The organism is Caballeronia ptereochthonis, from assembly GCF_001545075.1.
Lineage (GTDB): Bacteria > Pseudomonadota > Gammaproteobacteria > Burkholderiales > Burkholderiaceae > Caballeronia > Caballeronia ptereochthonis.
In genome coordinates this window covers 1-56013 of record NZ_FCOB02000037.1, presented here as the reverse complement: position 1 = coordinate 56013, position 56013 = coordinate 1, and the positions used below count along the sequence as shown (strand labels likewise).

Sequence of the window (56013 nt, the reverse complement as noted above, 5' to 3'; positions counted from 1 at the left end):
TCTGACGCGCCGACGAAACCCGAGGGCGCGCAGGCAGCCGCGTAACAGACCATTTCACGTTTTGCGCGTTATTGCGCATCTTCGTTGCAAGTTCCGAGCTTTTGAGACTGATCCGACGGGCTGAGAAGCCTCGCCTAGGTATATTCCCCTACGTTCGCAAGCGAGCGCTCCCGTGATTTCAAGTCGCTCGTCCTGTCCTGCTTTTACCGGATTGCATCGATGGAATCTCACGCTCTTCCCGACCAGTTCTTCAAATCCTGGGTTCTCTCGTTTCTCATCGGCGCGGCTGTGGTCGGCGCGCTTCAGGCCATCGATGTCCTCTCGCCCGACAAGGTGCTCACGCGCCAGGCGCCGGTCTGGCTCGCACTGATGCTCACCTGCTCGATCGGTCCGACGCTGCGCTACTTCGGCGTGTTGAAAGCGGAAATCGAGCAACGCTGGGGCGATTACACGATCGCGAGCCTCCTTGGCCGCACCACAGGTGCCTTGGTCGGGTCCGCGTTCGCGTGGGCCTTCGCGGTCCTGGGCAGCTGATCCCCTGCTTTCCCGGCGCCGCGTCCGATGCGCGTCGCGCCTCCGTCCCCTGATTCCTTTCCATCGCGCCCGCGTCGCACGGCCCGGTGTTATGCTCGCTGCATGAATTCGAGCCGCCGCACGTCACGCGCATGAACCCCGCAGAATCCCTTCCACCGCTGTCCATCGACGGTCAATCGAAATCGCGCATCCGCTTCGGCATCATCCTGCTGCCGAACTTCACGCTGACCGCGTTCTCCGGATTCGTCGACCTGTTGCGCCTGTCCGCCGACGAAGGCGACTTCAGCCGCCCGGTGCGCTGCTCCTGGAGCGTGATCGGCGAGACGCTCGCGCCCGTGCGCGCGAGCTGCGGCATCCAGATCACGCCTTGGGAAACCTTCGACGAAGCGGAGCCGTTCGACTACGTCGTCGTAGTCGGCGGCCTGCTGCATTCCGGGCCGGCCGCGAGCGACGCGACCCTGCAGTTCATTCGCCGCGCGGCGGCGTCGAATGCGACCATCGTCGGCATGTGCACGGGCGTCTTCTCGATGATGCGCGCGGGCGTGCTCGAAGGCCATCGCATCTGCGTGAGCTGGTTTCATTACTGGGATTTCGTCGAGCGTTTTCCGCATGTCGACGAACAGGCGCTCGTCGCGGACCGTTTGTTCGTGATCGACCGGCGGCGCATCACTTGCTCGGGCGGGCGCGCATCGATCGACGTAGCGGCCGCCATTCTGTTGCGCCACTTCGAAACGGCGACGGTGCAGAAGGCGCTGCGCATCCTGCTCGTCGACGACATGCAGAAAGGCAACGCGCCGCAGCCGCATCCGCCGGGACTCGCGCCCGCGACGCATCCGAAGGTGAAACGTGCGATCCTGTTGATGGAACAGCACGTCGGGCGCTCGCTCACGCTCGACGAGCTCGCGCACAAGCTCGATCTCTCGACGCGGCAACTGGAGCGTCTTTTCAAGGCAGAGACCGGCAAGGCGCCGCAGGCGTACGCGAAGCAGGTGCGGCTGCGCACGGCCGCGTGGCTGCTGACGAGTTCGGACAAGACCGTGGCCGATATCGCTTCGAGCTGCAGCTTCTCCGATGCATCGCATCTGGGCCGGGAGTTCCGCAAGCAATTCGGCGTGCCGCCGATGATGTATCGCGAGCAGGGCGGCGCACAGGACGCGCAGCAAGCAAATCAGCTGATGGACTACGACGAGACTTTCCCGGGCCGCGCACAGGCAATCTAGAAGGATCTGTTCACGTTTTCCGCGGCTCGTCAAACCAAGGAGGAACGGCATGGAGACTCACGGATACTCGCAGGAAGAATGGCAGGTGCGGTGCGATCTGGCGGCGCTGTACCGCGTGATCGCGCACTTTCGCTGGACCGACATGATCTTCACGCACATCAGCGCGCGCGTGCCGGGATCGGACCATCACTTTCTGATCAACCGCTACGGCGTGCTGTTCGACGAGATGCGCGCGTCGGATCTGGTGCGCATCGACAGCGAGGGACGTCCGGTCGAAGCGGGCGCAAGCGACGATCCCGAGCGCTATCGCGTGAATCCGGCGGGCTTCACGATTCATTCGGCGATTCACATGGCGCGTCCCGATGTGGCGTGCGTCGTGCATACGCATACGGCGGCGGGGGCGGCGGTATCCGCGCAGAAGCAGGGCCTGTTGCCGATCAGCCAGCACGCGTTGAAGTATTACGGACATCTCGCGTATCACGACTACGAGGGCATCGCGCTGAATCTCGCCGAGCGGGATCGGCTCGTCAACGACCTCGGGTCACACAACGCGATGATCCTGCGCAATCACGGGTTGCTCACTTGCGGCAAGTCGATTCCGGAGGCGTTTCAGGAGATGTATTTTCTCGAGCGCGCGTGCGAGATTCAGCTTCGGGCGCTGGCGGGAAATGCGGAGTTGACGATTCCATCGAAGAACGTCTGCGAGCTGACGGCTTCGCAGTATCGACGGGATGAATCGGATGGGATTTTGGCGCTGCAGTGGGAGGCGGCGTTGAGGATGATCGAGGGAAACGCGAAGACGAATTATCGAAGTTAGAGGAAGGAAATAAGAGAGTCGAACCTAAAGGAATTATTTGCTGCCTGGATTGAGCGTGCGTCGCGATCTGATTGTCGGGCAACAATCAAATCGCGCGCTTTCTCGCACAAGAAAATATAAAGCGCAACTGCTGATAAACGTCCAGTACGCCAATTCGCGGCGTTTCCGGCGAATCATCTTGAGTTAATCAGGCAAGCCCTCAATTCGATTGATTGGAGGTGTTGCTATTTTGCAACAAGCAATCCATCGCGAAATCAGTCGATGCTAACGTTCGGTCCTTCACTCCGAATACGCTCAAACGCGAACGCAATTTGCACGTTTGCACGCGCGCGACTGAACTGTCTTGTTATTACCCGATGCTCCAACAACATTCCTCGGTACGTGTCGCCGTGGTCATTCCTTGCTACAACGAGGAAGCCGCTATCGGAACCGTCGTGCGCGATTTTCGACTCAGCCTGCCAGACGCAGACATTATTGCCTTTGACAACAATTCCCGTGACAACACGGCTCGCGTCGCTCGCGAAGCCGGCGCGCGCGTGATCTCGGTGCCACTGCAAGGAAAGGGCAACGTGGTGCGCCGGATGTTCGCGGACGTGGAAGCCGACGTGTTCGTGATGGTCGACGGAGACGCCACCTACGACGCCGCCGCCGCACCCATGTTGATCGAATTATTGATCGAAAATCATCTCGACATGGTCGTCGGATCCCGACTGAGTGACGAGCAGACCGCTTATCGCCTGGGTCACCGGTTTGGAAATGTGCTGCTCACTCGGTGCGCGGCGACTATCTTCGGCAAGACGTTCAAGGACATGCTCTCCGGCTACCGCGTATTTTCGAGGCGTTATGCGAAGACGTTCCCGGTGCACTCGGCGGGGTTCGAGATCGAAACCGAGCTGGCCGTGCACGCGCTGAGCATGCGCATGCCAGTGGCGGAACTCGAGACGAGCTACAAGTCCCGGCCGGAAGGATCGGAAAGCAAGCTCAATACTTATCGCGACGGCTTTCGCATCCTGCTCACGATCCTCAAGCTGTTCAAGGCGGAAAAGCCGCTGGCGTTTTTCACTGCCGGGTTCGTCATCTGCATGTTGCTTTCGGTTGGTCTGGCCGTACCCGTATTCGAAACCTATGTGGAAACCGGGTTGGTGCCGCGGATTCCGACCGTCGTCCTGAGTATCGGTCTCATGCTGCTTGGAGCCATTCTGCTGGTCTGCGGCATTGTGCTCGATACGGTCACGCGCGGCAGAAACGAGATAAAGCGAATCGCCTATCTCGCGATTCCCGCGCTGCAACCTGTCCGAAGCCGTGAGTAAGACTCATCGCGAGTTCGTGCGCTTCGCGATCGCCGGCGCAGTCGGCTTCGTTGTCGACGCCGGCGTGTTGTACATCGCGCTTACCGGTGGATGCGGTCCCTATCTCGGACGCGCCCTGTCCTTTCTGTGCGCCGCATTCGTTACCTGGCAGATCAATCGGCGTATTACCTTTACCGGGCGAGCGAACGGCTCGCTCTGGAAAGAGTGGTATCAGTATCTGCTTGCGATGTCGTTCGGCGGCGCGTGCAACTACACGGTCTACGCCGTCGCACTGAAACTGCTGCCGAAGGGTCCGGCGGCTCCGGCATTGGCGGTGGCAGCAGGATCCATTGCCGGTATGTTCGTCAATTTCCTCACCGCCAAGCTATGGGTATTCAGGTCGAAACGAACACAGACAAGCCGGTAGGCGGGCGCATCTCGTTCAAGGAAGACGAGCGCCGCAACGGGCTCGGGCGAATCATCTTCGCGCTCGCGCTAGCGGGTTTTGTCTTCAACGTCTACGCGTTCTACCCGGGTCTTGTCAGCTCGGACTCGGCCGACCAATATGCGCAGGCTCTGCGCCACGCCTATGCGGATTGGCATCCGCCTTTCATGGCGATTCTCTGGTCAGCGCTTCTGCCGGTGTTTCCTGGCGCAACAGGCATGCTGCTCCTGATCTCGGCGTCGTTGTGGGGCGGAATCGGATTGCTTGCTGCGCGTCTGTGCGCCGAATTCGGACGCCGCGGGCTGCTGATTTTCGCCGTGCCTTTTCTGCCCGTGGTTCTCAACTTCTCGGGAATCGTCTGGAAGGACGTATTGCAAGCGACATTATGGCTGCTGGCTTGCGGCCTCATGATCGGCGAGGCAGGCGGCAAAGCTCGTACGCGCAGTCTGTTTCGCCGCACGGCAATCGTCGTGCTCGTACTGAGTGGGGTTCTGGTTCGTTCGAATGCGGTTTTCGCGGCCATGCCTCTGCTGATGTGGGAGTTCCGCGATATGCGGCCGGTCCGTTCGACGCTTGCGGCCATCGCTTGCCTGGTCCTCTGCTTCGGCATCAACTCGCTGATCGGCAAGATCGTGACAGTCGATCACACGCATCCGCTGTCATCGGTGCAGACATACAATCTGGCGGCCATCTCTCACTATACGCAAACGAATCAATTTCCGGGCAACTGGACTCCCGAACAAACGGAAAAGATCGAACGGCATTGCTATATGGACACCTCATGGAACAGCTATGCCTGGGGAGACGGCGGACCAGACGATTGCAGTTTCGTGATGCAAGAGCTGGTGAAGCAGCATTACTGGGGAAGCTCGACGCTCACGAGAACATGGCTCACTCAGATACTGAACCATCCGAAAGCGTATCTGCGAAGCAGGCTCGACAACTATCAAGCGCTCCTCAAACGCCCTGAGATCAGGCACTTCATCGACCAGGCTCAGGTAATCGACGGTGGTGGTACATTGGCGCCGGCGTCCGCTCTCAAGCCAATCACGATGCTGCTCGCGCGTTACACCGCGAGAGGAGCAGATTCCCGTCCGAGCGCGCCGGCGTACTGGTGTGTCGCTGGCGCAATGGCACTCGTCTGGCTCACGTTGAGCTGGCGAACAGCGAGCGGCGCCGCCAGGTTCGCGCACGTCACGCTGACTTCCGCCCTGATCTACGTTCTCACTTATTTTCCTGCGGGCGTTGCGTCGGACCTTCGATACTTCTACTGGAGTTACATCGGCATATCGGTCGCTGTAGTGATCGTGCTCTGCGATGTGACTCGCCGGCTGCAACTCGAGCGACTGGCCATCGGTAGGGCGCCGCTTCCATTGACGGTGCTGAGCGCCCTGCTGGCAATGACAACTATCGTGACGACCTGGGGTCGCATCTAGGAAACGCTTCACGTGCGTCGCCGTGACGATCATCGTGACCGCGCCTGCTTCACGCGCGGTCACGCCCCTCACGCCGGAATGCGCCTCGAAGCACTCAGTTGGCGCCCGCCACATACGCCTTCACCGCCGGCAGCCCATCCTTCCCGTCGAAGGTCTTCACGCCCGCGAGCCACTTGTCGAGCACGGCGGGATTCGCCTTGAGCCATTCGCGCGCCGCCTTGTTCGCATCCGTCTTGTTCATGATCGGCAGCATCACGTGATTCTCGATGTCCGTCGTGAACTGCAGATTCGATACGAGCTTCGCGACATTCGGGCACCGCGCGTCATAATCGGTCGGCGTGACGGTCAGCACCTTCGCTTCGCCGTAGTTGGGACCGAACACGTCGTCGCCGCCCGCGAGATAGTCGATCTTCATCTGTACGTTCATCGGATGCGGCTCCCAGCCCAGGAACACGATGGGCTTCTTCTCGCGAATCGCGCGATTCACCTCGACCAGCATGCCCGCCTCGCTCGATTCCACCAGCTTGAACTTGCCGAGCCCGTACTGGTTGGTGTCGATCATCTTCTTGATGAGCGCGTTGCCGTCGTTGCCCGGCTCGATGCCGTAGATCTTGCCGTCGAGCTTGTCGTAGTTCTTGGCGATGTCGCTGAAGTTCTTGATGCCCGCCTGATACGTATAGTCCGGCACCGCCAGCGTGTACTTCGCGCCCGTCAGATTCGGCGTCGGCAGGATCTTCACCTGGTTCGCCTTCTTGAAGGAGTCGATCATCGGGTCCATCGTCGGCGACCAGTAGCCGAGGAACACGTCTATCTGCTTGCTCTTCACGCCCGCGAACGTGATCGGCACGGAGGCGATCGTCTTCGTCGGATTGTAGCCGAGGCCCTGAAGAATCGTCGATGCGAGGCCGGTCGTCGCGGCGATGTCGGTCCAGCCGACGTCGGCGAAGCGCACGTTCCTGCACGCGGCGGGCTCGGCGGCATTCGCTACACATACTCCCGACAGCATCGCCGCAGCAAGCGACGCGATCCACAAGCGTTTCATGTTTCTCTCCCAGGTTTTTCGAAGGCGCAGCACGGCCCGCGCGCGGCCCATGAAAGCCCGCGCGGACCAGAAAGGAAAACAGACAAGTAACGCGCTAGGCCGACAGACGACGCTCCACGCTGGGCGCATGCCCGAACTGCGCGCGATACGCCTTGCTGAAGTGACAAGGCGAATGAAACCCGCAGATGCTCGTCACGCGCGCGATCGACGCATCGGTGTTGCGCAGGAGCTCGCGTGCGCGCCGCAGCCGCAGCGTCAGGTAGTAATGCGTCGGCGACACGTTGAGGAACATCTTGAACATGCGCTGCAGATGCCGCTGCGAAAGATGCACGAGCCGCGCGAGTTCTTCGAGTGAAAGCGGCTCCTCGATGTTCGCTTCCATCAGGCGCACCACTTCGACGAGCTCGGCGCGCGAGAAGCCGACGCGCGCATCGACGGGAATGTGCTGGAAGTCCGTCGATCCGCGAATGCGCTCGACGATGAACTGCTCCGACACCTGCGCCGAGTGAGCCTGCCCGAGCCGCATGCCGACGAGATTGAGCATCAGGTCAAGCGGCGCGGTGCCGCCCGTGCAGGTCATGCGATCGCGGTCGATCACGAAGAGCTCGTCCGCGAAACGCACATGCGGGAAGCGCTTGTTCACCGGCGACATGTCTTCCCAGTGCAGGGTGCAGCGATAGCCGTCAAGCAGCTTCGCGGCCAGCAGCGCGTACGGCCCGGTGCAGATGCCGCCGAGCGGAATGCCCGCCTCATGCGCGCGCTGCAGGAGCGCGATCACCCTGTCGTCGACGTAATCGGCGACATGCCAGCCCGCGCAGACGATCAGCACGTCCGGCATGCCCGCTTCCTCGAGCGTCACCGTCGGCTTCACGGTGATGCCGTTGCTCGCGCGGGCGGGCTCGCCGTCCGGCGTGATGATCGACCACGTGTAGTGCTGCGCGCGGCCCACGTAGTTGGCCATGCGCAGCACCTCCACCGCGCTCGTGAATGCAATCATCGAGAAGTTCGGCAGCGTGAGGAAGCCGAAGTGCGCGAGATTGGACAGCGGCGAATCGGTGACGGCAGGAACGATCGCGTCGCGCTTCATACGCTTTTTAGCTCTGTTGCGCCGCCGGTGCGCGGCGTACTTTCATCACGCTCTTGAGACCGGAGAGCAGCGGGGCGCGCGCCATGCCGGGCGAACGTCCGAAGCTCTCGGTGATGCGGTCCAGAATGATCGCCAGCAACACCACCGACAAGCCGCTCTCGAAGCCGAGGCCGATGTCCAGACGCTGAATCGAGGCGAGCACGTCGTTGCCGAGACCGCCCGCGCCGACCATCGACGCGATGATGACCATCGACAGCGCCATCATGATCGTCTGGTTCACGCCGGTCATGATGGAAGGCAGCGCGTTCGGAATCTGCACCTTGTACAGCAACTGCCACGGCGTGCAGCCGAATGCCTGGCCCGCTTCCACGATCTCGCGGTTCACGTGCTTGATGCCGAGCGACGTGAGCCGCACCGCGGGCGGCATCGCGAAGATCACGGTCGAGAGAATGCCGGGGACGCGGCCGAGGCCGAAGAGCATCGCGGCCGGAATCAGGTAGACGAACGCGGGCATCGTCTGCATGAGGTCGAGCACGGGGCGCACGGCCATCTCGACGTACTTGCTCTTCGCCGTCCAGATGCCGAGCGGAATGCCGAGCAAGAGGCTGATGAACGTCGACGACAGCGTGAGACCGAGCGTGATGACCATCTGATCCCAGAAGCCCGTCGCATAGATCAGCAACAGCGATGCAAGCACGAAGGCGGCGAAACGCCAGCCGACCCGCCATAAGCCGACGCCGACGAAGATCGCCATCAGCGCCCACATCGGGATCGCTTGCAAACCATGCTCGACGGCCGCCGCGAAGCTCTCGATGACCTTGCCGATCGAGTCGAAGGTTTTGGCGTCGTGATCGAGGAGATAGTGGACGCCGTGATCGACCCAGCTACCAAGCGGAATGATTTCAGACATGGGAACCTCGATGGTGCGTAAGGACCTTCAGGACATTGGTCTTGTTGATCGACCCGCAATACGAACCGTCCGCATCGACGACGGGCAGCGGCGCCGGACTCGCTACCACGCGGTTCACGACGTCATCCAGCGTCATGCTGCGCTCGATGCATTCGATGGGGTTGATCTGCGGAACAGCGTTGCCGTTCGCATCGCGTCCCACGAAGCCGCGGATACGGCGTTGCGCGTCGAGCACGAACGCATAGTTGGCGCTGCCATTGAGCGTCGCGGCCACGCTCGATGCGTCGATCTGCGGCGAATGCTTGATGAGCGGCACGTCGTCCGTCTGCATCAGGTCGCCGGCCGTCAGATAGCGGCTCGTGTCGATGCCTTCGAAGAAAGCCTCCACGTAGTCGTCGGCCGGGTTCGTGATGATTTCCTGCGGCGTGCCGATCTGCACCACGCGGCCGCCTTCCATGATCGCGATGCGCGTGCCGATGCGCATCGCCTCCTCCAGATCGTGCGACACGAAGAGAATCGTGCGGCGCTGCTCGCGCTGCAGATCGAGCAGAACATTCTGCATTTCCTTGCGCTTCAGCGGATCGAGCGCGGAGAACGCCTCGTCCATGATCATCAGCGAAGGATTGACGGCCAGAGCGCGCGCGAGACCCACGCGCTGCTGCATGCCGCCCGATAGCTGCGCGGGCAGCTTCTGGGCGAACGGCGCGAGGCCGACCTGCTCGAGCACGGTCATCGCGCGCGCCTCGCGCTCCTTCTTGCCGACGCCCGCGACCTCGAGGCCGAATGCGGCGTTGGAAAGAACGGTGCGCTGCGGCATGAGCGCGAAGGACTGGAACACCATGCTCATGTCCTTGCGGCGCAGGGACGTGAGCTCCGAGCGCGGCACAGCCGCCACGTCGCGGCCGTCGATCAGCACCTTGCCGGCGGTCGGTTCGACGAGCCGGTTGATGAGCCGGATCAGCGTGGATTTGCCCGAGCCCGACAAGCCCATGAGCACGAAAATCTCGCCTTCCTTGACATCGAAGGAGACGTTATGGACGCCGACGATCTGTCCGGTGCGCTTGAAGACTTCTTCCTTCGTTGCGCCGCCGGCCAGCATGTCGAGCGCCTGCTTGGGACTGTTGCCGAATACCTTACACAGTCCCTCGACTACCACCTTGGGGGAATTCATCGAATATCTCCTGGCGAGGGCGGACGCGCGTCCGCGCTGTGCATACATAGTTGCTAGAAAAAAGTCGCGTCAGCCGACTATTTGCGACAACCACATGTGGAAATACGACACTGGAATATGAGCAGGCGCGCGCTGCTCGGATCGGAGCCTTGCTGGGCGGGGGTTTGCGGCGGGTGAAACGAAAAAACTCGCGATATTTGGCGTGTCGCGCAAGAACAAGTCCGGACGCTTTTTGCGATGAAGGCGGCTTGCGAGGCGTGTGTCAGACAGACGAAAGGAAGGGGACTGCGTCGCGCGCGCGAGGCGCGGAAGGAAGACGCGTCAGAAACGACGCTGGAGCGATACGGGAACTGCTAGAAAAACTACATATATGGGAGGAACTGGCGGGCGGGTCGTACGGCGCATGCCGTCGTGTGTTGCTGGTGTTCTGTTTCCCGCGCCGCCTTCAACCACGCATTACAGACGAACGCCGAACGCCGTGCCGCGCGCCTTGCGCTGACGCTCCGATTCACGGAAACGCGCTTGGTACGAGTAATCCTTGTCCATCGGGAGGTGCGGCGATTCGAACAACGAAGCAAATTTTTGCAGCAGGGCAAAGAGGTAGCTCATGACTGACTCCGGTTGGTGATAGAGGGGTTTTCCCTTAGGAAGAATTATAGGGTTACCCCTTATCGATTTCTAGTGCAATGCAACATTTCTTGGAAAGAAATTTGGTAGTTTTTCTACAAAATTACCGATTTGCAAGCAATGAAAAACGGGGACGGGACGCAGAGGCCCGTGCCGCGGACAGTCGGCATCCAGACGAGCCGACGCGCGCGACATGCCGCCGCAGCGCCAGGTGTCGCCGGAATGTGACAGCGGGGATCAGTGCGCGGTCGAGCCGGCGTGGCGATGCGCGTGACGGGCGTGATTCGGCGCGGAATCCGGCTTGACCGCGCTCACCGGCTGCACCGGCGAGGCGCCGCCGTCGTCGCGCAGCGTATCGGGCGCGCGGCCCATGCTGATGGTGGCGGAATCGGTGTCGAAGAGCGAGGCGAGCGTCGCCTGCTGGTTGAGCATCAGTTGCTCCATGCGGTCCTGCTGCAGCTTGCTGTCGCGGCTCATGCGCATCAGCACGACCGTTTGCGCGATGCCGGTCGCCACCGTGGTGAGCATCACGCAGACGATGATCGTCAGCATCGTCTTCATGCGGCGCGCGTGAGCCGTCGTCGAGGTGCGCTGCTCGGCGGTCACGGCGTAGAGCGCGTCGATGATGTCCGCGAACGCCGTGGCGCGGGCGTGATCGAGTTCGGGCGCGGCGGCGTCGTTGCATCCGCGCCGGTCGTGCACGACCGGCGCGGCGGGGCAATGCGGTGCGTTCCCGGGCGCTTGCGCGGGTTCGTCCTGCGGTGCGGCGTTAGCGTCGCCATCGAGCGCGACGGAACTGAGGCTCGCGGCTCGCGGCACGGCAGCGGCGATCGCGCCCGGTTTTCCGGCGGTTTCGTTCGCGCCCTGCAGCGGCGCGGCGGCCTCGGCAGGTTGAAACGCGTCGTCCTGAAACAACCCTTGCACCGGCACGACCGACGCCACGCTGCCGCGCGCCGCGTGTTTCGCGGCCGTCGAGTCCGATGCGTTGGCGCCCGGCGCCGCAGTCCCGCAATTCGACTGCACCGCCGCGAGAAACACCTCGGGAAGCTCGAAGCCCTCGAACGTACCCTGACGGATGTCCGTGTTCATCGCCTGAAGGTGCGCGCGTTCGGCGTCTTCCGCGAAGAGATCGAGCGTTTCGCCGCTGCGCGGGTCTTCGCTCAGTCGCACGAGGCGCTGCGCCGAGCGTGCGGCGCGGGCGAGTTTCTTTTCGGTGTCGGCGATGTCTTGCGCGGCCGGCGTGTCGGCCGCGCGGCGGCGGCTTTTTGCGGCGGTGTCGCCCGTGAGCGTGTCAGGATTTCTGTTTACAGCGGAATCTGGCATAGGTTCGAAAGGCCGCAGCCTCGGCGGCCGGCACGCAAGGCGCGCCGGCGCTTCGGCGAATATTTTCGAGAGGCCGCATTGTCGCATGGCTGCGGGCTCAAGCCAGCACCCGCGAGGCAATTTCAGCTTCCATCGTCCTCGCGAAATTCGCGCACCACATCGAGATGCCGCAGGCGGTGGCAGATCGCCTGATATTCCGTCGCCGACGCGCGCGACAGCTCGACCCGAATCTCGTCCAGATCGGGCGAATCATCGCTCTGCTGCACGACGAACTGCTTCACGCGCACGCTGCCCGGCCCGAGCGCCTCGTGCAGCGCGTGAAAGCTGAGCGAGCCGCGATCGACGAGCATCGTCAGTTGCCGGCGCTGCTTGACGCTGATGAAGCGGCGCTCGAGCGGCTTGATTCCCGCCAGGATGATGAGGATGATGGCCGTCGCCGAGATCGACGCCGTGTAGAGCCCGCCGCCGACCGCGAGCCCGATCGCCGCGACCGACCAGAGGCTCGCGGCTGTGGTCAGCCCGCGAATGATCTCGCCGCGCAGGAGAATCGAGCCCGCGCCGAGAAAGCCGATGCCCGACACGACCTGCGCCGCGATCCGCGACGGATCGAGCACGACGTGATCGGCCTTGAGCACATCCTCGAAGCCGTATGCGGACACGATCATGATGAGCGCCGAGCCGACGCAGACGAGCATGTGCGTTCGCAGACCGGCCGCCCACGACAGCCGTTCGCGCTCAAAGCCGATCACGCTCCCGAGCGCCGCGGCCATTACGAGCCGCGAAACGAGTTCTATGTTTCCCAACATGTTTTTGTCCTCCTCTCGTCGATGGCCCGGCGCGCCGTCCGAAGAAGCGGTTCGCGCCGGGGCGGTTTTGCTATTCTTTCCTGCTACGCGCGCCTGGCAAGTCCGCGCCACCTTCAGACCAATCAGAGTCTTCCTATGCAGGATCAGCAATCAAACGCTTTGTCGCCGATGCAAGCGGCGAGCCCGGATTCCGCCGCGCCGCTGCGCGAGCACTACGCGAACGTCGTGCTGCCGGTCTGGCGCGGCGCGGGGTTCAATGCCGCGCTCGGCTTGCCATACGAAGCCGTCGCACCGGGCGATCACGCGCCGCTGCCGCCGAAGCGCTATCGCGCGATGGCCTGCGCGCGGCAGTTGTTCGTGTTCTCGGAAGCCGGCGACCTCGCTCATGCCGCGACGCTCTTCGATTCGCTACGACACTATTTTCAGGACAAGCGAAACGGCGGATGGTTCTATAGCGTGGATGCGGGCGGCGCGCCGCTTGAGCGCCAGAAGGACCTGTACACGCATGCGTTCGTGGTCTTCGCGTGCGCGCATTACGCGAAGCGCAGCGGCTCGGCCGACGCGTTTGCGCTGCTCGACGAAACGTCCCGGCTCGTCGAGGCGCGCTTTTCGAGCGGCGGCGATCTGCTGAACGCGGTGCTCGCCGAGGATTTCGGCGCGACGCTCGAAACGCCGCTGCAGAATCCATTGATGCATCTCGCCGAGGCGTGGCTCGCGGCCCGCGAGGCGACCGGCGACGCCACCTACGACAAGCGTCTCGCGCTGCTCGCGCAGTCCGTTGCGGATGCGTTCGTGCACGAGCCGAGCGGGTCGATCGCCGAACTGCCGATGGGCACGGCGGGCAACCGGCTGGAGCCTGGCCATCAGTTCGAGTGGTATTTCCTCGCGCTCGGTAGCGGGCACGCCGCATTCGAAGCGGCGGGGCTCAACCAAGGACTCGCGCGCGCGTTCGACTTCGCGCAGAAGCACGGCGTGGACAGGGAAACCGGCGGCGTATGCGCCGCGCTCGACGAAACCGGCCGGGTGATCGACGGCACGCAGCGCATCTGGGCGCAGACGGAATATCTGCGCGCGCTGGCCACGCGCGGCGCAGCGCTCGGCGAGCAGATCGCGCACTATCGCGCGCGTTTCCTGCACGAGCGTGGCTGGGTGGAATGCCGCTCGGCACAGGGCGACATTATCCGCGCCGAGATGCCGTCGACGACGCCGTATCACCTCGCGACGTCGTATGCGGCGTTGCCAGTCTGATCGGCTCAGGCGAGCTGAAACACCGAAACCGCCGCCTTCAGCTGCCGCGTCTGCTCGTGCAACGACGATGCGGCAGCCGCGGCCTGCTCGACGAGCGCCGCGTTCTGCTGCGTCATCTCGTCCATCTGCGTGACGGCCTGGTTGACCTGCTCGATGCCGACGCTCTGCTCCAGCGACGACGCGCTGATCTCCGCCATCATCTGCGTGACGCGCGAAATCGACGCCGACACTTCGCGCATCGCCTCGCCCGCGCGCTCGACGAGCTCGGAGCCGTCGCTCACCTGCGCCACCGATTCGCCGATCAGTTCCTTGATCTCCTTCGCCGATTGCGCCGAACGCTGCGCGAGGCCGCGCACTTCGCCCGCCACCACCGCGAAGCCGCGGCCCTGTTCCCCCGCGCGCGCCGCCTCGACGGCGGCATTCAGCGCGAGAATGTTGGTCTGAAAAGCGATGCCGTCGATGACCGAGATGATCTCCGAGATCTTGTCCGAGCTCGCCGCGATGCCGCGCATCTTCTCGACGACATCGTCCACCACGCTGGAGCCGCGTGAAGTCGCGTTGAGCGCTTCGCCCGCCAGCGTGTTCGCCTCGCGCGCATGCTCCGCGTTCTGGCGCACCGTGGCGGTCAGCTCTTCCATGCTCGACGCGGTTTCTTCGAGCGAAGCCGCCTGATTTTCCGTGCGCGCCGACAGATCCGCGTTGCCGCTCGCGATTTCATCCGCGCCGAAGTTGATCGAATCGGACGTCTCGCGCACCGTCTTCACGGTGCTCGCGACGCTCGCCTGCATCGTCGCGAGGCCCGCGAACAGGCGGCCGATTTCGTTCGTGCCGCGATCCTCGATGCACTCGTCGAGACGCCCCTTCGCGATGCGCTCGAAATGGCGGCCCGCTTCCTCCAGCGGCTCGATCACGCCGCGACGCAGCGCGACGTGCACGAGCGCGATGCCCGCGACGAGCGCCACGAGAATCACGATGCCCACCGCGCGGAACCACACGTAGCGCGTGTCGATCGACGAGAGATAGCTGCGGCTCGCCGCGTCGCCGAAATTGACGAAGTTCTGCTGCTCCGCGAGATAGCGGTCCTGGAAGCCCTGCGTCGGCTGATCGAGAAACGCCTGGAGATTGCCCGCGTCGAGATACTGAACGAGTTCGGAGAGCGCCTTCGAATATTCGGCGTATTTTGCCTGCAGGGCCGCGGCGCGCGTCACGTTTTCGTCGCCCGTCCGCCGCGCGTTCAGAAACGCGCTGAACGATTTATCCGCCGCGGCGATCTGCTCGCGCGCGTGCTGCACGATCTCCGTCGGCTCGGTGCCGCCGCGCACCATGCGCGTACCCGCGCGGGAGAGGTTGATGCGCGCGTCCATCAGGTGCTGCGTGGTCGTGCCGACCGCGTCGACCTGCTTCAATGCGATGTCCGACAGGCTGCCGACATCGTCATGCGTGCGCGAGAGGGACCAGAAACCGAGCCCCTCGGTCACCAGTTGAAAGAGACAGAACACCACCAGAACCGCGAGCAAACCCGATGAAACCTTGATCTTTCCGAACATCACTTGCACCCACACTTTCCGAAAATAAGCCCGCTTATGCGGGGACAGTGCGGGTTTACGGCAAGCAGCCCGGAAAGCTTGAATCGTTTGCCGCAAAGGCTTGTCTACACGGGTGCAGGGAACGCGCGGCTGCGGACAAACCCGGACGAAGACGCGCGCGTGCCGCCTGAAACGCCCCATTGCACAATTTTTGCGTGACTTCCTTGCAGTGCGCGCGAACGCTTCCTATTGTCTTTGCAGGACGGCACCGAACCCACCCAAGGAGTGTCCGAATGACCGAAATTGTCGATATCGCGCGCGGTGCGCTGAATGCGCAACCGTTCAGCGCCTTGCTCGGAACCAAACTGATGCAGGTCGATTCCGCGAGTCTCACGCTGTGTCTGACCATCAGGGACGAGCTGAGGCAACAACACGGGTTCGTGCACGGCGGGGTGGTGAGTTATCTCGTGGACAACGCGCTGACCTTCGCGGGGGCGCTGAGGCTCGGGCCGAAGGTCGTCACGGGCGAATACAAGATCAACTATCTGCGCCCGGCGGTCAGCGGCACGCTGATGGCGCGGGCACGCGTCGTCCATGCGGGCATGACGCAGGCGACCTGCCAGTGTGACGTGTTCGTCACCGATGGCGGCGCCGAGCGGCTCGTCGCGGTGGCGCAGGGCACGATCACGCGCATTGGCGAAGGCGTCGCCACCGAACCGGTTTTCCACGCCTGAACTACCTTTCCCTGAACCCGTCGTCCAAAGCAAAGAACCTCGCCACGGCGAGGTTCTTTGTTTATGCGCGTCCGGATTACTGCGCCGAGACCGTCTTCTGCGTCTGCTCGCCGAGACCCTGAATGCCGAGACGCATCGTCTGGCCGGCCTTCAGATACACCGCGTTCGGCTTCACGCCCATGCCGACGCCCGGCGGCGTGCCCGTCGAAATGACGTCGCCCGGCTGCAGGCTCATCACTTTCGACAGATACGCGACCAGTTGCGCGACCGTGAAGACCATCGTCTTCGTGTTGCCGTTCTGATAGCGCTTGCCGTCTACTTCGAGCCACAGGTCGAGCTTCTGCGGATCGGCGACTTCGTCCTTCGTGACGAGCCACGGACCGATCGGGCCGAACGTGTCGAAGCCTTTGCCCTTGTCCCATTGCGTGCCGTGCTCGAGCTGCCACTCGCGCTCGGACACGTCGTTGATCACGCAATAGCCCGCGACGTAGTCGAGCGCGCTGGCTTCGTCGACGTACTTCGCTTCCTTGCCGATCACGACGCCCAGTTCGACTTCCCAGTCGGTCTTCACCGAGTTGCGCGGGATTTCGACGTCGTCGTTCGGGCCGCAGATCGCGCTCGTCCACTTGCCGAAAATGACCGGCTCGGTCGGCACCGGCAGGTTCGATTCCGCCGCGTGATCGGCATAGTTCAGCCCGATGCACACGAACTTGCCGACGCGCCCGACGCACGGCCCGATGCGCGGATTACCGTCGACGACCGGCAGCGACGCCGGATCGACGGCACGCAGTTTCGCCAGGCCCGCCTCGGTCAGCGTCGCGCCGGCGATGTCGTCGACGACCTTCGACAGGTCGCGAATCTGGCCCTCGGCATCCAGCAGACCCGGTTTTTCCTGACCCTTGGGGCCGTAACGAAGCAGCTTCATCTGGTTTGATCCTCTTGTTCCGAAAAAGAATGATGGTTGGTCAGTTGGACCAGCCGCCATCGATGACATGAATCTGACCCGTCGTGAACGACGATTCGTCCGAGCCGAGATAGAGCGCGAGCGCCGCGATCTCCTCGGCGCGGCCCACGCGCCCCATCGGCTGGCGCGCGACGAACGCCGCCTGCACCTGCTCGACGGTCGCGCCCTGTGCCTTTGCCTGCTCCGCGATGCGATCCTTCAGCGACGGCGATTCCACCGTGCCCGGGCAGATCGCGTTGCAGCGGACGCCGCGCGTGACGAAATCTGCTGCGACCGCCTTCGTCAGGCCGATCACGGCCGCCTTCGACGCACCATACACGAAACGGTTCGGCACACCCTTCACGCTCGACGCCGCCGACGACATGTTGATGATCGAGCCGCCGCCCTTTTCCAGCATCTTCGGCAGGAAAGCGCGAATCGTACGATACATCGCCTTGGCGTTGAGGTCGAAGGCGAAGTCCCAGTCTTCCTCGCTCGCATCGAGAATCGATCCGGAGTGCACGAAGCCCGCGCAGTTGAAGAGCACGTCGATCGCGCCGATTTCCTGCGCGAGCGCGTTGATCGCCTGCGTGTCGCGCACGTCGAGCTTGTGCACTTCGAACGGCTTCCCTTCGAGCGATTCGGTGCGGATGTCGGTTGCGATCACGCGCGCGCCTTCCGCCGCGAAGAGCTCGGCCGTCGCGAGCCCGATGCCTTGTCCCGCCGCCGTGATCAGCGCCGTCTTGCCTGCCAGTCTTTGTACCATCTACTGCTCCAGTCGAAGTTGTTTTTGAGACATGCCGGGTATATCAGCCGTTTCAGAGGCGATAGAACGCGCGGGCATTCGCGCCGAAAATCGCGTCTTGCTCGGCTTTTTCGAGATGAGAGGTCAGGCGCCGCGCAGCGGCGTGCCAGTCACTGTAGCTGCCGTTCATGTTCAGCACCGGCCAGTCGCTGCCCCACATCAGGCGCTCGGCGCCGAAATGTTCGAGGAGATGCGCGACATAGGGTTTCAACGTTTCGTCGCTCCAGTTTTCCTTTGCTTCGGTAGCCAGACCCGAAAGTTTGCAATGAAGTTTTTGCGGTAACGCTGCAAGTTGCGCGACGCCGTCGGCCCATGGCTGCCAGCCTGCTTCGATGCCATCGCGAATCGGCGGCTTGGCGCCATGATCGACGACGATTCTGAGCTTCGGGTATCGCTCCACGAACTTGATCAGCGAAGGCACGTGCCGCGCGAAGATCAGCGCGTCGAAGGCGAGATCGAGGTCGATCAGGCGTTCGATCGCGGCTTCGAGCGGCGCGTGCGCGATCCACGTATCGTCGGGCAGGTCCTGCAGCATCGGACGCACGGCCCTGAATTTCGACTCGCGCACGAGTTCGTCGAGGATCGCGGGTGCGTCGGACGAATCGAGCGGCACCCAGCCGACGACGCCGGCAATCGAATCGTCGCTGCGCGCGAGATCGAGCAGGTAGCGCGTTTCCTCCACCGTCGGCGCCGCCTGAACCACGACCGTGCGCTCGATGCCCGCTGCCTGACGCAATGGCGCGAGATCGCCGGAGCCGAATCTGCGATACAGCGGCTTGAGATCCGGCGTGAGCCAGCCGTAATCGCCGCGCGCGGGGTCCCAGTAGTGTTGATGCGCGTCGATGCTCACGTTCGTTTTCATCGCGGCACCGGCGCGTTCGCGTGAAGCAAGCCTTCGGCGCGCAACGCATCCCATAGCGCGGACGGAACCGGCGTCGCGAACGATGCCGCGTTCTCGCGCACTTCATCGGGCGTGCGCGCGCCCATCAGCACCGTGGCCACGACTTTATGCGCATAAGGAAACTGGATGGCCGCGGTCGATAGCGCGACGCCATGCTCGCGGCACACGCGCTCCAGCCTGCCGACACGTTCGACGATTTCTTTCGGCGCGTCGCCGTAGTTGAACTTGAGATCTCCGTGCGCCTTCGCGTCGAGACCGCGCGCGAGAATGCCCGAATTGAACGCGCCGCCGAGCAGAATGCTCACTCCGCGCTTCTCGCATTCGGGGAGGAGATCGTCGAGCGTGTTTTGCTCCAGCAGCGTATAGCGTCCGGCGAGCAGCGCGCAGTCGATGTCGAATTCGGCCATCGCTTCCATCACCGCCGCGCCTTCGTTCACGCCGAGCCCGACCGCCTTCACGCCGCGCGATTGCTTCAATTCCTCGAGCGCGCGAAAACCGCCTTCATCGGTCAGTTGCTTCCAGTAGTGCGCGTTCTGCTCGCCGTGCGTGTATCGGCCGATGTCGTGGATCAGCACGACGTCGATATCGATCATGCCGAGCCGCATCTGGCTGTCCTCGAACGAGCGGAGGATGCCGTCGTAGGTGTAGTCGAAGATAGCCTGGAAGGGAAGCGGCGCGGCCCAGCCTTCGCTGCCGTCGTCGGGCGTCGTGCGCGGGACGAAGCGGCGGCCGACTTTCGTCGAGATCGCAAAGTCGCCGCGCGGATAGCGCCGCAACGCATCGCCCAGACGATGTTCCGCCTTCGTGTGGCCATAGTGCGGCGCGGTATCGAAGAAGCGGATGCCGGCTTGCCACGCGGCATCGACGGTAGCGCGCGCCTCGTCTTCCGTGAGTTCGTGATACAGCCCGCCGAGCGGCGCGGTGCCGAGCGACAGTGCGGTGACGTCGAGTGACGTGCGGCCGATCCTGCGCCGGCGCGAAACTGCTTCTTGCCCGTGTGCGGTCATGTGCAAACCTCGGTCAGTGTGTTTCGATTTCCGCGATTCAAGCCGCCACAGTAACGCGTCCCGCGCCGCCGGGCAAACACGCGGGACCGACCGGTTCGAAGGTTTTGTAAGTCAGAATGAATTCCTGATGCCCGAGCGCCTCGGACTTCGACGCCGCGCCCGCCGCCACCGCCACCGTGACGTCGAAGATTTCGCGGCCCACTTCGTCGAGCGTCGCGCGGCCCTCGAGGATGCGGCCCGCATCGACGTCCATGTCGCCGGACAGGTTGCGATAGGTCGCCGGATTCGCGCAAACCTTGATGACCGGCGAAATCGCCGAGCCGACCACCGAGCCGCGTCCGGTCGTGAAGAGAATCACGTGACAGCCGCAGGCGATCAGCTCGCCGATCTCTGCGTTGTCGCTGATGTTCGGAAAACCGAAGCGCGGCTCGCCGTCGGGGACGACATCGAGCAGATAGAGGCCGCCGGTCGGCGGCACGTCCCCCGGCTTGATGATGCCGACGATCGGCGCCCCCCCGCTCTTCGAATACGCGCCGAGCGACTTTTCCTCCTGCGTCGTCAGCCCGCCGTCCGCATTGCCGACCGAGAACGAGCCGTGGCCCATCGTCGTGTAGTAGCGCGCGGCCTTCTGCACGCATTCGACGATCGCGTCGCCCAGTTCGGGCCGCGCCGCGCGGCGCTTCATATGGAACTCGCAGCCGACGAGCTCGCCCGTTTCCTCGAAGATGCACGAGGCGCCGGCGCCGATGAACGCGTCGAACGCGCGACCCACTGCCGGATTCGCCGTGATGCCGCTCGTGCCGTCCGAACCGCCGCAGATCGTGCCGACGATCAGCTCGTCGAGCGCCATCGGCACTTTCTGTTGCACGGCGAGCGTCGCGCGCGCCTCGCGCACCCAGTCGAGGCCGTTCTGGATCGTGCTGCGCGTGCCGCCCTTTTCCTGGATCGTCAGCACGGCGGCGGGGCGGCCACTTGCGCGCACGACATCGGCGAGATAGTGCTTGTTCATGCTCTCGCAGCCGAGCGACACGAACAACACCGCGCCGACGTTCGGATGCGTGCAGATGCGCTCCAGCATCTTTTCGGCGTAGCTGTTCGGGTAGCAGCCCGGAAAGCCGATCAGATGCACGGGCGGTTCGGCTTGCGGATTGAAGATGTCGAAAGTGTCGAAGGCATGTAACGATGGACGAAAATGCGCGACGATCTCGCGCGCGACGTGATGCGCGCATTCGACGAGATACGCCACTGCGACGACGTTGCGGATGCCCTTCTTGCCGTCGGCACGAAGATAGCCTTGCAGTGCGGGAGTGTTCGGCGTGCTGTTCATGAGCGTCTAGTGCTGCACGTACGCGTGTCCGGCGTCGTGTGTGTAAGTGGGGATGTAGTCGCTTTCCACATTGTGCGTGTGCAGATGCTCGCCGCGCGCGACATCGGCGTTCACGTGGCCGATGATCGCGCCGTAGCGCAGTACCTTTTCGTCCTTCGACAACGCGCGCCGCGCGACCTTGTGGGCGAGCTCGACGGTCGTCGCGAGCGTGATGCGCTCGCCTTCGATCATCAGCGTTTCGCCTTGCGGCAGACGCGCTGCGGCGATCAGGCAGTTGTCTTCCGGACTCAGCAGAATGAGGCGTGGGTCGGTTGTTTCTTGCATCGTCGCTATCTCAAATGAGTTCAGTTTTGCGCTTCGCCGCCCGCGAGCCGCGCCACCATCAGCGAGCCGAGGATGATCGCGCCGTAGATCGCCTGAATCCAGAACGATGGAACCTGCGCAAGTGTCAGCAGATTCTGCACGACGCCCAGTAGCAAAACGCCTGACAGTGCGCCGAGCATCGTGCCCTTGCCGCCGTCGAGCGAGATGCCGCCGATCACCGCTGCGGCGAATACCGTGAAGATCATGCCGTTGCCCTGGTTCGCGTTGATCGGGCCGACGTAGCCCGTGACGATCAGGCCGCCGATGGACGCGAGCACGCTCCCCAGCACGAACACGCCCCACGTGATGCGCTCGACGCGAATGCCCGCCGCGTGCCGCTTCCAGATTGCCGCCGATCGCATAGAGCGCGCGGCCGAGGCGGTGATAGCGCAGCATGAACGCCGCGAACGCGAAGGCCGCCGCCGCGAGCCATACCGAGACCGGCAGGCCGAGCACGAGCGTCGTCGCGAGCGTGAAGAACGACGGCGGCATGTCGAAGAGCGTGCCGCCCTTGGTCGCGCCGACGAGCATGCCGCGCAGCACGATCAGCATCGCGAGCGTGACGATGAACGCGTTCAGGCGCAGCCGCACGACCAGGAAGCCGTTGACGAAGCCGATCAGCGCGCCCACGACGACGATCGCCGCGAGCCCCGCCGCCGGCCATTCGAGGCCGAAGCCCGACGAAGCCGCGGGCATCACGAGCATCGCGCCGACGGCGGGCGCGATGCCGACCGGGTGAACGTCATGCGTCTTGTCTCCTGATGTGTGCGGTTCTTGGTGACTACTTCAAACCTGCGGCTGTGGGTGCTGCGAGATTCCTTCGATGCATGTATTCATCAGTGAACGTATTATTCATATACGGACAAAACGAAGTCAAGAAGGCGCGTGGCCAGAAGGATCGGTAATTTCCCTAGCCGGCCATCGAACGCAAGCGCCTTCGGGCGGCTTACACTCTGGCGCGCCAGAACATGAATCGACCCAGACTGAAAATGGATTCGGAACCAACGGACAACGACGGCGAGGCCGATCGCTATCGCGCGCCCGCGCTGGACAAGGGGCTCGACATCCTCGAATTGCTGTCCGAGCAGAAATCGGGGCTCACGCGCGCGGAAATCACGAAGATGCTCGGGCGCAACGCGAGCGAGATGTACCGGATGCTGGAGCGGCTCGTCGCGCGGCAGTACGTCGTGCGCTCGCCCGAAGGCGACCGCTATTCGCTGAGCCTGAAGCTCTATGCGCTCGCGCATCGCCATCCGCCGATGAACCGGCTGATTTCCGAGGCCCTGCCCGTGATGCAGCGATTTGCGGATGCGGCCGAGCAGTCGGTGCATCTCGTGGTCTACGATCGCGGCAATCTGCTCGTCATCGCGCAAGTGGACGGCCCCGGAACGTGGGGCATTTCGGTCCGGCTCGGCTCGCGCGTCGGATTGATCGACACCGGCTCGGGCCGCGTGATGCTCGCTTTCCAGACCGACGAACAACGCGAGCACATGCTCGCGGAGCATACGAAGGTGAAGGGCGAAATCGCGCTCGATCGCGCGGTGCTCGACGCCGACTACCGGCAGATCCGCGAAGCGGGCTACTCGAAGAAGGACAGCCAGCAGACGTTCGGCGTGACGGACGTGACATTCCCGCTGATCGGACCGTCGGGTCAGGCGATCGCCGCCCTCACCTGCCCTTACATGCGACGCATCGACGAGTACGTGGCGCCGTCGATCGGAGACGTCACTGCGCTGTTGAAAGATGCGGCGGCGTCGCTCTCGATGATGCACGACTGAGCGGCGCACGCTTCGCGCGTTAGAATGGCGGCCCTCTCAAAAAGACGGCGCGCCGCGACGACGCGCCGCCGTGTTCAATCCGACGCATTCCCGATGGCGAAACTTCTCTCCGATTCAGAATTCCTGCGCTTCACCGAACTCCAGCAAAAACAGGCGAACTTCACGATCACGTCCGGCGAAGCGGACGAGTTGCGCGACATCGTCGCGCGCGCGCAGAAGAAACGCGACGATCGCGCGGCCGCGATGCAGGCGATCGAAACGTACATCGCGCAGTTCCACATCACGCCGGACGAGCTTTTCACGGCCGAACAGATCGGCGACGCGGCGCGCACTTTCGGCCTGATTCCTGCCGCAAGGAAAGAGCGCACCCTACCGCCGCAACTGACGTATGACGGCAAGCCGTATCAGTGGACCTCGCGCGCGCTACCCGAGGAAATCCGCGTGCCGCTCTTCGAAGCGTTCACGTCCGGACAATCGGTGAAGCCATTCATCGCGACGCTGAAGGATACGTCGCGCTGCGCATTGACGATCGCGCGGCTCGAGAAGGAGACGGGAAGTTCGTATGCCGAAGCATTGCTCGGCGAGCTTTCACTGTCGCGCGCACAGGTCGATGAGGCGCTGGCCAGGCTCGCGGCCTAATCCGCTCGCGGCTGTGACGGCGACTCGCACAGCCGCATCCTGAAGCCGACGACGCCAGGGTCTTCGGTCTTCGTCAATTCGAAGCCGGAATTGCGCGCGAGCGCGATCATTCCGGCGTTCTCGCGTAACGCTTCGCCGACCAGCCAGCGGGTACCGCGCTTTCTCGCGTAATCGATGATCCGCGAGAGCAGCAGCGATCCCAATCCCTTCCCCTTCATGTCCGAGCGCGCGGCGACGGCGAATTCGGCGGTCTCGTTGTCGGGATCGGCGATCGCCCGCGCGACGCCGAGCGTTTCGGCCGCGCCCTCGCCGTTCGCCGCCGTGACGATGAACGCCATTTCGCGGTCGTAGTCGATCTGCGTCATGCGCGCGAGTTGCGAATGATCGAAGTTGCGCACCGCGCCGAAAAAGCGCAGGCGCAGGTCTTCGGCGGTGTTGGCGGCGACGAATGCGCGATGCGCGTCTTCGTCCTCGGGGCGGATCGGCCGCACCGTGACGCGCATGCCGCGCCAGTCGAGCGTCTCCTCCAGGCAGCGCGGATACGGCACGATCGCGAGCGGCTTGCGATGAGCGCCCAGCGTGAGTTGCGGCTCGTGCACGGCGACCGAATCGCGCGTGACGCGCAAGACGAGCCGCAACGCGACGATCTCCTCGATATAGCAAACGAGTTGCGACAGCCCGGTCAGCGCATTGAGCAGCATCTCCGCGGGCAGCTCGCGCGAACGCGGCGAGCGCATGACGAGATCGCGCGCGAGCACGGGATTGAGCGGCGGCAGCGCGAACTCGTGCAGGGCATCGGCGAGGCCCAGCGCACCCTCGGCCCTGAACTCGAACACCGGACCGAATACGCGATGGTTGAGCAGGCGCGTCTGGATCTCGACGGCATCGCTCGTCAACGAGTCCGGCGGTCCCGGCTTCACCGCGATGCCGAAGCGGGCGAGCACGCGCGCCGCACGCTCCCCGTTCAATTCGGCGATGCCGTTTTCCAGCGCGACGCGGATCTCGCTTTGCGCGGCGTCGATTTCCTCGGGAATTTCCAAAGGAAGGCCATCGGGCGTCTGCATCAGGAGTTCGCGGCCCTGCCGGAAATCGACGAGACGCGCGAAGCCGCGTGCAAGTCGATGCGGCGTCGTATGCACGGGAATGCCGTTCGCGTGCAGTTCGTCGCGCGTCGCGGAATCGACGCAGCCGAAAAAGCAGGTCAGCAGGCCACGGTACGCATGTCGCCGCTCGGCGATCAGCGTACGCGCGACTTCAGCGACGGGCGCGCTGTGCGTCGGGGCATGCACGACGAATACGGTGCCTGTCTCGCGATGCGCGGCGAGCGCTTCGAGCGCGGCGCCGAAATCGGCGGGGGTCGCATCGTCGCCGAGCAGGAGCGGATTGCCTGCGTGGGCGCGGGGCAGCGCCGCGGCGACGGCATCGCGCGCGGCAATGGGCCACGGAGCGAGATCGTCGCCCGCGCACCCGAACGCATCCTGCGCGAGGGCTGCGACGCCGCGATCGCTGGTGATCACCGTGGCGACATCGCTCGTCGCGACTCGGCCGATGCCGAGGGTCTCGATCTCGTCGAGAAGGTCGTCGAGCGAGTCGACACGAACCAGGCCCGCGCGGCGAAAAGCGGCGCCGTAGAGGCGATCGAACGGATCGTCGCGGCCGGTACGGAGCACGAGCACCGGCTTGTTGCGCGCAGCGGCGCGGGCGGCCGACATGAACTTTCGCGCCGAGCTCACCGTTTCGATGGCCAGCAGGATGGCTCGCGTCGAGGCGTCGCTCGCCAGGAAATCGAGGATATCGCCCGAGTCGACATCAGCTTCATCGCCCAACGCGACGATTCTCGAAAAACCGAGGCCGCGTGCACGCGCCCAGCCCAGCACGCCATTCGTCAACGCGTTCGATCCGGAAACCCACGCGACGCCGCCAGGCTTCACGCTGCAGGCCGGCGCGCCGAGGCATGCGCCGATCGCAGGCGCCACTATGCCGAGACTCGCCGGCCCGACGACCCGCATCAGGAACGGACGCGCAGCGGCTAGCGTACGGGCGGTCCAGCTGTCGGCATCGGCAGGTAATGCCTGCGACCTGTCTTGTTGCGCTACCCGTGAGTCGCCTCGCTGCTTCGCTTCGCCGACGATTACCACCGCCTTCGTTCCACGTTTCCCGAGTTGCTCGACGAGTTTCGGCCATGTCTGCGGTCGCGTGCAGAGCACGGCGACATTCGGGGCGTCAGGGAGCGCGCTGACGTCGGCAAAGACGCGCTCCCCGCCCAGCGTTTTGTATTTCGGATTGACGGGCCATATCGGGCCCTTGAATCCCGCGCACAAGGCACGCGTCCACACCATCTCGCCGATACTGCCCGCGCGCGACGACGCGCCGACCACGGCTACCGACTTTGGCGCGAACAGGATATCGAGGTTGCGAACAGTCATGACGGCTCCGACAGGGCGGCGGTGGGATCAGCGCTTAGGATAGGCGATTTTGTATGGCGGGTGATGACGGGGGAGCGGGAAGCGGAGTCTATTCGAGAGTGCGGTGCTGGAGCTTTATGCGCATAAAGTCCTTCGCTCGGAATGGGTCGCGGTCGCCGAGTTGCGAAGCTATTCGGTTCGATTTGGCGAAGCATAGATCCGGGACGTCAGCTTTATGCGCATAAAGTCCGCCGGAGCGCCTTAGCTCGCGAAGTCGATCTCCATAGGCTTTTTCTCGAATACACGCAAAGCCTGAACGCACGGTCCCGACTTTATGCGCATAAACCTCGGCCGAACGGCTAACGCGTTAATTCGTTGCTGAATTTCACTGGAAAAATAACTACGCCAATGTAGAATTCAACGGACTTCAAATTTCGGAGTAAAACGTGGCGGCGGAAATCATAGCGATCACGCAGCAGAAGGGCGGTGTCGGCAAAAGCACGATTGCGATGCACTTGGGCGCGGCCTTTCACGAAAAGAAGAAGCGTGTGCTGGTGGTCGACGCGGACGGTCAGAACACGCTCATTCACTGGTCGAGCGCGGCATCGGATGGAATGAGCGGAATTCCGTTTCCTGTCGTCAATCTGTCGGAAGCAGGAGGGCAGATCCATCGTGAGATCAAGAAGTTCGTCAACGACTACGACATCATCGTCGTGGATTGCCCGCCGTCGATCACTGAAAAGGTATCTGGTGTGGTGCTGCTCGCGGCGAGCGTCGCGGTGATTCCGACGTCTTCATCGCCGGCGGATTACTGGTCGAGCGTCGGTCTCGTCAAGCTCGTTCAACAAGCGCAAGTGATGAATGAGGACCTGCGCGCCGTCTTCCTGCTCAACAAGACCGAAGAGAAGCGCATGCTCACGCGCGAACTCAAAGTCGCGCTGGAAGAGCTCGGATTCCCCTTGCTCAAGACTCAGATCCCCACGCGCGAGTGCTACAAGCAGGCGATGGCACTTGGCCAGACCGTACTTCAAATGACCGACCGTGGTTCACGCCTCGCCGCGACGGAGATCCGCGCCGTGGCCGACGAAATCCTCGGCATGCTCCCCTGACTTTATGCGCATAAAGGACCCTGAATGAAACCGTCCCAGTTTGCAAAGGGCTTCAAGGCCCGCCCCGACTCGACGAGCAGCGAGAAGCGCACGGCACTCGACCGCCTCAACGCGATCGACGGGATCGTCGATATCCAGCATGTGGGGCAGGCAGCGAACGGCCGCTCGAGCGCCTTTGCCGCAGAAGAGCCAAGCGATATCGCCGCCGGTCCGGAATCCGATGAATATCGCGCATGGCGGCGTGCGAATCGCTATACCGCGGGACAGGTAATCGAGTTGCCGCTGAAGTCGATCAAGCCGAGTCCCTTCAATCCGCGCCATTTCTATCTCAAGACGTCGATCGCTGAATTGGCCGTCAATCTCGCCAAGCAAGGGCAACAGCAGGCGATCCACGTCATCCCCGATTATGAAAATCCGGGAACGTTCTTCGTCAGCGACGGCGGACGCCGCGTGCGGGCGTTGAAAGAGGCAAACAAGGAATCGGTCAAGGCGGTAGTGGTCGATCTGCCGGTCGGCATTCAGAGTTACAAGCTGGGCTACGACCTGAACGTCCAGCGCGACTCGCAGACCGTCTTCGACAATGCGGTGGTCTGGAGGCGGTTCCTCGACGAGAAACACTTCCAGAGCCAGCGCGAACTGGCCGATCATCTGGGCCTCGACGAATCGACGATCGCGGTGGCGCTGTCGATTGCAAAGCTTCCCGAGAACGTCATGCAGGAGATGGTGGCGCGGCCGGATCGGTTCGGCTCCAACATGGCCTATCAGATCACGCGCTACCACGCTGCTCGCGGAAGCGATGCCACGTTGCGGCTCATCAACAAGATTACCTCGGACGATCTGAGCACGCGCCAGGTGGCCGATATCGTCAAAGGGCGCGCGAGCACTCAAGGCGCGCCCAAGACGCCGAGCCGCCAGCGCTATGCGCAGCGGCTCGAGATCAAGCTGGATGGCGTCGCAGTCGGCGATCTGAAATCATATGGGGAAGACCGTCTCGAGCTGCGCCTGCGCGGCTTGTCGCGAGAGAAGCGTGATGAACTGCTGCACCAGATCGAAACGATGCTTCAGTCTGGCCAGATCAGGAAGTAAGAGTAAGGCTGTACACGGCCGCCGGATCGTTCTCCGGCGGCCTTTTTGCTTTCCCGGGAAGCAAAGCAATGTTGCGGTGGATCGCGGTAGCGAGCCTCAACCCACGCGCGATTGACTCAATGTGAATGCCAGCAGGTCGCCATCCGTAGGCTCGCCCCACGTCTTTCGGGCGAGCCAGTCGAAAAACGACGTCTCGGCCAGCTTCGAGTCCAGGCCTCGCTTGCGCCAATCGTCTCGCATATGCGTGCCGAGACCCGGCAGCACGTCTTCCTCGAACGACTGACGCGCGAGCTCCCGTTCTTCCTCACCTTGCTCGTCGTAGAGCACGCGCGCTTCCTTGCGGCGATGCGCCGAGAACTCGCTCAACAGACGTGCCTTGAGATCGTCGGCGCCGGAAACGGCCACTGTCGCGCGCGGAGCCGCCATGCTCGTTGCGGGAGGCAGGGCATCGACCGGCGGCGCATAGCCCTTCTTGAGCGCGTCCTTGAACAGCGCCGCGGCGCTGCGAACCGGCGGCAACGTCGTGCTGCGCATGCGCTGCTCCGTCATCTGCAAAGCGGCGCGGATGCGGTTCTCCTCGCTGTCGGCGTAAAGCGTCTGAGCGTCCTTGAGCGGAATGCCGATCTTCACCATCCGATCCACAAGCGTGCTATCGAAGACGTTCGGATGCTCATCGAGCGCGAGCATCGGCTGCTTGCGCTCCGTCACGCGAAACTGGATTTCCGCGACGCGACGCCCCTCGCGATGCTCCACCAATTCGACAAAGATATTCGTTACCGCGTTGACCTCGGCGATTGCCGGGCGCAGATAATCTCGCTTGAAATACTTGTACTCGCGCTTGGCCTCGTCGCCGGCTTCCGTGTCCGGCGTGCCGGAAAGAATCGGACGCCACCATTCCCAGGTTTCGCGCATCGTCAGGTGGCTGGGATTGGTCAGATAGCGCACACAGATTTCGTAGAGCGCGAGACCCGCGCTGCTACGCAACTGGCTCTGGAACTGCAGACTCAGACGCGCATATTGCACGGGATCGAGCAGCTTTTTCTTGATTTTTGGCGCAAACGAGAACTCGACCCAGACGCGACGCGTGGTCGGGTCTTCGAGAATTTCGGCATCGGCAATGAGCGTCGAAATGCCCCATTTGCGTCCGGGTTTCTGGCTCGACGTGCCGGTACTCCACTCCACCTGCACCGACACCATGCGACGCAAGTGTTCCTTGACCAGTGCGGTATCGTTCGAATCGAATGCCGAATTCGCGACGATGTCGGAGAGCAGCGCGCGATAGGTGTCACCGGAGTCGTCAGCCTGTTGCGCGACGGCAAGTAGTACGTTGAACAGCTTGCGAGTGAGCAGCGTGATCTTGCCGCTCTTCGGCTGGATCGCAATGGCTTCGACCGCCTTGCGCAATTCCGCCGAACTCGGGCTGACTACGTCGGTTTTCTTTGCGCGCTTGGTTGCCATGCGATGGACGGGTTCAATATTGCGAGGAAGGATACCGATTGGGGTGAACCGCGTCTATAGGGACCGCTTCACCATATTGGGGTGAATGAAGACGTGTCCCTCCGGCTCACTGCGGTGCGCTCCCGTAAATGCTCACCACTCACCCGTCGCGGTTATCGCATATACGTAGCGCCCACGCGGGTAAACGAATTGCGCCGCTTTTTCGGGGTAGGCCGGATGATCGAAAAGAGCTCCCGAAAAAACTCACCTCGAATTTTTTTCGTGCAGTTACGACGTGTGGTACGTGAGAGACAGCGCCGCCGCCGTCCACTTTGTCCGGGCGATCCGGGCTCTCATGGTGCAAATGTGGCAGCACGTCGCCTCACTCATATTGATGGCTTCAAACGAGTCCCGAAAACGCTCACCTTGCTTCGGCGCGCGGAGTTGGAAACATCGGTTTCGTCCCTTTACCGATGCGCCTTGCGACGAAATGGATCCCGCAAAGCCTCACCTTTGCCATTTTTGGCAGCCCGGTACGGCTTGCGCAAGTCTCTGCGGAAAGTCCCGAAAACTCTCACCTTGGGATGAAGCGATTGAAAAAATCAAGCTCATCCAGGCACTTATCTCGCTTTCCTCGCGTTGATCCGAGCAGGCTGAGTCCCGTAGATACTCACCTATCGCAGGTTGACGTATAGTGCCCCGCGCGCCAAGACATCCCGAAAGCCCTCACCATAGTCGGCAACGGATACGTCATAACCAGCCCAAACATATGTTTTTAATAGATTTTTTTATCGCACAGGATTCGCCCTCAACCGCAGACGTACCAAGCGCGGTTGTCGAATCCTGTAGCGTCTCACCTTTAGGTAGACAGGGCGACGCGGCCCGGAGGCCGCGCAGGCTGACGCTTCGCTCCCGAAAAAACTCACCTCGAGCCATGGAAGCGGTGCAAAAAGCGGCTTTGGGCTAATTGGCCGTCGAGCGCAAGATGCAGCGTCCCCTTGCTCGCTCCCGAAACTCCTCACCTTTCGAGCAAAAATCCGTGGGAAGTGCCGCAAAAGCGCCGTCTCACCCGAACAATCTCACCTTCGAACCGCCATTTGCCCTGAAAAATCTCACCATTCGGTAAAAACTACCCAAACAGACTGCATATTCTGGTCTTTTCGCATGTCCCGAATACTCTCACCTTTCTTCGATAAGGCGACTGAAGCAGCCCCAAGCGCATCAATGGGCCCAGCGGAGGGAACTCCCGAAATTGCTCACCATGCCCGCGATCGCGCATCCTGAACCCGCTCACGATCACTCCCGCTTCTCCTCACGGAGAGCCCTGAAGCCCATCACCGCTCTATCCCGAAGAACTTCACCATATGTCCCGAACAGTCTCACCCAATAGCCCCCAAAGCCTTATGTCACAAGGCTCTGCGCGGGCGTTAACTGTTTTAACAAGGTTCAATGGTGTTTACTTCTAATACTCTCAAGAAGCACCGAGTATGCACAGTGAAGCGTAATAAGGCCGATAACCCGTGAAACAGCCTCCCTCAGTTGAAAGTTGACTCAAACATTCACCAAATCATATAGTTAGCCTGGTTACCTCACGATGTTTCACGAAAGCCCACACGCGACGTAAGTCAAAACGTGCAAAATGGAGTTCCTGACAGGCAAGAAAACGAAAATCGCACGGAAGATCGAAAGTTGTAACGTACGAGACGTAAAACGTTATGATTGATACCTCGAACTTCCTATCTTTACCATGGACCAGCAAATCCGCGACACCTTGCGGCAGGAAATCGAAGCCATGCGCGCGACCGGAGCGCGTCGACAGGATCTGTCTCAGCATGCCTGCAAGCGTCTTTTCTTCGATCTCGGCATCCGGCCCTCAGTGACGACCGTCCGGGAACTCACGCAAACCGGTAGCGCGAGCGACATTCCCAAAGATATCGAAGCATTCTGGGCTGGTCTGCGCTCGGCTTTGCGTGTCCGCGTCGATTCCGGCGCGATCCCGGAGTCGTTGCACGAACGGGCCGGCGAGCTGCTGGCCGCGCTTTACGATGAAGCACGGCAGCATGCCCGCGCCGCGCTCGACGAGGAGAAGGCACACCTCGCCGCCGCCGTTCAAACCGCGCAGGCAGAAGTTCGCGATGCCAATATCCGGCGGGAGGCGATCGAGCAGGCCCATCAGCGCGCGGAGGCGCGCGTCGAAGCGAGCGCGGCCCAGATCGCGGCGCTGGAAGCCGAACTGAAAGTGCTTCGCTGCCAGCGATCGGATGCACAAACGGGCTTGCGCGAAGTCATCGTCCGCTGGGAAAAGGAAAATGAAGCGCTTTCCGAGCGCCTGCAGCAAGAACAATCGGCTGCGGCGCGTCTTCGCGACCGTGTCGATGAGCTGCAGAACGAACTGCGCCATAACACCGAGCACTACGCCCAGCAGATAAAGGACGCCGTCAAGGAAGCCGAGCGGCGCGTGCGGCCAATGCTCGTCGAGCTCGATTCCCTGCGCGGCATGGCCGCGACGTATCAGGCCGGCGTGCGAGAGGCGAGTCAGAAAGAATTCGATTTCATTCAACAACTTAGCGCAGCACGGAATCGCGCCGACCGGCTCGAATCGCAAGTGCGCGCGCAGTCCGACGAGATCGATGCGCTCGTTCGCGAACGCGATGCGCAGCGCGTCCAGTCGGGCGCCAGCGCCGAAATCGGTGCACTGATTGCGTCTCTGGCGGTCGAAGGACGCCTCACTGCCGCCGAAATCGCCGGAATTGGCACGCAGATCGATGCACACGTCGTCGCGCCGGCTGTCTGTCCCGCGTGCGAAATCGGCGAACCCGAAATGCAGAGGCACGAGGACGAGTACGAACTGTCTTGTCCGAACTGTGAGCGGACGTCGGCGACAGTGTCGTCGAAGCTTTCGGCCGTCGAGAGTTTTCTTCGATCAGCCCGCGTGAGGACGTCCTAACGGCGTCGACGCGGCAGCTGGCATCAAAGGTGAGAGTTTTCGGGATCAGCGATTGGTCCTTGCGCGTGCGCCTATCGAGCCGCGCTCGCGCGGGCGAAGGCGATATCGCGCTCCCGTATTTGCTCACCCATCCATTCCCGCCACGCGCGATGCAGCCGATTAACGGAGATCGTCTGCTGAAATCCTAGCCACTGGCCGACGCGATCCGGGTCCGTGCCGTCCTCGAACAACTCCGCCGCGTAGGTGTTGCGCAGCGTCTGCGGACTCGCCCGTGCGACGCGCGACGCGGCGATGCCGGATGCGGCCACCACCGCGTCGATCGCGCGCAGCATCGTGGCCTTGTGCATCGGGCGGCCGGACGGCGCGGCGGGAAACAGCAAGTCGCCCGCCAGCCCGGCGGTCTTGCGTTCGCCGATCCAGTCGTCGAGCAGCTCGACGGCGAAAGGCGCGAGCCGCGCTTGCCGGATCAGCAAGGGATTCGAGGCATCGACGGTGATATAAGGTGCACCGGCCGCGTAGCAATTGACGCTCAGTTGCGCCGCTTCGCCCGTTTTCACGCCGCCGCCAAGAAATGCGGCGACGAGCGCCCGATCGCGCCGCTCGCGCCAGCGCTGTCCGGCGGGCAACTCACCCAGCGGTGAAAACAGATGCGCGATGAGCAGCGCGCGCTCATCGTGCGTGAGAAAGCCGGTTGGCTCGTTGTCGCGCGCCTTGCGCCAGGCGGCGTTGCCGTCCTGGGCGATGAACCGGGCCGGGTTCGTCGCCGCCGACTCGACTTCGCGCAGATGATCCAGCACACGCTCGATGAGCCGCAGGTAACGCATGCGCTGCGGACGGCGTATGTCCAGCTGCGCGACGAATTGCTCGATGACGGGACGCTGCACCGTGTGCAGCGTCGCGCGCTTCGCCGCGAGCCATTCCAGAAAATTGCCCCACTGCGCGCGATAAACATCGGCCGATGATGCTCTGAACGACTGCTGCGCAAGCCATGCGTCGAATGCGGCATGCGGATCCGCCTGCCAGTCGGCGCGCTGTTGATCGAAGAGATCGGAAGTGTTCGGCATGGTGTCGGAAAGCGCGTGGCGCGCTGTAGTGCACTGCGCACAGGGTCGGGCTTCAGGGGCTTGACGTCAAGGGCACGTGTTTGCGGAAGTGTCGATAACTGTCTTGCGGCGGAGGCGATTCCTCGTCTACTGTCGTCTACACGGCTTCTTTCCACGCACAAGTACAAGAGCAAAGGAGTTCAACCATGGCCCAGGAGACCTGGCAGGAACGCCGCGCGAACGGGCGCGCAGCGCGTGAGCGCACCCCGCGTGGGGCGCACGAAGCGATCGGCGATGTCGCCCGCGATCCCATCGAGCTCTTGCAGGAAAGCAGCGCGGGCCGTGTCGGCGCGTTGATTCCACTGCGCTACGGCCGCATGCTGGCCTCGCCGTTCACGTTCTACCGCGGCAGCGCAATCCTTCAGGCGCATGATCTGGCGGCTACGCCCGACAGCGGCATCTCGATCCAGATTTGCGGCGATTGCCACCTGTCCAACTTCGGCGGCTTCGCGACGCCGGAACGCGCGCTCATCTTCGATCTCAACGATTTCGACGAAACCGCGCCCGGACCTTGGGAATGGGATTTGAAGCGATTGGTCGCGAGTTTCACGATCGCCGGGCGGCATCTCGGGCACGGCGATCTCGCCGCCGACGAGTTCGCGTTTCTCGCCGCGCGCAGCTACCAGTCGCATATGCGCGAATACGCCGAAATGAGCGTGCTCGACCTCTGGTACGAGCGCATCACGTTCGAGCGCATGTACGACGCGGTGCAGACCGACGACGCGCGGCGGCGCATCAAGCGCGGCATCGAGCGCGCGTCGCGTCGTACGCACGAGACGATGTTGCCGAAGCTCGCGGATCGAACGGGCAATGCCTGGCGCATCCGCGATGCACCTCCCGCGGTGTTCCACATTCGCGGCCAAAGCACGCTGATCGATAAGGACGATGGCTGGATGACGCTGAAAGGCAGCCGCGAGGAAATCTTTGCGGCGATCATGCGCAACTATGTCGCGACGCTGACGCCGGAGCGCGCACGGCTGCTTTCGCAATTCACGCTGCAGGATGTCGGGTTCAAAGTCGTCGGCGTGGGCAGCGTCGGAACGCGCTGCCTGATTCTCTTGCTCACGGATCATCACGACAAGCCGCTTTTCCTGCAGATGAAGGAGGCGTCGACATCGGTCGTCGCGAGATACGCGAAGTCTTCGAAAGCCGCGAATCAGCCGGAGCACGAGGGCCAGCGCGTCGTTCACGGACAACGCCTGATGCAAGCGGCCACCGATCCCTTTCTCGGCTGGGTGACCGGCCCACTCGGGCGCTCGCTCTATATTCGCCAGCTGCGCGACATGAAGATTTCCGCCGAGCTTGAAACCTACGATACGCATGCGTTTCGTGAATACGCCGCGCTCTGCGGCTGGGCGCTCGCCCGCGCGCATGCGAAAGCCGGCGGCTGCGCGCCGGAGATCTCAGGCTATCTCGGCAACAGCGATCGCATGGCCGAGGTGCTCGCGCGCTACGGACGTGGCTATGCGGATCAGGTGGAAAATGACTACGAGCAGTTTCGCGCCGCATGCCGGGACGGCAGGCTCGAAGCACGCACCGACGCGGATATGGCAGCGGACTTCGCGCTCTGAAGGCATTCGATGCGAGGTGGGATGAGGTGAGGCACGCGGAACGCGCCGCGTGCCGGGCGGGTGGCGTCAGTGCGCGGCGATGGCGAGTTGCGGCCGGCCGTGTCGTGCAGCGCGCTCGTAGGCGTCCACGACGAAGGCGAAAACGGCGGGCAAGGCGTTGGACGAAGCGACGTCGACTACATCATCGGTTTCGGGAAAATGAAAGTCGTCGGGACGCGCGAACATCTCGCGCAGCGCGGCTTCGTGCCGCCCGGCAAAACCCAAGTCGGCCACTGCTTCGGCTTCGATCGCGTGCAGCAGACGCCACGTCAGCGGCACGCCTTTGTCGATGTAACGCCCTGCTATCTGGCGCGTGATGCGCTCGAGGTCACGCACTGCGCGGGCAAACTGCTTCCTGCTTAAATTTTCGCCGCTCGACTCCATGATTCACCCCTTCCCAACTGGTCTTATTGTACTGTACAAACATACAGTACTTGTTGCAATGAAAATAGCGTCTCGCTAGTTGTCGCGGGTGTATGTGCGATTCCGCCTACGTAGCTTTCAGACATACGCCGCTATGCGTGCTGACCAACGAAGCGCATCGTGGAACCATGCTTGGGAATGGTCCTGGGCGGAATGCGCAGATGCTTGAATGGCTCAGTTCAAGCGCAACGCGCAGCCAACAACGCTGCAAAGCACGGGAGAACGGAGATGAACAAGGATCAGGTCGAAGGCGTCGGCAAGCAGGTCAAAGGCAAGATCAATGAAGGCGTCGGCAAGATGACGGGCGACAAGGTTCAGGAAGCCAAGGGTGATGTGCAGCAGGCCGCAGGCAACGTGCAAAAGGGCGTGGGCGATGCGCGCGAAGCAGTGAAGGACAGCGCAAAGAAGAACCCGTAAGCGGGCATATCGCGCTCATCGACGGCGCTGCCATGCGGCGCCGCTTCAAGCGGGATGCACCTTGCCGTGCGTCCCGCTTTTCATTGGGCGCAGAGCGGCATTCGTCGGACGTTTATGCGCATAAAGCCGGACGGGCCATCGGCCGAGCGGTCTGTCGCGTCAACCGTGGATCACGATAAGCAGCGCTTTGGCTTCGGCACGCCCCACATTGCGAATTGCATGCGCTTCGTCGGCTGCATAACGCGCCGTTTCCCCGGCTTTGAGCCGACGCGTCGCGCCGGATGCGTCGACCTCGATCGAACCGTTCAGTACAGTGAGATGCTCGCGCGTCCCTGGCTCGTGCGCATTCGACGTAAGCGAGGCGCCCGATTGAAGCGTGAGTTCGTACCATTCGAATTTTCCGGCCAGTTCGATCGGCCCCCAGACGCGCAACTGATACCCACCGTTGTCGCCACTCAAAGTCGGTATGTCATGCGGCCCGGCCACCCGGATCGCTTCGACCGGCCGTTGCTGCGCGAAGAGTTGATCGAGACTGATGCCGAGCGCGTTGGTCAATCGCCAGGCGACCGCGATGGTCGGGTTGGCTTTGTCCCGTTCTATTTCTGACAGCATCGATTTCGATACGCCCGCGGCACGCGACAAATCATCAAGCGTCAGCTTTCGCTCGTTGCGCAACCGTTGGATGACTTCGCCGACCCGTGGCGGTGCGGCGCCCGCTCCGGTGAATTCGCCCGTTTTTCCTTCTGAACCCGTGCTTGCCATGAGTCTCACAATCCCTTAGAGTGTTCGGCATATCGGATTTTAGTTCGAGATATCGAATATGTCCGATGCAATGAATGGACTATAACAGGGCTAAGGGCCGCCTGCGCATGCGTGATCGAAACGAAAACGGCGCCCGGATACCAGCAGCAGCCCAAGAACAAAGGATTGCGATGAACGACCGATATCTCTCCCATCTGCGCTCGACGCTCGACGAGATCCGCGACGCGGGGTTCTACAAGACCGAACGGGTCATTGCGAGCCCGCAGTCGTCGGATATCCGGCTTGCGAACGGACGCGACGTGCTGAACTTCTGCGCGAATAATTACCTCGGCCTCGCGGACGATCGGCGCCTCATCGATGCGGCAAAAGCGGGGCTCGACGCGGATGGCTTCGGGATGGCCTCCGTCCGCTTCATTTGCGGCACGCAGACCGTGCACAAGGAACTCGAACAGGCCATCGCGCAATTCCTTCGAACCGATGACGCGATTCTCTATTCGAGCTGTTTCGATGCGAACGGCGGTCTTTTCGAGACTTTGCTGACGGAAGAAGACGCGATCATCAGCGACGAGTTGAATCACGCCAGCATCATCGACGGCGTGCGTCTTTCGAAGGCGCGGCGTCTGCGCTACAGGAACAATGACCTCGCCGATCTCGAAGCGCGCCTTCAGGAAGCGGACGCGGCCGGAGCGCGCTTCAAGCTGATCGCCACCGACGGCGTCTTCTCGATGGACGGCATCATCGCCGATCTCGCCGGCATCTGCGATCTCGCCGACCGCTACGGTGCGCTCGTGATGGTCGACGATTCGCACGCTGTCGGCTTCATCGGCGAGAACGGGCGCGGAACGCCCGAGCACTGCGGCGTGCTCGACCGCGTGGACATCATCACCGGAACGCTCGGCAAGGCGCTCGGCGGTGCCTCGGGCGGTTACGTCGCGGCGCATAAAGAAATCATCGAACTGCTGCGTCAGCGCAGCCGGCCCTATCTTTTCTCGAACACGCTGGCGCCGAGCATCGCGGCCGCGTCGCTGAAGGTGCTCGAATTGCTTGCGAGCGATGAAGGCGCGGCGCTGCGCAAGCGCGTCCGCGAAAATGGCGCGCAGTTCCGGAAGGCAATGACTTCACTCGGCTTCGATCTCGTACCCGGCGAGCACCCGATCATTCCGGTCATGCTCGGTGATGCGCAACTCGCCTCGAAAATAGCCGATGCGTTGCTCGAAGAAGGTGTCTATGTCATCGGCTTCTCCTACCCCGTCGTGCCCAAGGGACGCGCACGAATCCGCACGCAGATGAGCGCGGCGCACACGCCCGAGCAGATCGATCGCGCAGTCGATGCGTTCGCCCGCGTCGGCCGATCGCTCGGCGTCATCCGTTGAGCGCGGGGCCTGACTTTATGCGCATAAAGAACCCCGGGGCACCGCCGGACAATCACGCGTGAACCGGGCCACAAGCTCGTGCTCACCCAAGCGAAGAAGCACCAGGACCAAACGTCAGGATCAAACGCAATGAAAGCCCTCGCCAAACTCGAACGCGCGCCCGGACTCACTTTGACGCGCGTGAAGCGGCCCGAAGTTGGCCATAACGACGTACTCATTCGTATCCGCAAGACGGCGATCTGCGGCACCGACATCCATATCTGGAAGTGGGACGAATGGGCGCAGAAGACGATTCCCGTGCCGATGCACGTCGGTCATGAATACGTCGGCGAAATCGTAGAGATGGGTCAGGAAGTGCGCGGCTTCACCATCGGCGATCGCGTGTCGGGCGAAGGACATATCACCTGCGGTTTCTGCCGTAACTGTCGCGCCGGGCGCCGGCATCTGTGCCGCAACACGGTTGGGGTCGGCGTGAATCGCGAAGGTGCATTCGCCGAATATCTCGTGATCCCCGCCTTCAACGCGTTCAAGATTCCGCCCGATATCTCCGACGACCTCGCCGCGATCTTCGATCCCTTCGGCAATGCGACGCACACTGCCCTTTCGTTCGACCTCGTCGGCGAGGATGTCCTGATCACCGGCGCGGGCCCGATCGGTGTGATGGCTGCCGCGATCGCCCGGCACGTCGGCGCGCGCAACGTCGTCATCACGGATGTGAACGACTACCGCCTCGAGCTTGCGCGCAAGATGGGCGCGACGCGCGCGGTCAACGTAGCGAACGAAGACCTGCGCGACGTGATGAGCGAACTCGGCATGACCGAAGGCTTCGACGTCGGTCTGGAAATGTCCGGCGTGCCAAACGCATTCACCGCGATGCTGGAAGCGATGAACCACGGCGGCAAGGTCGCGCTGCTCGGCATTCCGCCGGCGCAAACAGCAATCGACTGGAATCAGGTGATTTTCAAGGGACTCGAGATCAAGGGCATCTACGGGCGCGAGATGTTCGAGACTTGGTACAAGATGGTCGCGATGCTGCAAAGCGGCCTCGATCTCTCGCCGATCCTGACGCACACCTTCCCCGTCGACGACTATCAGCGCGCCTTCGACACGATGCTTTCCGGCAACAGCGGCAAGGTCGTGCTCGACTGGACTGCAGCGGCGGCCTGAACGGCCCTTCAATCACTGGGCCGAACTGGCGGGCGGCTTGGAGAACTCGGCCTGAATGGCGACGTGCACATCGTCGCCGACTGCCGGATACCACGTCGTCAATCCGAACTGCGCGCGGCTGAAACGTCCATCGGCTGAGAAGCCCAGCGTCTCCTGCTTCGTGAGCGGATTGACCGCGTGCCCGTTGAACGTCACGTTGAGCGTGACCGGTTTCGTCGTGCCGCGGATCGTCAGATCGCCTGTCAGCGTGCCCTTGTCGTCCCCGGTGCGCTGAAAACCCGTGCTCACGAAGACGATGTCCGGATAGCGCGCGACGTCGAACATGTCCGGCCCTTTCAGCATGCGATCGAGCAACGGCACGTTGGTGTTGACGCTCGCCGCGTCGATGGTCGCGCGCACGGCGCTCCCGGACATTCCCTCCGCATTCCAGTCGAGTTGCGCCGTCGCCTTGTCGAATCGAATGACGAAGCGCGAATAGTGAAAATGATCGACGTCGAAGCTCACGTTCCAGTGATGCGGATCGAGTTGATAACGCCCGGACGGCACGCTCGATTCGCTCGACGACACGTGATGCGTGACCACCTGCAACGGCGTGCACGCAGCGACCGCGGCGACAAGGAAGAACGGAACGAGAGGCTTGAAGGATTTCATCGCGCTGTGCCTCGAATACGAGAAACCGGATTTCCACAAGTTTCGCCGAGATCGTCGAAACGTGCGCATGCCGTCACGCTCGTTTCGCTCGCTCACACGAAAATAGTGTGATCAGGTAGAGTTCGCCTCGACCTCCATCTCAGAAAAAGGCGCCATGGCTTCCGCGCGATGGCGGAGAACATATGCGTTCACGGCCATCCCGCTTCCGAACCTTTCGCGCCCGCCTGCTGACGGCGGCTGTTGTGCTTGTGTCTGCCTGGGCGCCCGCCGCTCACGCGAGCTGGTGCGGCGACGGCCTCTGGATCGACGCGATGATCGGTTCGCATCACCTCCATCCGGACAAGGACTTCAAGCAGTTCAATCCAGGCATCGGCGTGGAATGCTGGGTCGCGCCGCAATGGGCGCTGACGGGCGGGTATTTTCGCAACTCGCTGTCGAAGCCGTCGTTCTACGGCGGCGGCGTCTGGGCGCCCGAGTTCCTCCACTGGCATTTCATCCGGCTCGCCGCGATGGGCGGCCTCATCTCGGGCTATGACTACGGCAGCTGGGGCATCGGCCATAACCACACGGTCGGTCCGGTGGCCGCGCCGCTCATCATGCTCGATTACAAGCGCGTCGGCGCGAACATCATCCTGATTCCACCGATCCCTTCGAATGATCTTCCCTTCACCATCGGCTTCATGCTCAGAGTGAAATTCTGAGCGATCCTGAATATTCTCACCTATAGCCCCAACGCCTTCTCGAACCGCGGATCGCCGAGATACGCGACGTTGAAGCGAAACCACGGCGACACGCTGTTCGCGTGCGCCGAAAAGATGGTCCCCGGCGCGAGAATCACGTGCTTTTCCAGCATCTCCTTCGCAAAGGCGATCGAATCGTCGCGTCCCGGCAGCCGGGCCCATAGATAGAGGCTCTGCTCGCTTAGCTTGAAGATGGTCGCATTCAGGCGTGTCAACGCTTCGACGCCCGTGGCCGTCGCGCGCTTGAGCCGTTCCTGCAAGCGGTTCGTGTGACGCAGAAAGTGTCCGTCGCTCACGATCGCGTCCAGCGTGCGCTCGCAATATTCCGAACTGCTCACGTGCGTGAGCATCTTCACGTCGGCGAGATCGCTGGCGAGATCCGCATCGCATGCGAGAAAGCCCACGCGGAGCGCCGCCGACACCGACTTCGAAAAGCTGCCGACATAAATCGTGCGCCGCAACTGGTCGAGCGCGCAGATACGGGTGGCCGAGCGCGGCTTGAGGTCGGCGAGGGCGTCGTTTTCGACGACGATGAGATCGTGCGCTTCCGCCAGTTGCAATATGCGATGCGCCTTCGCCGCGCTGATGTCCGTGGCGGTCGGATTGTGCCCGACCGATTGCGTGAAGAAGAGCCGCGGCCGATGCGTCTTGAGACGCTCTTCCAGCGCGGCGATATCGGGCCCGTCGACACCGCGCGGCACGCCGACGATGTTCGCGCCCGACAGCTTCAGCTTGCCGAAGAGCGCGTAATAACCGGGATCGTCGACGATCACCGTGTCGCCTGCGCGCACGAAGTAGCGCACGACCATGTCCATCGCCTGATTTGCGCCATGCGTGAGCACGATCTGCTGCGGCGCGGCCTCGATCTCGTAACCCGCGAGCTTCTGCTGCAGATGCTGGCGCAAGGGCAGATAACCGAAGCGGCTGCCATAGCGGAACAGCGACGCGACGCCGGTGCGCACCACGCGCTGATGAAAGTGATCGAGCCGCGTCTCTTCGAGCCAGGCGACGGGCGGAAAGCCCTCGCCGAGATTGAGGAAATCCGGCTTGCTCTGCAACTGTTCGCGCATGAGCCAGACGGAATCCATCGCACGGTCGAGCGTGGGCGCGTCCTCATCCTGTTGCGGCGTCTTCGTCACGCTGGCGACGAAAAACCCCGCGCCGCGCCGAGGTTCGATGAGACCGTTCGCCGTCAGTGTATCGAACGCGCTGATGACCGTGTTCTTCGAGCAGCCGTTCGCCTCGGCGTATTCCCTGATCGACGGGAGTTTGTCTCCCGCGCGCAAGACACCTTCGGTGATCTGTCTGGCGAGATTGTTCGCGAGTGTCGCCGACAAGCTCGGCTTCTCGTGCTGCATCGTGTCTGCCTGTTAGGAAAGTGCCTCAGCCGTACTGGGTACAGTGAGGGCACTGTTTGCCAAAATTGTACCTTTCCAATAGGTACAGTCAGCCTATTATTCGCCCATTCGGCGCGTCGCTGCAAGCGCCGTAATGAGACGCCGAAAACACACATCCAGTCAGCAGAGGAAGACACATGATCGATTCGAAGTTGCCGAATTTCCGCGCGATGTCGCCCGCGCAGCGCCTGAGCCACATCGCGCAGGCCGCGGGGCTGAACGATGCCGAGCACGCGCTGCTCGCCAGACCCGGCGCGCTGCCGCTCGACATCGCGAACGGCATGATCGAGAACGTGGTCGGCACATTCGAATTGCCGATGGCGGTGGCCGGCTACTTTCAGATCAACGGCTGCGACGTCCTGGTGCCGATGGCGGTCGAGGAGCCGTCGATCGTCGCCGCGGCGTCGTACATGGCGAAGCTCGCGCGCGAGGCGGGCGGCTTTCGCACATCGAGCACCGGGCCGCTGATGCGCGCGCAGGTGCAGATCGTCGGCGTGTCGGACCCGTATGGCGCGCGGCTCGCGATCCTCAAGCATCGCGACGAACTAGTCGAGATGGCCAACGCGCGCGACAAGGTGCTGATCGGCCTGGGCGGCGGTTGCCGCGACATCGAAGTGCATGTGTTTCCGGATACGCCGCGCGGCGCGATGGTCGTCGCGCATCTGATCGTCGACGTGCGCGACGCGATGGGCGCGAACACGGTCAACACGATGGCCGAAACGGTCGCGGGCCGCATCGAGGAAATCACGGGCGGCAAGGTGCGCCTGCGCATCCTGTCGAATCTCGCCGATCTGCGCCTCGCGCGCGCCCAAGTGCGCTACACCGCCGCCACGCTTCAAACGAAGGAATACGCGGGCGAGGACGTGATCGCCGGCGTCGTCGATGCGTACCTCTTCGCCGCGATCGATCCGTATCGCGCCGCGACGCACAACAAGGGCATCATGAACGGCATCGATCCGGTGATCGTCGCGACGGGCAACGACTGGCGCGCGGTCGAAGCGGGCGCGCACGCCTACGCGAGCCGCGGCGGGCGCTATACGTCGCTGACGACGTGGGAGGTCGCGAACAATGGCGATCTGGTCGGCACGATCGAAATGCCGATGCCCGTCGGTCTCGTCGGCGGGGCGACCAAGACGCATCCGCTCGCCCGGCTCGCGTTGAAGATCATGAACGTGAGCTCGGCGCAGGAGTTGGGCGAAATCGCGGTCGCCGTCGGTCTCGCGCAGAACATGGGCGCGTTGCGCGCGCTTTCGACCGAAGGCATCCAGCGCGGACACATGGCGCTGCACGCGCGCAATATCGCGCTGGCGGCGGGCGCGAGCGGCGCGGACATCGACTGGGTCGTGAAGAAGATGGTCGCCGCGCGCAACGTGAGCGTCGACTATGGCATGAGCCTTCTGCAAGGTCCGCGCGATGCATAAAGTGCCTTCAAACGTGCGCATCGTCGAAGTCGGGCCGCGCGATGGCCTGCAGAACGAGCCGTCGCATGTATCGGCGGACGTGAAGGCGGAGCTCATCGAACGCTTGATCGATGCGGGTGTGCGCTACGTCGAGGCCGCATCGTTCGTCTCGCCGAAATGGGTGCCGCAGATGGCCGATGGCGCGCAAGTGCTCGAACGCGTGTCGAACAAGGCGCGCGCAACGAACACGACGCTCGCCGCGCTCGTGCCGAACATGAAAGGCGTGGAAGCAGCGCTCGCATCGCATGTCGATGAGATCGCGGTATTCGCGGCCGCGTCCGAGTCGTTCTCGCAGAAGAACATCAACTGCTCGATCGACGAGAGCATCGCGCGCTTCGAGCCGGTGATCGCCGCCGCGCGCGCGGCGAACCTGCGCATTCGCGGCTACGTATCGTGCGTGCTCGGCTGTCCGTTCGAGGGCGAGATCGCGCCGCAGGCCGTTGCGCGCGTCGCGAAGAAGCTCTTCGACATGGGCTGCTACGAGATCAGTCTCGGCGATACCATCGGCGCGGGCACGCCGGCGAAAACGCAAGCGCTGCTCGATGCGTGCATCGCGCACATTCCCGTCGAGGCACTGGCCGGCCATTTCCACGACACCTGGGGCATGGCCGCCGCCAACGTGCACGCGGCGCTGCAACGCGGCGTCGCGGTGTTCGACAGCTCGGTGTCGGGCATCGGCGGATGTCCGTACTCGCCGGGCGCGACGGGCAATGCCGCGACGGAGGACATCGTCTATCTGTGCGAGGGCATGGGCATCGAAACGGGCATCGATTTGAACAGGCTCGCCGAAGCGGGCGCGTTCATTTCGGGCGCGTTGCAGCGCGAGACGTCATCGCGTGTGGCGCGCGCGCTGGAGGCGAAGCGCCGCCGACAAACCACGCAGTGCATCTAAAAGACTCCATCGAAGGAGGAGACATGGAACAGCAACTCGCTGCGCACGAGCGCGGCCGTGCGCTCTCGCAAAGCGCTGAGACAACGGACTACAGGCTCGTCGAAATCTGGGGCGATACCGTCGATACGCGGCATCTCGCGTGGTCGGTCGTGCTCGGCATTGCGATCAGCTATGGCGCATTCGCTATCGCCAATCGCGTGCTCGCCGCTCATGTGCCCGACGCCGCGATGGCTCGCGCCTACGCGATGCTCGTCGGCCTAGCAGGCTGCCTCGTCGCGGGCGCGGTCTGCGCGAAGCTCTTCAAGCCGAAGCGCGAAGTGATCGAGGAAGCGCACGGCGCGGCCGGCCGCGAGGCCGTGCTCGCGCAGCTCGCAAGCGAAGCGGGCGGTCTCGGCCGCGTCGCGGACCTGCCGCCGGCGGTCGTCGCCGAGATGAAGGAGCTCGGCCTCTATGAGCTCTTTGCCGAATACGAAAACCGCGAAGGAGTGCGCTGATGGAACCGTTCGTCACTCAACTGCTCGTCGCGCTCGGCATGGGCCTCATCGGCGCGATCGTGTTCTCGGGCATCGGCCTGATTTCCGGCACGGACGAAACCACGACGCTCGCACCGCTCACGCTGCTCGTCGTGCTGCTCGGGGTGCCGCCTGTCGGCGTGTTCTCGTTCTTCATGGCGGGTGCGGTGTCGAAGCACATGACGCACGCGATTCCCACCGCGCTGCTCGGCATTCCCGGCGATACGCTCGCCACGCCCCTGCTGCAACAGGCGACGATGCTGCGCAATCTCGGCGTGCCGCACATCGCGCTGCGCAAGATGATCTCCGGCGCGATCGTCGCGGCATTCGTCGCCGTGCCGCTCGCGGTGCTGTTCGCCGTGCTGCTCGCGCCGTTCGGGCCGGTCATTACGAAGGCCGCGCCGTGGGTGTTCCTGGCGGCATCGATTGCAATCGCGTTCTTTTCCTCGGGGCGCTGGGCTTCGGTGTTCCTGCTCGTGCCGTTCGTGCTGGTCATCGTCGGCTTGCAGGCGCTGACGGGCAAGTACGGCGTGAAGCTCTCGGTGAGCTATTTCCTCGGCATCGCGATCGGGCCGCTCATCGCCGATCTGTTCTCGATTCTCTCGCCCGCCGACCGCGCCCGCATGCGCCGCGAGCGCGTGCGCACGTTCTCGCTCGCGCCGGACGTGAAGGGCTGGAGCGGCTACTTCCCGAATCCGATGAAGGTGCTCGACGGCCAGCAGCGCGGCTGGGTCGCGGCGACTGCCGCGGTTTCCAGCGCGACGTTCGTGTTCAGTCCCGTCGCGATGACGGTCGTGCTCGGCGAACTCGTCGGCTCGCGCGTGAAGCACGCGTATCACCGGCTGACGACCGTGATCTCCGCGCGCAACGGCGTGACGGAAGCGACGTACATCGCCGAAGCGCTGATTCCGCTGATCGCGTTCGGCTTGCCGCTGAGCCCCGTCGCGGCGGGACCGGCGGCGCCGCTCTTCAATGCGCCGCCGCGCTTCTTCGTCGATACGGCGAGCGGCCACATCAACAACCTGCATACGTTGATGACGACGTGGCAGTTCCTCGGCTTCGGCTTGCTTGCGGTCGTGCTCGCGGCGCTGGTCGCGTATCCGCTGTCGATGAACTACGCGCATCGCGCGGCATCGTTCGTCGCGAGGAAGCTGAGTCACGAGGCGATCATCGCGACGTTCGTCGGCCTGATCGTCGTGATCAGCGTGTGGGAAGGACAGTTGCTCGGCTTGCTCGTGATTCTGAGCGTCGGCTTGCTCGGCGGGTTGTTGTCGCGCAACTTCGGCTTCAATACAGGCGTGCAGTTCATGGGCTACTACACGGCGGTGTTGAGCGTGCCCGCGTTGACGAAGGCATTCGGCGCATGAGAAAAGCGCGCTCGCGTCACAGCGAGCGCGCCGCGTGCCGCAAGCAATCCAGCAGCAACGTGGCGGCGGGCGTCAATGGACTATCGCGCCGCGTCACCACGCGCACCGACACCGCGGGCAACGGATCGGCGATGGGGAAGATCGCGAGCCCCTCGCCGACCCATTGATGCTCGAGCAGTGCCGCGGGCATCGAAGCGAGCGCATCCGATCCGCGCAACAACCCATGCGCGATGATGAAGCTCGGACACTCGATCACGCGCCTCGGCACCGCGAGCCCGCGCTCCGCATAGGAATCGAGCAGCGCCTGCGTGGAGCTCTCCGGCGACGGATTCAGCAGCCACTCCGCATCCGACAACTCCGCAAGCGACGTGCAGTGCCTCAACGGATGATCCGCACGCCCGACGATCGCCGAGCGGCTCTCATACAACTCGATGTGATCGAACTCCGGCGCGAGATACTCGGGCACGACCACCGCGACGACGAAATCGAGCGAGCCATCGCGCAGGCGCGGTATCGCGACGCCCGGAAAGCCTTCGATGAAGCTCACGCTCGCGTTCGGCATCTGCCGGCGAAACGCGCGATACGCCTGCGGCAACACCGACAGCGCCGCCGTCGGCGTGATCGCCGCGCTCACGCTTCCCCCGCCCGCGCCTTTCATCTGGGCGATGTCATCCTCGGCGCGGCGCATCTCGCTCACGATCAGATGCGCGCGCACGCGCAACTGCTGCCCGAACGCGGTCAGCTGCACACCCCGCGCGGTGCGCAAGACGAGCGGAACGCCAAGATCCTGCTCCAGTTCCTTGATCGCCTTCGTGAGCGCCGCCTGGGACAAATGAAGGCTGCGCGCGGCCGCGCGGATGCTGCCTTGCTCGGCGGTCGTCAGAAACGCGCGCAACTGGTGGTACTTCATGCTCATGGGCGACACCCTAGGGTTAGTCCCGACAACTGATGGTAATCACGCAATCAATTTACCGTCTTTTGGTTTGCTTTTCGGCTTTATATGCTTGGGAAACGTCGAATTTGCATCGAGCAAGGAGTGTCACATGCTGTCAGTCGAGCCCGTCATCCCCGGCATTGCCGCCATCGCGTCCGAATTCGTGGACGTGCGTCGTCGCATTCACGCCTATCCGGAGCTTGCGTATGAAGAAACGCAGACGGGCGAACTCGTCGCCGGATTGCTCGCGCAATGGGGCTACGAGGTGCACCGCGGGATTGGCAAGACGGGCATCGTCGGGGTGCTCACGCAAGGCGAGGGCGGCAAGCGCATCGGCCTGCGGGCAGACATGGACGCGCTGCCGATCGAGGAAGCGACCGGCCTGCCGTACGCGAGCAAGCGCGCCCGCACGATGCACGCATGCGGCCACGACGGCCATACCGCCATGCTGCTGTGCGCCGCGCGCTATCTCGCCGAGAGCCGTCAGTTCTCCGGCACGCTGATTGTGATCTTCCAGCCCGCCGAGGAAGGCGAGGCGGGCGCGCGCGCGATGATCGAGGACGGCCTCTTCGAGAAGTTTCCGTGCGACGCCGTGTTCGGCCTGCACAACATGCCCGGCCTGCCCGCGGGCGACATGTTCTTCACGCCGGGCCCGGGCATGGCCTCCTCGGACCGCGTGAACATCACCGTGCGCGGCGTCGGCGGCCACGGCGCGATGCCGCACGTCGCACGCGATCCGATGCCCGCCGTCGCCTCGATCATGCTCGGGCTCAACAGCATCGTCGCGCGCGAGGTGGATGCGCAAAAGCCCGCGGTCGTGTCGGTCGGCAGCGTGCAGGCCGGCGAGGCGTGCAACGTGATTCCCGAAACCGCGCTGATGAAGCTCTCCGTGCGCGCGCTCGACGCGGGCGTGCGCCAGCTTTTGCAGGAACGCATCACGGCGCTGGTGAACGCGCAGGCGCAGGCATTCGGCTGCACGGCGGAGATCGATTACGAACTGGGCTATCCCGTGCTCGTGAATCATGCCGAGCCGACGGCCTTCGCAAACGACGTCGCGGTCAAGATGCTCGGCGCGCAGCGCGTCGAGCCGGCCGCGAAGCCGCTGATGGGCAGCGAGGACTTCGCGTTCATGCTCGAAGCCTGCCCGGGTACGTACGCGTGGATCGGCAATGGCGTGGGATCGAAGGGCGGCTGCATGGTCCACAACCCCGGCTACGACTTCAACGACGACATCCTCGCCATCGGCGCGAGCTACTGGGTGCGCCTGGCCGAAGCCTGGCTCGCCGACTGACCTTCGGCCGACGCCGCGGAGCACATGATGAAAACACCCACGTTAGCCAGCGCCGGCCCTTCGGCCACGACTTCCGCGCACACGAGCAGGACGGCACGCACGCGCCTCGTCGCGGCGGCGGCCGTCGGCAACGCGCTCGAGTTCTACGACTTCACGGTCTACGCGTTCTTCGCGCTCATCATCGGCAAGCTGTTCTTTCCGGTGAACGATCCGGTCGGCCAGTTGCTGCTCGCGGTGGCGAGCTTCGGCGTCGGATTCTTCACGCGTCCCGTGGGCGGTCTCCTGATCGGCATGTACGCCGACCGCGCCGGCCGCAAGAAGGCGATGCTGCTCACGCTGGGCCTGATGGCGCTCGGCACCGCGATGATCGCGGTCGCGCCGACGTATGCGCAGGCGGGCGTCGCCGCGCCGGTCATCCTCGTGATCGCGCGGCTGATCCAGGGCTTCTCGGCGGGCGGCGAAGTGGGCGCATCGACCACGCTCCTGCTCGAGCAGGCGCCCGCGAACCGGCGCGGCTTCTATGCATCGTGGCAGTTCGCGAGCCAGGGTCTTTCGGCGCTCGCCGGCGCATTGACGGGCGTCGCGCTCACCGCATCGCTCACGGCGGCGCAACTCGAAAGCTGGGGCTGGCGCGTGCCGTTCGTCATCGGCACGGCGATCGTGCCGGTCGGCTGGTGGCTGCGCCGCACGATGGAAGAGGCGCCGCGCGAAAGCGTGGAAGCCGCGCCGAAGGCGCCGAAGATGCCGCTCGTCACCGTGCTGCGCGAACACGGACGCGCGGTGCTCAACGGGCTCGGTCTTACTATCGGCGGCACGTCGGCGCACTTCATCATCGTGTTCTATCTGTCGATCTACGGCGTGAAGACGCTCGGGCTTCCGAGTTGGACGGCGATGCTGTCGGGCTGCGTGTCGGGCGCGATTCTCTTCGTCGTCGCGCCGGTCGGCGGCTATCTGTCGGACCGCATCGGCCGCAACAGGCTCGCGCAGACGACGCGCATCCTGCTCATGCTCGCGATCTATCCGGCCTTCGTGCTCTTGAACAAGTCGCCGACCACGGCGACGCTGCTCGCGGTCGTCACGGCCCTGTCGATCGTGCATTCGCTCAACGTCGGCCCGACCGGCGCGATGCTCGGCGAGCTCTTCCCGCGCCCGGTGCGCGCGACGGGCGCGGCGATCGTCTACAGTCTGGGCGTTGCCGTGTTCGGCGGCTTCGCGCAGTTCTTCGTGACCTCGCTCATCGTCATCACGAAGAGCGTGCTTGCGCCTGCGTGGTACGTGATCGGCTGCGGCGTGTTGAGCGTGATCGCGGTGGCGTGCATGCGCGAACGGTCGAAGGAGACGCTCGACTGATCGTCGAATCCTGCGTTGGAAGCGCGCCGGATAGTTGAGCGAGGTGTATAACTCGACGTATCCGGTTCACGCAAAAGGCCGCTCGCGGCTTTTTTCACTGGATCCCACAATATGGCGAAAGCGCAATAAAAAGGGGACTTCCATGCGCAAGCTCCGCTCGCAAAGCTGGTTCGGCGGCAACGATAAGGACAGCTTCATCCATCGCTCGTGGATGAAGAATCAGGGCCTGCCTCACGATCAGTTCGATGGCCGGCCGGTCATCGGCATCTGCAACACGTGGTCCGAGCTCACGCCATGCAACGCGCATTTCCGCGAGCTCGCCGAATACGTGAAGCGTGGTGTGCGGGAGGCGGGCGGCTTGCCGCTGGAATTCCCGGTGATGTCGCTCGGCGAATCGAACCTGCGGCCCACGGCGATGCTCTTTCGCAATCTCGCGTCGATGGATGTGGAGGAATCGATACGCGGCAATCCGATCGATGGCGTCATCCTGCTCGTCGGCTGCGACAAGACCACGCCAGCGCTGCTGATGGGCGCGGCTTCGTGCAACCTGCCCGCGCTCGCCGTATCGGGCGGACCGATGCTCAATGGGCGCTTTCGCGGCGGCACGATCGGCTCGGGCACGGGCGTCTGGCAGATGTCGGAGGAAGTGCGCGCGGGCACGATGACCCAGGAGGAGTTCGTCGAGGCGGAGTCGTGCATGAACCGCTCGCGCGGCCATTGCATGACGATGGGCACCGCATCGACGATGGCCTCGATGGCCGAATCGCTCGGCATGGGCCTGCCGCACAACGCCGCGATTCCCGCCGTCGATGCGCGCCGTCAGGTGCTCGCGCACATGGCCGGGCGGCGCATCGTCGATATGGTCAGGGAAGACCTCACGATGGACAGGATCCTCACGCGCGAGGCCTTCGAGAACGCGATTCGCACGAATGCGGCCATCGGCGGATCGACGAATGCGGTCGTGCATCTGATCGCGCTGGCGAAGCGCATCGGCGTGGAACTGAAGCTGGAAGACTGGGAGCTCGGCAGCAACGTGCCGTGTCTCGTCAACCTCCAGCCATCGGGCGAGTATCTGATGGAGGACTTCTATTACGCGGGCGGCTTGCCTGCCGTGCTGCGGCAACTTGGCGAGCAAGGACTCCTGCATCGCGATGCGCTCACGGTGAACGGCCGCACGATCTGGGACAACGTGAGCGAAGCGCCGAACTACGACGAGAAGGTCATCACCACGTTCGAGCAGCCGTTCAAGCCGCATGCGGGCATTGCCGTGCTGAAGGGCAATCTCGCGCCCAATGGCGCGGTGATCAAGCCGTCGGCGGCGACGGCATCGCTGCTGAAGCATCGCGGTCGCGCGGTCGTGTTCGAGAACGTCGAGGACCTGCACGCGAAGGTCGACGACGACTCGCTCGACATCGACGAGCACTGCGTCATGGTGCTTAAGGGCGCGGGTCCGAAGGGCTATCCGGGCTTTGCCGAGGTCGGCAACATGCCGTTGCCGAGAAAGGTGCTGCAGAAGGGCATCACGGACATGGTCCGCATCTCCGATGGCCGCATGAGCGGCACCGCATACGGCGCGGTCGTGCTGCACGTATCGCCGGAAGCGGCGTCGGGCGGGCCGCTCGCGCTCGTGCAGACGGGCGACATGATCGAGCTGGATGTCGCGGCGCGGCGCCTTCATCTCGACGTATCGGATGAAGAACTCGAAAGGCGCCGCGCCGCGTGGCGCGCGCCCGAGCTGCCCAGGCGCGGCTACTACCGCCTGTATGTCGAGCACGTCCTGCAGGCGGATCAGGGTGCGGATCTCGACTTCCTCGTCGGATCGAGCGGCGCGCCGGTGCCGCGCGACTCGCACTGAGCGGAGGCGATCGATGCCAGACTTCCACTCGCCGCCGCCTGGCATGTGGCCGGTGCTCTATGCCTATTTCGATGCGCTGAACCGGCTCGACAGCGACGCCACCCGCAAGCAGATCGATGCGACCATCGCGGCGGGCGCGCCCGCCATCGTCACGCTCGGTCTCGCAACGGAAGTCAATCGTCTGTCGGACGACGAAAAACGCACGATGATCGACGATTGCGCTGCGCATATCGCAGGTCGCGTGCCGCTCGCCGTCACGGTCACCGGCGATAGCGTCCAGCACCAGGTCGCACTCGCGAACCATGCGCTCGAACGCGGCGCGTCGTGGCTCATTCTTCAGCCGCCTTCGATGCGCGGCGAGCCCGAGTCGTTCTACTACGACTTCTTCGCCGCCGTGCTCGAGCGCACCGGCGCGAGCGCGGGCATCCAGAACGCGCCGGAATATCTCGGCGTCGGCTTGTCGGCGGAATCGATCGCCGCGCTCGCCGCCGAGCAGCCCGGCTTCCGCCTGCTGAAGGGCGAAGGCCCGGCCGTGACGATACGCGCGACCATCGAACGCCTGCACGCGCTCGAACAAACGCTTTCGGTATTCAACGGTCGCGGCGGACAGGAACTCGTCGACAACTTGCGCGCCGGTTGCGATGGTTTGATCGTCGCGCCGGATGCGTTCGATCATCAGGTCGCCATCCATGACGCCTTCACCGAAGGGCGCGAGTTCGACGCCGAATCGCTCTATGCCGAAGCGCTGCCGGAAATCGTCTTCGTGATGCAGTCCCTGGAAACGCTCACCTGTTACGGCAAGCGCATCGCGGCATGGCGCATGGGCTTCGATGTCGCGCACGATCGCGGCTCGCGTCCGACGTCGTTCGGTATCGAATGCGCGCGACGCTTCGCGCAACGACTCGGGCCGACGTCGCGCACGTTGCATCTCTGAAGCGCTAACCGCCCGCTTTCGAGCGGCGCGTGAAGCGCTGCTCGACCACAGTCGCGCCCCATTGCGTGCCTTCGGCTTCATCCGTCAATGCGAAGCCGAACGATTCGTACAAGTGACGTGCGGCGTCGAGACTCCTGAAGGTCCAGAGACAGGTTTCGTCGTAATGCGAATCGACGAAGTCCATCGCACGGGACATCAATTGCCTTCCGATGCCGCTGCCGCGCAACGAATCGTCGACGATGAACCAGCGCAGATGCGCGACGCGTGCCGTCGAATCGCCGTCGATCGCGAGCGAGCCGAGCGCGCGCTCGCCTTCGACGACGAGCCATAAGGCCTTGGCTTGCGCGGGCAGGCCTTCGGCGAACGCAGCGAATTCGGTCGCGACCTTGCGCTCGAAGAACACGCCGAAGCCTGCGTGATGCGCATAGAAACGCGCATGCAGGCCCGCTATGTCGCCGATGCAGCCGGGCCGGTATCCCTCGACGATGCGCGCGCTTTCCGCCTGTGGCGCGTGCGGCGTCTTGCGATCGTGGCCGTGCGCGAGCGCATCGGCATAGAGCGCGAGGGAGCGCACGAGCGCCTGTTGATCCTCGGGCACGAGACGGCGCAGTGCATCGGAGACCTGGTCGGTCGCGAACTTGTCGATCTTCCTGCGCAGCTTCTGTCCCGCGGCGGTGAGATAGAGCTCGGACGAGCGCCCGTCCTCGCTCGAAGTCTGACGCGTGACGAGCCCCGCCGCTTCGAGCCGCGTGATTTGCCGGCTCGCGTTCGACTTGTCGAGCCGCAGAATGGCGGCGATATCGCGCGCCTGAATGCCGGGCGTCGCGCCGATCTCGATGATCGCGTGCACGGCCGAAGGCGCCAGGCCGCTGTCCGCGAGCGTGTTGCGCATGAAGCCGAGCTCGCGCACGAGCCTGCGCGAGAACTCGCGCAGTTCGAGGATGGTTTTGTCGCGGGATTGAGGCGGGGTTTCGACGAAGTCCATGGCGTCTCCATCGGTTGCGAAGCGCAACCAGTTCCCTCCAATTTAGTTGCGGATTGCAACTTTCGCAAGGGAAATGATGCCGGCGGCCGTGCTCCCGGAAATCCTCACCTTCAGCCGCGTTCGCGAGCAAGACCGCTTGCGCGTGACGGCTCGGTCAAACGCAGCAGCACGAGCGCGATGCCGCCCCACGCGAATTCCCGCACGCGCCGCAGCATCGCAAGCGATAGCGCCGCGTCCCGATCGACGCCGAACGTCGCCGCGATCGCGACGATCGCCGCTTCCTGCACGCCGAGGCCGGCGGGCGCGATGAACACCGCATTGCGCACGGCCTGCACGAGCGCTTCTATCGTCACGGCTCCCGCTATCGAGACCGGATGGCCGAGCATGTCGAGCGCCGCATAGATTTCGGTCGCACCAAGCACGTAGCCCGCGAATTGCCACGCGAACGCTCTCGCGAGCAACGGGATGCGCTGCAACAGCGCGCGGATGTCGTGATCGAGCCGCTTGCCGTCGAGCCGTGCGGCGAGCGCGTGAGCGGGATCGAGCCAGCGCCGCGCCATCCCTTCCAGACGATGAAACGGCGCGCCCTTGTGCGCGACGACAAACGCTGCGAGCGCAATCGGCAGCGACACGATCAAACCCACGCCGATCATGCCGACGATGCCGCCCGCATCGCTCGCATGAAAGCGCAGGAGCGCGAGGCCGAGCATCGCGAGCGCGAACTGCACGGCGATCGTCACCAGCAATTCGACGATCACGGACGCGCTCACGCGGCTCACGTCCGGCATATAGCGGGTCGCCAGGCGAATGCCCGCGAGCTCGCCGCCGATGCCGAGCACCGGCAACAGGCGTCCGACGGCTTCGCGCACGACCGCGATCCACCAGAGCGCGGGCAAGGGAACGCGCTCGTCGATCAGCAGATGCCATGCGCGCGCATCGAAGAGAAGCGGCAGCGCGTGCAGCGGCACGAGCCAGAGCAGCACCGGCCCCGTGCGCGCGATCAGCGCGAACGCGTCCGACACGCCCTCGTGCAGCGCGAGCGCGACCAGCAGCGCGATCGCCGCGGGCCAGCGCAGCCAGGCGAGGCGTTTGAGCGCCGACATCATGCGGCGAACTCCTGAGCGTTCTGATGCCCGAACACGTCGGCAAAGCCGCCGCACATCGCGCCCGTCGTCTCAATGGCGCGAGCGACGCGCGGCGAGCACAGCGCGGCGAGTTCGTCGGCATGACGATAGTCGCGCATCGCGGACGTGATCGGTGCGGCGCCCTGCGTCGCGGGATGACTGTAGATTTCGAGCACGCCTCGCGGCGCTTTCGCGAGCAGGGCGAGGAGGGCGGCTTCGTCCATTCCGCCCGTCGCAGAGATGCCAGCCACCCAGTCGTTATATGCGATGCCCGCGCGATCGAGCCGCGTCTTCACCCATGCGACCCACGGCGCGAGCAGAAGGGAGCCGTGCATCTCGCGAGGCAGGCGCATCGCGCGCATGCCGAACTGCGGCCCGATTTCGAGGATCAGCGAAAGCACGGTCGGATGCAGATGGAAATGCTTGTGCGTGTTGACGTGATCGAGCGCGAGGCCGGTCGCGGCGAACGCCTTGAACTGCGCGTATATCTCGATGGCGAGCTGCCGTCGCACGCTTTCCTGAAAGAAGAATCGCACGCCGTTGGCGAACATCGTGCCATCGAAGTGGCCGCGCGTATCGACGAGATCGGGTATCGACCACCGTGACAGCGATGCGACGCCATCCGTCAGCACGATATGCAGCCCGACGCGCAAGTCCGGCGATTCGCGCGCGATCTTCACGGCATGGTAAGCGGCGGGCGCGCC

General features: G+C 63.5%; 50 protein-coding genes and 2 pseudogenes. 26 read left to right on the top strand and 26 right to left on the bottom strand.

Features of this window, described 5'->3' with window-relative positions; all coding sequences use genetic code 11:
• Positions 1 to 219: 219 nt before the first annotated feature.
• The 6 genes from AWB83_RS29820 to AWB83_RS29795 all read left to right on the top strand — a co-directional run bounded on the left by AWB83_RS29820 (position 220) and on the right by AWB83_RS29795 (position 5741).
• Positions 220 to 534, top strand: a complete 315-nt coding sequence (locus AWB83_RS29820; RefSeq protein WP_087049224.1) for a hypothetical protein — start codon at positions 220 to 222, stop codon at positions 532 to 534.
• Between the two features lie 131 nt (positions 535 to 665).
• A complete protein-coding gene (locus AWB83_RS29815; protein WP_087049241.1) occupies positions 666 to 1754 on the top strand; it encodes a GlxA family transcriptional regulator in 1089 nt (362 codons plus the stop codon).
• A gap of 49 nt (positions 1755 to 1803) precedes the next feature.
• Positions 1804 to 2571: a class II aldolase/adducin family protein gene (locus AWB83_RS29810; protein ID WP_087049223.1), complete on the top strand. Its 768-nt coding sequence runs from the start codon at positions 1804 to 1806 to the stop codon at positions 2569 to 2571.
• 356 nt (positions 2572 to 2927) lie between these two features.
• The gene (locus AWB83_RS29805) at positions 2928 to 3881 is read left to right on the top strand and encodes a glycosyltransferase family 2 protein (protein ID WP_087049222.1); all 954 of its coding nucleotides are present in this window, start codon (positions 2928 to 2930) and stop codon (positions 3879 to 3881) included.
• 16 nt (positions 3882 to 3897) lie between these two features.
• Positions 3898 to 4287, top strand: a complete 390-nt coding sequence (locus AWB83_RS29800) for a GtrA family protein (protein ID WP_244197926.1) — start codon at positions 3898 to 3900, stop codon at positions 4285 to 4287.
• Positions 4248 to 5741, top strand: a complete 1494-nt coding sequence (locus AWB83_RS29795; RefSeq protein WP_087049220.1) for a hypothetical protein — start codon at positions 4248 to 4250, stop codon at positions 5739 to 5741. The genes AWB83_RS29800 and AWB83_RS29795 overlap by 40 nt, the downstream gene beginning before the upstream one ends.
• A 94-nt stretch (positions 5742 to 5835) precedes the next feature.
• Here the strand turns inward: AWB83_RS29795 and AWB83_RS29790 are convergent, their stop codons facing one another.
• The 7 genes from AWB83_RS29790 to AWB83_RS29765 form a co-directional block, all read right to left on the bottom strand.
• On the bottom strand, positions 5836 to 6783 hold the full coding sequence (locus tag AWB83_RS29790; RefSeq protein ID WP_087049219.1) for a choline ABC transporter substrate-binding protein: 948 nt from the start codon (positions 6781 to 6783) through the stop codon (positions 5836 to 5838).
• 94 nt (positions 6784 to 6877) lie between these two features.
• Entirely contained in the window at positions 6878 to 7870 is a 993-nt protein-coding gene (locus AWB83_RS29785) for a GlxA family transcriptional regulator (RefSeq protein WP_087049218.1), read from the bottom strand.
• Between the two features lie 7 nt (positions 7871 to 7877).
• A complete protein-coding gene (gene choW / locus AWB83_RS29780; RefSeq protein WP_087049217.1) occupies positions 7878 to 8780 on the bottom strand; it encodes a choline ABC transporter permease subunit in 903 nt (300 codons plus the stop codon).
• Positions 8773 to 9951 (bottom strand): quaternary amine ABC transporter ATP-binding protein, encoded by a 1179-nt coding sequence (locus AWB83_RS29775; protein WP_087049216.1) that lies wholly within the window; start codon positions 9949 to 9951, stop codon positions 8773 to 8775. Before AWB83_RS29775 ends, choW begins: the two co-directional genes overlap by 8 nt.
• A gap of 456 nt (positions 9952 to 10407) precedes the next feature.
• Complete coding sequence (locus AWB83_RS36865) at positions 10408 to 10560, bottom strand: hypothetical protein (RefSeq protein WP_167389180.1); 153 nt, start codon at positions 10558 to 10560, stop codon at positions 10408 to 10410.
• Between the two features lie 255 nt (positions 10561 to 10815).
• Positions 10816 to 11901 (bottom strand): hypothetical protein, encoded by a 1086-nt coding sequence (locus tag AWB83_RS29770; protein ID WP_087049215.1) that lies wholly within the window; start codon positions 11899 to 11901, stop codon positions 10816 to 10818.
• 122 nt (positions 11902 to 12023) lie between these two features.
• The gene (locus tag AWB83_RS29765; RefSeq protein WP_087049214.1) at positions 12024 to 12707 is read right to left on the bottom strand and encodes an MgtC/SapB family protein; all 684 of its coding nucleotides are present in this window, start codon (positions 12705 to 12707) and stop codon (positions 12024 to 12026) included.
• Positions 12708 to 12842: 135 nt separating this feature from the next.
• On the opposite strand from AWB83_RS29765, the gene AWB83_RS29760 reads away from it, so the two are divergent.
• Positions 12843 to 13955 carry an AGE family epimerase/isomerase gene (locus tag AWB83_RS29760; protein ID WP_087049213.1) on the top strand — a complete coding sequence of 371 codons (1113 nt, stop codon included), beginning with the start codon at positions 12843 to 12845 and terminating at the stop codon, positions 13953 to 13955.
• Positions 13956 to 13960: 5 nt separating this feature from the next.
• On the opposite strand, the gene AWB83_RS29755 is transcribed toward AWB83_RS29760, so the two are convergent.
• On the bottom strand, positions 13961 to 15502 hold the full coding sequence (locus AWB83_RS29755; RefSeq protein WP_087049212.1) for a methyl-accepting chemotaxis protein: 1542 nt from the start codon (positions 15500 to 15502) through the stop codon (positions 13961 to 13963).
• 272 nt (positions 15503 to 15774) lie between these two features.
• Between AWB83_RS29755 and AWB83_RS29750 the strand changes: the two genes are divergently transcribed.
• A complete protein-coding gene (locus tag AWB83_RS29750) occupies positions 15775 to 16215 on the top strand; it encodes a PaaI family thioesterase (protein ID WP_087049211.1) in 441 nt (146 codons plus the stop codon).
• A gap of 76 nt (positions 16216 to 16291) precedes the next feature.
• Here the strand turns inward: AWB83_RS29750 and AWB83_RS29745 are convergent, their stop codons facing one another.
• From AWB83_RS29745 to AWB83_RS29715, 7 genes and pseudogenes are all read right to left on the bottom strand, one after another.
• A complete protein-coding gene (locus AWB83_RS29745; protein WP_087049210.1) occupies positions 16292 to 17140 on the bottom strand; it encodes an ureidoglycolate lyase in 849 nt (282 codons plus the stop codon).
• A gap of 40 nt (positions 17141 to 17180) precedes the next feature.
• On the bottom strand, positions 17181 to 17924 hold the full coding sequence (locus AWB83_RS29740) for an SDR family oxidoreductase (RefSeq protein ID WP_087049209.1): 744 nt from the start codon (positions 17922 to 17924) through the stop codon (positions 17181 to 17183).
• A gap of 52 nt (positions 17925 to 17976) precedes the next feature.
• Positions 17977 to 18813 carry an amidohydrolase family protein gene (locus AWB83_RS29735; protein WP_087049240.1) on the bottom strand — a complete coding sequence of 279 codons (837 nt, stop codon included), beginning with the start codon at positions 18811 to 18813 and terminating at the stop codon, positions 17977 to 17979.
• A gap of 8 nt (positions 18814 to 18821) precedes the next feature.
• Positions 18822 to 19871: an aldo/keto reductase gene (locus tag AWB83_RS29730; protein ID WP_087049208.1), complete on the bottom strand. Its 1050-nt coding sequence runs from the start codon at positions 19869 to 19871 to the stop codon at positions 18822 to 18824.
• Between the two features lie 37 nt (positions 19872 to 19908).
• Positions 19909 to 21198 carry a UxaA family hydrolase gene (locus AWB83_RS29725; RefSeq protein ID WP_087049207.1) on the bottom strand — a complete coding sequence of 430 codons (1290 nt, stop codon included), beginning with the start codon at positions 21196 to 21198 and terminating at the stop codon, positions 19909 to 19911.
• Between the two features lie 6 nt (positions 21199 to 21204).
• Positions 21205 to 21522 carry a UxaA family hydrolase gene (locus AWB83_RS29720; protein WP_087049206.1) on the bottom strand — a complete coding sequence of 106 codons (318 nt, stop codon included), beginning with the start codon at positions 21520 to 21522 and terminating at the stop codon, positions 21205 to 21207.
• A 20-nt stretch (positions 21523 to 21542) separates the two neighbouring features.
• Positions 21543 to 22293: pseudogene (locus AWB83_RS29715) on the bottom strand (ABC transporter permease); the annotation flags it as partial.
• 257 nt (positions 22294 to 22550) lie between these two features.
• Here AWB83_RS29715 and AWB83_RS29710 point away from each other — a divergent pair.
• Together AWB83_RS29710 and AWB83_RS29705 are read left to right on the top strand one after the other, a co-directional pair.
• A complete protein-coding gene (locus AWB83_RS29710) occupies positions 22551 to 23339 on the top strand; it encodes an IclR family transcriptional regulator (protein ID WP_087049205.1) in 789 nt (262 codons plus the stop codon).
• Between the two features lie 93 nt (positions 23340 to 23432).
• Entirely contained in the window at positions 23433 to 23978 is a 546-nt protein-coding gene (locus AWB83_RS29705) for a hypothetical protein (RefSeq protein ID WP_087049204.1), read from the top strand.
• On the opposite strand, the gene AWB83_RS29700 is transcribed toward AWB83_RS29705, so the two are convergent.
• Complete coding sequence (locus AWB83_RS29700) at positions 23975 to 26404, bottom strand: bifunctional acetate--CoA ligase family protein/GNAT family N-acetyltransferase (RefSeq protein WP_087049203.1); 2430 nt, start codon at positions 26402 to 26404, stop codon at positions 23975 to 23977. The two genes, AWB83_RS29705 and AWB83_RS29700, sit on opposite strands and share 4 nt — an antisense overlap.
• 425 nt (positions 26405 to 26829) lie before the next feature.
• On the opposite strand from AWB83_RS29700, the gene parA reads away from it, so the two are divergent.
• Together parA and AWB83_RS29690 are read left to right on the top strand one after the other, a co-directional pair.
• A complete protein-coding gene (gene parA, locus AWB83_RS29695) occupies positions 26830 to 27492 on the top strand; it encodes a ParA family partition ATPase (protein ID WP_087049202.1) in 663 nt (220 codons plus the stop codon).
• 24 nt (positions 27493 to 27516) lie between these two features.
• The gene (locus AWB83_RS29690; RefSeq protein ID WP_087049201.1) at positions 27517 to 28578 is read left to right on the top strand and encodes a ParB/RepB/Spo0J family partition protein; all 1062 of its coding nucleotides are present in this window, start codon (positions 27517 to 27519) and stop codon (positions 28576 to 28578) included.
• A 96-nt stretch (positions 28579 to 28674) separates the two neighbouring features.
• Here AWB83_RS29690 and AWB83_RS29685 read toward each other — a convergent pair whose 3' ends face one another.
• Positions 28675 to 30036, bottom strand: a complete 1362-nt coding sequence (locus AWB83_RS29685) for a replication initiation protein (protein WP_087049200.1) — start codon at positions 30034 to 30036, stop codon at positions 28675 to 28677.
• 1726 nt (positions 30037 to 31762) lie between these two features.
• Here AWB83_RS29685 and AWB83_RS29680 point away from each other — a divergent pair.
• On the top strand, positions 31763 to 32962 hold the full coding sequence (locus tag AWB83_RS29680; protein WP_087049199.1) for a DNA-binding protein: 1200 nt from the start codon (positions 31763 to 31765) through the stop codon (positions 32960 to 32962).
• 71 nt (positions 32963 to 33033) lie between these two features.
• On the opposite strand, the gene AWB83_RS29675 is transcribed toward AWB83_RS29680, so the two are convergent.
• The gene (locus AWB83_RS29675; protein WP_087049198.1) at positions 33034 to 34026 is read right to left on the bottom strand and encodes a tyrosine-type recombinase/integrase; all 993 of its coding nucleotides are present in this window, start codon (positions 34024 to 34026) and stop codon (positions 33034 to 33036) included.
• A 185-nt stretch (positions 34027 to 34211) separates the two neighbouring features.
• Between AWB83_RS29675 and AWB83_RS29670 the strand changes: the two genes are divergently transcribed.
• A complete protein-coding gene (locus tag AWB83_RS29670; RefSeq protein WP_087049197.1) occupies positions 34212 to 35636 on the top strand; it encodes a DUF2252 domain-containing protein in 1425 nt (474 codons plus the stop codon).
• Positions 35637 to 35702: 66 nt separating this feature from the next.
• Here the strand turns inward: AWB83_RS29670 and AWB83_RS29665 are convergent, their stop codons facing one another.
• Positions 35703 to 36059, bottom strand: a complete 357-nt coding sequence (locus tag AWB83_RS29665; RefSeq protein WP_087049196.1) for a DUF2471 family protein — start codon at positions 36057 to 36059, stop codon at positions 35703 to 35705.
• A gap of 267 nt (positions 36060 to 36326) precedes the next feature.
• On the opposite strand from AWB83_RS29665, the gene AWB83_RS29660 reads away from it, so the two are divergent.
• On the top strand, positions 36327 to 36515 hold the full coding sequence (locus AWB83_RS29660) for a CsbD family protein (RefSeq protein WP_087049195.1): 189 nt from the start codon (positions 36327 to 36329) through the stop codon (positions 36513 to 36515).
• Positions 36516 to 36674: 159 nt separating this feature from the next.
• Here AWB83_RS29660 and AWB83_RS29655 read toward each other — a convergent pair whose 3' ends face one another.
• Positions 36675 to 37277 (bottom strand): helix-turn-helix domain-containing protein, encoded by a 603-nt coding sequence (locus AWB83_RS29655; protein ID WP_087049194.1) that lies wholly within the window; start codon positions 37275 to 37277, stop codon positions 36675 to 36677.
• Positions 37278 to 37447: 170 nt separating this feature from the next.
• Here AWB83_RS29655 and AWB83_RS29650 point away from each other — a divergent pair, with 170 nt between their 5' ends.
• Positions 37448 to 38650, top strand: coding sequence for a glycine C-acetyltransferase (locus AWB83_RS29650; RefSeq protein WP_087049193.1), 1203 nt, complete (start codon positions 37448 to 37450; stop codon positions 38648 to 38650).
• A gap of 129 nt (positions 38651 to 38779) precedes the next feature.
• Positions 38780 to 39817 carry an L-threonine 3-dehydrogenase gene (gene tdh / locus AWB83_RS29645; protein WP_087049192.1) on the top strand — a complete coding sequence of 346 codons (1038 nt, stop codon included), beginning with the start codon at positions 38780 to 38782 and terminating at the stop codon, positions 39815 to 39817.
• A 12-nt stretch (positions 39818 to 39829) separates the two neighbouring features.
• On the opposite strand, the gene AWB83_RS29640 is transcribed toward tdh, so the two are convergent.
• Positions 39830 to 40468: a YceI family protein gene (locus AWB83_RS29640; RefSeq protein WP_087049191.1), complete on the bottom strand. Its 639-nt coding sequence runs from the start codon at positions 40466 to 40468 to the stop codon at positions 39830 to 39832.
• A 182-nt stretch (positions 40469 to 40650) separates the two neighbouring features.
• Here AWB83_RS29640 and AWB83_RS29635 point away from each other — a divergent pair, with 182 nt between their 5' ends.
• Positions 40651 to 41169 (top strand): hypothetical protein, encoded by a 519-nt coding sequence (locus AWB83_RS29635; protein ID WP_087049190.1) that lies wholly within the window; start codon positions 40651 to 40653, stop codon positions 41167 to 41169.
• 20 nt (positions 41170 to 41189) lie between these two features.
• On the opposite strand, the gene AWB83_RS29630 is transcribed toward AWB83_RS29635, so the two are convergent.
• On the bottom strand, positions 41190 to 42566 hold the full coding sequence (locus tag AWB83_RS29630; RefSeq protein ID WP_087049189.1) for an aminotransferase-like domain-containing protein: 1377 nt from the start codon (positions 42564 to 42566) through the stop codon (positions 41190 to 41192).
• Positions 42567 to 42739: 173 nt separating this feature from the next.
• Between AWB83_RS29630 and AWB83_RS29625 the strand changes: the two are divergent.
• The 4 genes and pseudogenes from AWB83_RS29625 to AWB83_RS29610 all read left to right on the top strand — a co-directional run.
• Positions 42740 to 44026: pseudogene (locus AWB83_RS29625) on the top strand (hydroxymethylglutaryl-CoA reductase, degradative); the annotation flags it as partial.
• The gene (locus tag AWB83_RS29620) at positions 44019 to 44957 is read left to right on the top strand and encodes a hydroxymethylglutaryl-CoA lyase (protein ID WP_087049187.1); all 939 of its coding nucleotides are present in this window, start codon (positions 44019 to 44021) and stop codon (positions 44955 to 44957) included. The pseudogene AWB83_RS29625 and the gene AWB83_RS29620, both read left to right, overlap by 8 nt.
• Before the next feature lie 23 nt (positions 44958 to 44980).
• Positions 44981 to 45451 (top strand): hypothetical protein, encoded by a 471-nt coding sequence (locus tag AWB83_RS29615; RefSeq protein ID WP_087049186.1) that lies wholly within the window; start codon positions 44981 to 44983, stop codon positions 45449 to 45451.
• The gene (locus AWB83_RS29610) at positions 45451 to 46836 is read left to right on the top strand and encodes a tripartite tricarboxylate transporter permease (RefSeq protein ID WP_087049185.1); all 1386 of its coding nucleotides are present in this window, start codon (positions 45451 to 45453) and stop codon (positions 46834 to 46836) included. Before AWB83_RS29615 ends, AWB83_RS29610 begins: the two co-directional genes overlap by 1 nt.
• Positions 46837 to 46852: 16 nt before the next feature.
• On the opposite strand, the gene AWB83_RS29605 is transcribed toward AWB83_RS29610, so the two are convergent.
• Positions 46853 to 47746, bottom strand: coding sequence for a LysR substrate-binding domain-containing protein (locus tag AWB83_RS29605; RefSeq protein WP_087049239.1), 894 nt, complete (start codon positions 47744 to 47746; stop codon positions 46853 to 46855).
• A gap of 133 nt (positions 47747 to 47879) precedes the next feature.
• Here AWB83_RS29605 and AWB83_RS29600 point away from each other — a divergent pair, with 133 nt between their 5' ends.
• The 4 genes from AWB83_RS29600 to AWB83_RS29585 all read left to right on the top strand — a co-directional run bounded on the left by AWB83_RS29600 (position 47880) and on the right by AWB83_RS29585 (position 53200).
• The gene (locus AWB83_RS29600) at positions 47880 to 49061 is read left to right on the top strand and encodes a M20 aminoacylase family protein (RefSeq protein ID WP_087049184.1); all 1182 of its coding nucleotides are present in this window, start codon (positions 47880 to 47882) and stop codon (positions 49059 to 49061) included.
• A gap of 27 nt (positions 49062 to 49088) precedes the next feature.
• Positions 49089 to 50411, top strand: coding sequence for an MFS transporter (locus tag AWB83_RS29595; RefSeq protein WP_087049238.1), 1323 nt, complete (start codon positions 49089 to 49091; stop codon positions 50409 to 50411).
• Positions 50412 to 50553: 142 nt separating this feature from the next.
• A complete protein-coding gene (locus tag AWB83_RS29590; protein WP_087049183.1) occupies positions 50554 to 52266 on the top strand; it encodes an IlvD/Edd family dehydratase in 1713 nt (570 codons plus the stop codon).
• Positions 52267 to 52279: 13 nt separating this feature from the next.
• Positions 52280 to 53200, top strand: a complete 921-nt coding sequence (locus AWB83_RS29585; RefSeq protein WP_208636818.1) for a dihydrodipicolinate synthase family protein — start codon at positions 52280 to 52282, stop codon at positions 53198 to 53200.
• Positions 53201 to 53204: 4 nt separating this feature from the next.
• On the opposite strand, the gene AWB83_RS29580 is transcribed toward AWB83_RS29585, so the two are convergent.
• The 3 genes from AWB83_RS29580 to hpnK form a co-directional block, all read right to left on the bottom strand.
• Positions 53205 to 54185, bottom strand: coding sequence for a bifunctional helix-turn-helix transcriptional regulator/GNAT family N-acetyltransferase (locus tag AWB83_RS29580; RefSeq protein WP_087049181.1), 981 nt, complete (start codon positions 54183 to 54185; stop codon positions 53205 to 53207).
• A gap of 110 nt (positions 54186 to 54295) precedes the next feature.
• Positions 54296 to 55291 carry a lysylphosphatidylglycerol synthase domain-containing protein gene (locus tag AWB83_RS29575; RefSeq protein ID WP_087049180.1) on the bottom strand — a complete coding sequence of 332 codons (996 nt, stop codon included), beginning with the start codon at positions 55289 to 55291 and terminating at the stop codon, positions 54296 to 54298.
• Positions 55288 to 56013: hopanoid biosynthesis-associated protein HpnK (hpnK, locus tag AWB83_RS29570; protein WP_143750124.1), on the bottom strand; the 726-nt coding region annotated here is incomplete at its 5' end. The genes hpnK and AWB83_RS29575, both read right to left, overlap by 4 nt.

What these genes read in the sequence shown, in the direction of transcription:
- AWB83_RS29820 (WP_087049224.1), top strand. Translation starts at nt 220, where the DNA reads ATGGAATCTCACGCTCTTCCCGACCAGTTCTTCAAATCCTGGGTTCTC.
- AWB83_RS29815 (WP_087049241.1), top strand. Translation starts at nt 666, where the DNA reads ATGAACCCCGCAGAATCCCTTCCACCGCTGTCCATCGACGGTCAATCG.
- AWB83_RS29810 (WP_087049223.1), top strand. Translation starts at nt 1,804, where the DNA reads ATGGAGACTCACGGATACTCGCAGGAAGAATGGCAGGTGCGGTGCGAT.
- AWB83_RS29805 (WP_087049222.1), top strand. Translation starts at nt 2,928, where the DNA reads ATGCTCCAACAACATTCCTCGGTACGTGTCGCCGTGGTCATTCCTTGC.
- AWB83_RS29795 (WP_087049220.1), top strand. Translation starts at nt 4,248, where the DNA reads ATGGGTATTCAGGTCGAAACGAACACAGACAAGCCGGTAGGCGGGCGC.
- AWB83_RS29790 (WP_087049219.1), bottom strand. Translation starts at nt 6,783, where the DNA reads ATGAAACGCTTGTGGATCGCGTCGCTTGCTGCGGCGATGCTGTCGGGA.
- AWB83_RS29785 (WP_087049218.1), bottom strand. Translation starts at nt 7,870, where the DNA reads ATGAAGCGCGACGCGATCGTTCCTGCCGTCACCGATTCGCCGCTGTCC.
- choW (WP_087049217.1), bottom strand. Translation starts at nt 8,780, where the DNA reads ATGTCTGAAATCATTCCGCTTGGTAGCTGGGTCGATCACGGCGTCCAC.
- AWB83_RS29775 (WP_087049216.1), bottom strand. Translation starts at nt 9,951, where the DNA reads ATGAATTCCCCCAAGGTGGTAGTCGAGGGACTGTGTAAGGTATTCGGC.
- AWB83_RS36865 (WP_167389180.1), bottom strand. Translation starts at nt 10,560, where the DNA reads ATGAGCTACCTCTTTGCCCTGCTGCAAAAATTTGCTTCGTTGTTCGAA.
- AWB83_RS29770 (WP_087049215.1), bottom strand. Translation starts at nt 11,901, where the DNA reads ATGCCAGATTCCGCTGTAAACAGAAATCCTGACACGCTCACGGGCGAC.
- AWB83_RS29765 (WP_087049214.1), bottom strand. Translation starts at nt 12,707, where the DNA reads ATGTTGGGAAACATAGAACTCGTTTCGCGGCTCGTAATGGCCGCGGCG.
- AWB83_RS29760 (WP_087049213.1), top strand. Translation starts at nt 12,843, where the DNA reads ATGCAGGATCAGCAATCAAACGCTTTGTCGCCGATGCAAGCGGCGAGC.
- AWB83_RS29755 (WP_087049212.1), bottom strand. Translation starts at nt 15,502, where the DNA reads ATGTTCGGAAAGATCAAGGTTTCATCGGGTTTGCTCGCGGTTCTGGTG.
- AWB83_RS29750 (WP_087049211.1), top strand. Translation starts at nt 15,775, where the DNA reads ATGACCGAAATTGTCGATATCGCGCGCGGTGCGCTGAATGCGCAACCG.
- AWB83_RS29745 (WP_087049210.1), bottom strand. Translation starts at nt 17,140, where the DNA reads ATGAAGCTGCTTCGTTACGGCCCCAAGGGTCAGGAAAAACCGGGTCTG.
- AWB83_RS29740 (WP_087049209.1), bottom strand. Translation starts at nt 17,924, where the DNA reads ATGGTACAAAGACTGGCAGGCAAGACGGCGCTGATCACGGCGGCGGGA.
- AWB83_RS29730 (WP_087049208.1), bottom strand. Translation starts at nt 19,871, where the DNA reads ATGACCGCACACGGGCAAGAAGCAGTTTCGCGCCGGCGCAGGATCGGC.
- AWB83_RS29725 (WP_087049207.1), bottom strand. Translation starts at nt 21,198, where the DNA reads ATGAACAGCACGCCGAACACTCCCGCACTGCAAGGCTATCTTCGTGCC.
- AWB83_RS29720 (WP_087049206.1), bottom strand. Translation starts at nt 21,522, where the DNA reads ATGCAAGAAACAACCGACCCACGCCTCATTCTGCTGAGTCCGGAAGAC.
- AWB83_RS29710 (WP_087049205.1), top strand. Translation starts at nt 22,551, where the DNA reads ATGGATTCGGAACCAACGGACAACGACGGCGAGGCCGATCGCTATCGC.
- AWB83_RS29705 (WP_087049204.1), top strand. Translation starts at nt 23,433, where the DNA reads ATGGCGAAACTTCTCTCCGATTCAGAATTCCTGCGCTTCACCGAACTC.
- AWB83_RS29700 (WP_087049203.1), bottom strand. Translation starts at nt 26,404, where the DNA reads ATGACTGTTCGCAACCTCGATATCCTGTTCGCGCCAAAGTCGGTAGCC.
- AWB83_RS29690 (WP_087049201.1), top strand. Translation starts at nt 27,517, where the DNA reads ATGAAACCGTCCCAGTTTGCAAAGGGCTTCAAGGCCCGCCCCGACTCG.
- AWB83_RS29685 (WP_087049200.1), bottom strand. Translation starts at nt 30,036, where the DNA reads ATGGCAACCAAGCGCGCAAAGAAAACCGACGTAGTCAGCCCGAGTTCG.
- AWB83_RS29680 (WP_087049199.1), top strand. Translation starts at nt 31,763, where the DNA reads ATGGACCAGCAAATCCGCGACACCTTGCGGCAGGAAATCGAAGCCATG.
- AWB83_RS29675 (WP_087049198.1), bottom strand. Translation starts at nt 34,026, where the DNA reads ATGCCGAACACTTCCGATCTCTTCGATCAACAGCGCGCCGACTGGCAG.
- AWB83_RS29670 (WP_087049197.1), top strand. Translation starts at nt 34,212, where the DNA reads ATGGCCCAGGAGACCTGGCAGGAACGCCGCGCGAACGGGCGCGCAGCG.
- AWB83_RS29665 (WP_087049196.1), bottom strand. Translation starts at nt 36,059, where the DNA reads ATGGAGTCGAGCGGCGAAAATTTAAGCAGGAAGCAGTTTGCCCGCGCA.
- AWB83_RS29660 (WP_087049195.1), top strand. Translation starts at nt 36,327, where the DNA reads ATGAACAAGGATCAGGTCGAAGGCGTCGGCAAGCAGGTCAAAGGCAAG.
- AWB83_RS29655 (WP_087049194.1), bottom strand. Translation starts at nt 37,277, where the DNA reads ATGGCAAGCACGGGTTCAGAAGGAAAAACGGGCGAATTCACCGGAGCG.
- AWB83_RS29650 (WP_087049193.1), top strand. Translation starts at nt 37,448, where the DNA reads ATGAACGACCGATATCTCTCCCATCTGCGCTCGACGCTCGACGAGATC.
- tdh (WP_087049192.1), top strand. Translation starts at nt 38,780, where the DNA reads ATGAAAGCCCTCGCCAAACTCGAACGCGCGCCCGGACTCACTTTGACG.
- AWB83_RS29640 (WP_087049191.1), bottom strand. Translation starts at nt 40,468, where the DNA reads ATGAAATCCTTCAAGCCTCTCGTTCCGTTCTTCCTTGTCGCCGCGGTC.
- AWB83_RS29635 (WP_087049190.1), top strand. Translation starts at nt 40,651, where the DNA reads ATGCGTTCACGGCCATCCCGCTTCCGAACCTTTCGCGCCCGCCTGCTG.
- AWB83_RS29630 (WP_087049189.1), bottom strand. Translation starts at nt 42,566, where the DNA reads ATGCAGCACGAGAAGCCGAGCTTGTCGGCGACACTCGCGAACAATCTC.
- AWB83_RS29620 (WP_087049187.1), top strand. Translation starts at nt 44,019, where the DNA reads ATGCATAAAGTGCCTTCAAACGTGCGCATCGTCGAAGTCGGGCCGCGC.
- AWB83_RS29615 (WP_087049186.1), top strand. Translation starts at nt 44,981, where the DNA reads ATGGAACAGCAACTCGCTGCGCACGAGCGCGGCCGTGCGCTCTCGCAA.
- AWB83_RS29610 (WP_087049185.1), top strand. Translation starts at nt 45,451, where the DNA reads ATGGAACCGTTCGTCACTCAACTGCTCGTCGCGCTCGGCATGGGCCTC.
- AWB83_RS29605 (WP_087049239.1), bottom strand. Translation starts at nt 47,746, where the DNA reads ATGAAGTACCACCAGTTGCGCGCGTTTCTGACGACCGCCGAGCAAGGC.
- AWB83_RS29600 (WP_087049184.1), top strand. Translation starts at nt 47,880, where the DNA reads ATGCTGTCAGTCGAGCCCGTCATCCCCGGCATTGCCGCCATCGCGTCC.
- AWB83_RS29595 (WP_087049238.1), top strand. Translation starts at nt 49,089, where the DNA reads ATGAAAACACCCACGTTAGCCAGCGCCGGCCCTTCGGCCACGACTTCC.
- AWB83_RS29590 (WP_087049183.1), top strand. Translation starts at nt 50,554, where the DNA reads ATGCGCAAGCTCCGCTCGCAAAGCTGGTTCGGCGGCAACGATAAGGAC.
- AWB83_RS29585 (WP_208636818.1), top strand. Translation starts at nt 52,280, where the DNA reads ATGCCAGACTTCCACTCGCCGCCGCCTGGCATGTGGCCGGTGCTCTAT.
- AWB83_RS29580 (WP_087049181.1), bottom strand. Translation starts at nt 54,185, where the DNA reads ATGGACTTCGTCGAAACCCCGCCTCAATCCCGCGACAAAACCATCCTC.
- AWB83_RS29575 (WP_087049180.1), bottom strand. Translation starts at nt 55,291, where the DNA reads ATGATGTCGGCGCTCAAACGCCTCGCCTGGCTGCGCTGGCCCGCGGCG.